46 protein-coding genes, 1 other RNA gene and 1 pseudogene are annotated in these 42,697 nt (G+C 70.6%); 25 read left to right on the top strand and 23 right to left on the bottom strand.

What is annotated here, in order from left to right; genetic code table 11:
• Window positions 1-1,142: 1,142 nt before the first annotated feature.
• A complete protein-coding gene (locus tag AB0J66_RS27675) occupies window positions 1,143-1,673 on the top strand; it encodes a TetR/AcrR family transcriptional regulator (protein WP_364666346.1) in 531 nt (176 codons plus the stop codon).
• Between the two features lie 70 nt (window positions 1,674-1,743).
• Here the strand turns inward: AB0J66_RS27675 and AB0J66_RS27670 are convergent, their stop codons facing one another.
• Window positions 1,744-2,670 (bottom strand): zinc-binding alcohol dehydrogenase family protein, encoded by a 927-nt coding sequence (locus tag AB0J66_RS27670; protein ID WP_364666343.1) that lies wholly within the window; start codon window positions 2,668-2,670, stop codon window positions 1,744-1,746.
• Between the two features lie 84 nt (window positions 2,671-2,754).
• Here AB0J66_RS27670 and AB0J66_RS27665 point away from each other — a divergent pair, with 84 nt between their 5' ends.
• Window positions 2,755-3,156, top strand: a complete 402-nt coding sequence (locus AB0J66_RS27665) for a MarR family transcriptional regulator (protein WP_364666340.1) — start codon at window positions 2,755-2,757, stop codon at window positions 3,154-3,156.
• On the opposite strand, the gene AB0J66_RS27660 is transcribed toward AB0J66_RS27665, so the two are convergent.
• Both AB0J66_RS27660 and AB0J66_RS27655 read right to left on the bottom strand, forming a co-directional pair.
• Window positions 3,148-4,536, bottom strand: coding sequence for an RNB domain-containing ribonuclease (locus AB0J66_RS27660; protein ID WP_364666337.1), 1,389 nt, complete (start codon window positions 4,534-4,536; stop codon window positions 3,148-3,150). The genes AB0J66_RS27665 and AB0J66_RS27660 overlap by 9 nt on opposite strands.
• A 308-nt stretch (window positions 4,537-4,844) precedes the next feature.
• The gene (locus tag AB0J66_RS27655; protein ID WP_364666334.1) at window positions 4,845-7,166 is read right to left on the bottom strand and encodes a hypothetical protein; all 2,322 of its coding nucleotides are present in this window, start codon (window positions 7,164-7,166) and stop codon (window positions 4,845-4,847) included.
• An 88-nt stretch (window positions 7,167-7,254) separates the two neighbouring features.
• Between AB0J66_RS27655 and AB0J66_RS27650 the strand changes: the two genes are divergently transcribed.
• The gene (locus tag AB0J66_RS27650) at window positions 7,255-8,187 is read left to right on the top strand and encodes a hypothetical protein (RefSeq protein ID WP_364666331.1); all 933 of its coding nucleotides are present in this window, start codon (window positions 7,255-7,257) and stop codon (window positions 8,185-8,187) included.
• Here the strand turns inward: AB0J66_RS27650 and AB0J66_RS27645 are convergent.
• The gene (locus tag AB0J66_RS27645) at window positions 8,180-8,386 is read right to left on the bottom strand and encodes a hypothetical protein (RefSeq protein ID WP_097320342.1); all 207 of its coding nucleotides are present in this window, start codon (window positions 8,384-8,386) and stop codon (window positions 8,180-8,182) included. The two genes, AB0J66_RS27650 and AB0J66_RS27645, sit on opposite strands and share 8 nt — an antisense overlap.
• A 139-nt stretch (window positions 8,387-8,525) precedes the next feature.
• Window positions 8,526-9,548, bottom strand: a complete 1,023-nt coding sequence (locus AB0J66_RS27640) for an aspartate-semialdehyde dehydrogenase (RefSeq protein WP_364666327.1) — start codon at window positions 9,546-9,548, stop codon at window positions 8,526-8,528.
• Window positions 9,549-9,660: 112 nt separating this feature from the next.
• Here AB0J66_RS27640 and AB0J66_RS27635 point away from each other — a divergent pair, with 112 nt between their 5' ends.
• Entirely contained in the window at window positions 9,661-10,458 is a 798-nt protein-coding gene (locus AB0J66_RS27635) for a methyltransferase domain-containing protein (RefSeq protein WP_364666324.1), read from the top strand.
• 2 nt (window positions 10,459-10,460) lie between these two features.
• On the opposite strand, the gene AB0J66_RS27630 is transcribed toward AB0J66_RS27635, so the two are convergent.
• The 4 genes from AB0J66_RS27630 to AB0J66_RS27615 are packed head-to-tail and all read right to left on the bottom strand — an operon-like array spanning window position 10,461 to window position 13,793.
• A complete protein-coding gene (locus AB0J66_RS27630; protein ID WP_364666321.1) occupies window positions 10,461-11,069 on the bottom strand; it encodes a M15 family metallopeptidase in 609 nt (202 codons plus the stop codon).
• Between the two features lie 57 nt (window positions 11,070-11,126).
• The gene (gene ribA, locus AB0J66_RS27625; protein WP_364666319.1) at window positions 11,127-11,717 is read right to left on the bottom strand and encodes a GTP cyclohydrolase II; all 591 of its coding nucleotides are present in this window, start codon (window positions 11,715-11,717) and stop codon (window positions 11,127-11,129) included.
• A 32-nt stretch (window positions 11,718-11,749) separates the two neighbouring features.
• Window positions 11,750-12,880 (bottom strand): ABC transporter permease, encoded by a 1,131-nt coding sequence (locus AB0J66_RS27620; protein ID WP_364666316.1) that lies wholly within the window; start codon window positions 12,878-12,880, stop codon window positions 11,750-11,752.
• Window positions 12,881-12,890: 10 nt separating this feature from the next.
• Complete coding sequence (locus AB0J66_RS27615; protein WP_364666313.1) at window positions 12,891-13,793, bottom strand: LysR family transcriptional regulator; 903 nt, start codon at window positions 13,791-13,793, stop codon at window positions 12,891-12,893.
• A 70-nt stretch (window positions 13,794-13,863) separates the two neighbouring features.
• Between AB0J66_RS27615 and AB0J66_RS27610 the strand changes: the two genes are divergently transcribed.
• The 5 genes from AB0J66_RS27610 (at window position 13,864) to AB0J66_RS27590 (ending at window position 18,412) form a co-directional block, all read left to right on the top strand.
• A complete protein-coding gene (locus AB0J66_RS27610; RefSeq protein WP_364666310.1) occupies window positions 13,864-15,069 on the top strand; it encodes an MFS transporter in 1,206 nt (401 codons plus the stop codon).
• Window positions 15,070-15,134: 65 nt separating this feature from the next.
• Complete coding sequence (locus tag AB0J66_RS27605; RefSeq protein ID WP_364666308.1) at window positions 15,135-15,563, top strand: MarR family transcriptional regulator; 429 nt, start codon at window positions 15,135-15,137, stop codon at window positions 15,561-15,563.
• Between the two features lie 329 nt (window positions 15,564-15,892).
• Window positions 15,893-16,951: a type I glyceraldehyde-3-phosphate dehydrogenase gene (locus tag AB0J66_RS27600; RefSeq protein ID WP_364666305.1), complete on the top strand. Its 1,059-nt coding sequence runs from the start codon at window positions 15,893-15,895 to the stop codon at window positions 16,949-16,951.
• A gap of 9 nt (window positions 16,952-16,960) precedes the next feature.
• Window positions 16,961-17,872 (top strand): threonine/serine dehydratase, encoded by a 912-nt coding sequence (locus AB0J66_RS27595; protein WP_364666302.1) that lies wholly within the window; start codon window positions 16,961-16,963, stop codon window positions 17,870-17,872.
• Between the two features lie 102 nt (window positions 17,873-17,974).
• The gene (locus tag AB0J66_RS27590) at window positions 17,975-18,412 is read left to right on the top strand and encodes a hypothetical protein (protein WP_364666300.1); all 438 of its coding nucleotides are present in this window, start codon (window positions 17,975-17,977) and stop codon (window positions 18,410-18,412) included.
• Here AB0J66_RS27590 and AB0J66_RS27585 read toward each other — a convergent pair.
• Window positions 18,396-18,971: an AAA family ATPase gene (locus tag AB0J66_RS27585; protein WP_364666297.1), complete on the bottom strand. Its 576-nt coding sequence runs from the start codon at window positions 18,969-18,971 to the stop codon at window positions 18,396-18,398. The genes AB0J66_RS27590 and AB0J66_RS27585 overlap by 17 nt on opposite strands.
• A 26-nt stretch (window positions 18,972-18,997) precedes the next feature.
• Between AB0J66_RS27585 and AB0J66_RS27580 the strand changes: the two genes are divergently transcribed.
• The 4 genes from AB0J66_RS27580 to AB0J66_RS27565 all read left to right on the top strand — a co-directional run bounded on the left by AB0J66_RS27580 (window position 18,998) and on the right by AB0J66_RS27565 (window position 22,131).
• Window positions 18,998-19,762: a sulfite exporter TauE/SafE family protein gene (locus AB0J66_RS27580; protein WP_364666294.1), complete on the top strand. Its 765-nt coding sequence runs from the start codon at window positions 18,998-19,000 to the stop codon at window positions 19,760-19,762.
• A gap of 91 nt (window positions 19,763-19,853) precedes the next feature.
• An RNA gene (gene rnpB / locus AB0J66_RS27575) (RNase P RNA component class A) lies at window positions 19,854-20,248 on the top strand.
• A gap of 51 nt (window positions 20,249-20,299) precedes the next feature.
• On the top strand, window positions 20,300-21,454 hold the full coding sequence (locus tag AB0J66_RS27570) for an AI-2E family transporter (RefSeq protein ID WP_364666292.1): 1,155 nt from the start codon (window positions 20,300-20,302) through the stop codon (window positions 21,452-21,454).
• 101 nt (window positions 21,455-21,555) lie between these two features.
• The gene (locus AB0J66_RS27565; protein WP_364666289.1) at window positions 21,556-22,131 is read left to right on the top strand and encodes an NAD(P)H-binding protein; all 576 of its coding nucleotides are present in this window, start codon (window positions 21,556-21,558) and stop codon (window positions 22,129-22,131) included.
• On the opposite strand, the gene AB0J66_RS27560 is transcribed toward AB0J66_RS27565, so the two are convergent.
• A complete protein-coding gene (locus AB0J66_RS27560) occupies window positions 22,118-22,378 on the bottom strand; it encodes a hypothetical protein (RefSeq protein WP_364666286.1) in 261 nt (86 codons plus the stop codon). The genes AB0J66_RS27565 and AB0J66_RS27560 overlap by 14 nt on opposite strands.
• A 4-nt stretch (window positions 22,379-22,382) precedes the next feature.
• Window positions 22,383-22,514, bottom strand: a pseudogene (locus tag AB0J66_RS27555) (epoxide hydrolase); the annotation flags it as partial.
• Between the two features lie 311 nt (window positions 22,515-22,825).
• On the opposite strand from AB0J66_RS27555, the gene AB0J66_RS27550 reads away from it, so the two are divergent.
• The 4 genes from AB0J66_RS27550 to AB0J66_RS27535 all read left to right on the top strand — a co-directional run bounded on the left by AB0J66_RS27550 (window position 22,826) and on the right by AB0J66_RS27535 (window position 26,703).
• The gene (locus AB0J66_RS27550) at window positions 22,826-24,055 is read left to right on the top strand and encodes a glycoside hydrolase family 18 protein (protein ID WP_364666283.1); all 1,230 of its coding nucleotides are present in this window, start codon (window positions 22,826-22,828) and stop codon (window positions 24,053-24,055) included.
• Window positions 24,056-24,177: 122 nt separating this feature from the next.
• Window positions 24,178-24,396 carry a DUF3311 domain-containing protein gene (locus AB0J66_RS27545; protein WP_364666280.1) on the top strand — a complete coding sequence of 73 codons (219 nt, stop codon included), beginning with the start codon at window positions 24,178-24,180 and terminating at the stop codon, window positions 24,394-24,396.
• A complete protein-coding gene (gene mctP / locus AB0J66_RS27540; RefSeq protein ID WP_364666278.1) occupies window positions 24,393-26,036 on the top strand; it encodes a monocarboxylate uptake permease MctP in 1,644 nt (547 codons plus the stop codon). Before AB0J66_RS27545 ends, mctP begins: the two co-directional genes overlap by 4 nt.
• 73 nt (window positions 26,037-26,109) lie before the next feature.
• Window positions 26,110-26,703: a class I SAM-dependent methyltransferase gene (locus AB0J66_RS27535; protein WP_364666275.1), complete on the top strand. Its 594-nt coding sequence runs from the start codon at window positions 26,110-26,112 to the stop codon at window positions 26,701-26,703.
• Here the strand turns inward: AB0J66_RS27535 and AB0J66_RS27530 are convergent.
• Window positions 26,700-27,086: a VOC family protein gene (locus AB0J66_RS27530; RefSeq protein ID WP_364666272.1), complete on the bottom strand. Its 387-nt coding sequence runs from the start codon at window positions 27,084-27,086 to the stop codon at window positions 26,700-26,702. The two genes, AB0J66_RS27535 and AB0J66_RS27530, sit on opposite strands and share 4 nt — an antisense overlap.
• Before the next feature lie 505 nt (window positions 27,087-27,591).
• Between AB0J66_RS27530 and AB0J66_RS27525 the strand changes: the two genes are divergently transcribed.
• Window positions 27,592-27,789 (top strand): hypothetical protein, encoded by a 198-nt coding sequence (locus AB0J66_RS27525; RefSeq protein WP_364666269.1) that lies wholly within the window; start codon window positions 27,592-27,594, stop codon window positions 27,787-27,789.
• A 22-nt stretch (window positions 27,790-27,811) separates the two neighbouring features.
• Window positions 27,812-28,957: an MFS transporter gene (locus tag AB0J66_RS27520; protein ID WP_364666266.1), complete on the top strand. Its 1,146-nt coding sequence runs from the start codon at window positions 27,812-27,814 to the stop codon at window positions 28,955-28,957.
• On the opposite strand, the gene AB0J66_RS27515 is transcribed toward AB0J66_RS27520, so the two are convergent.
• Together AB0J66_RS27515 and AB0J66_RS27510 are read right to left on the bottom strand one after the other, a co-directional pair.
• Entirely contained in the window at window positions 28,934-29,629 is a 696-nt protein-coding gene (locus AB0J66_RS27515) for an aminoglycoside phosphotransferase family protein (RefSeq protein ID WP_364666263.1), read from the bottom strand. The genes AB0J66_RS27520 and AB0J66_RS27515 overlap by 24 nt on opposite strands.
• A 161-nt stretch (window positions 29,630-29,790) precedes the next feature.
• Window positions 29,791-30,237 carry a DUF4231 domain-containing protein gene (locus AB0J66_RS27510; RefSeq protein ID WP_364666260.1) on the bottom strand — a complete coding sequence of 149 codons (447 nt, stop codon included), beginning with the start codon at window positions 30,235-30,237 and terminating at the stop codon, window positions 29,791-29,793.
• Between the two features lie 94 nt (window positions 30,238-30,331).
• Here AB0J66_RS27510 and AB0J66_RS27505 point away from each other — a divergent pair, with 94 nt between their 5' ends.
• The 3 genes from AB0J66_RS27505 (at window position 30,332) to AB0J66_RS27495 (ending at window position 33,604) form a co-directional block, all read left to right on the top strand.
• Complete coding sequence (locus AB0J66_RS27505; protein WP_364666257.1) at window positions 30,332-31,105, top strand: DinB family protein; 774 nt, start codon at window positions 30,332-30,334, stop codon at window positions 31,103-31,105.
• Window positions 31,102-31,851 (top strand): SDR family oxidoreductase, encoded by a 750-nt coding sequence (locus AB0J66_RS27500; protein ID WP_364666255.1) that lies wholly within the window; start codon window positions 31,102-31,104, stop codon window positions 31,849-31,851. Before AB0J66_RS27505 ends, AB0J66_RS27500 begins: the two co-directional genes overlap by 4 nt.
• A 163-nt stretch (window positions 31,852-32,014) precedes the next feature.
• Complete coding sequence (locus tag AB0J66_RS27495; protein WP_364666252.1) at window positions 32,015-33,604, top strand: hypothetical protein; 1,590 nt, start codon at window positions 32,015-32,017, stop codon at window positions 33,602-33,604.
• 112 nt (window positions 33,605-33,716) lie between these two features.
• On the opposite strand, the gene AB0J66_RS27490 is transcribed toward AB0J66_RS27495, so the two are convergent.
• From AB0J66_RS27490 to AB0J66_RS27470, 5 genes are read right to left on the bottom strand one after another with little or no spacing between them, the layout of a single operon-like run.
• Window positions 33,717-34,886, bottom strand: a complete 1,170-nt coding sequence (locus AB0J66_RS27490; protein WP_364666250.1) for a bifunctional RNase H/acid phosphatase — start codon at window positions 34,884-34,886, stop codon at window positions 33,717-33,719.
• Window positions 34,883-35,617, bottom strand: a complete 735-nt coding sequence (locus AB0J66_RS27485; protein WP_364666247.1) for a C4-type zinc ribbon domain-containing protein — start codon at window positions 35,615-35,617, stop codon at window positions 34,883-34,885. The genes AB0J66_RS27490 and AB0J66_RS27485 overlap by 4 nt, the downstream gene beginning before the upstream one ends.
• Window positions 35,614-36,441, bottom strand: a complete 828-nt coding sequence (locus AB0J66_RS27480) for a Nif3-like dinuclear metal center hexameric protein (RefSeq protein WP_364666244.1) — start codon at window positions 36,439-36,441, stop codon at window positions 35,614-35,616. Before AB0J66_RS27480 ends, AB0J66_RS27485 begins: the two co-directional genes overlap by 4 nt.
• A 28-nt stretch (window positions 36,442-36,469) precedes the next feature.
• A complete protein-coding gene (locus AB0J66_RS27475) occupies window positions 36,470-37,060 on the bottom strand; it encodes a flavoprotein (protein WP_364666240.1) in 591 nt (196 codons plus the stop codon).
• Window positions 37,061-37,073: 13 nt separating this feature from the next.
• Window positions 37,074-38,306, bottom strand: coding sequence for a helix-turn-helix domain-containing protein (locus AB0J66_RS27470; protein ID WP_364666238.1), 1,233 nt, complete (start codon window positions 38,304-38,306; stop codon window positions 37,074-37,076).
• A 240-nt stretch (window positions 38,307-38,546) separates the two neighbouring features.
• On the opposite strand from AB0J66_RS27470, the gene AB0J66_RS27465 reads away from it, so the two are divergent.
• Complete coding sequence (locus tag AB0J66_RS27465) at window positions 38,547-39,107, top strand: DNA primase (RefSeq protein WP_364666236.1); 561 nt, start codon at window positions 38,547-38,549, stop codon at window positions 39,105-39,107.
• A 45-nt stretch (window positions 39,108-39,152) separates the two neighbouring features.
• Here the strand turns inward: AB0J66_RS27465 and AB0J66_RS27460 are convergent, their stop codons facing one another.
• Window positions 39,153-39,743, bottom strand: a complete 591-nt coding sequence (locus tag AB0J66_RS27460; RefSeq protein WP_364666233.1) for an XRE family transcriptional regulator — start codon at window positions 39,741-39,743, stop codon at window positions 39,153-39,155.
• A 47-nt stretch (window positions 39,744-39,790) separates the two neighbouring features.
• Here AB0J66_RS27460 and AB0J66_RS27455 point away from each other — a divergent pair, with 47 nt between their 5' ends.
• On the top strand, window positions 39,791-40,627 hold the full coding sequence (locus tag AB0J66_RS27455; protein ID WP_364666230.1) for an NAD(P)/FAD-dependent oxidoreductase: 837 nt from the start codon (window positions 39,791-39,793) through the stop codon (window positions 40,625-40,627).
• On the opposite strand, the gene AB0J66_RS27450 is transcribed toward AB0J66_RS27455, so the two are convergent.
• Both AB0J66_RS27450 and AB0J66_RS27445 read right to left on the bottom strand, forming a co-directional pair.
• On the bottom strand, window positions 40,606-41,445 hold the full coding sequence (locus AB0J66_RS27450) for a hypothetical protein (protein WP_364666228.1): 840 nt from the start codon (window positions 41,443-41,445) through the stop codon (window positions 40,606-40,608). The two genes, AB0J66_RS27455 and AB0J66_RS27450, sit on opposite strands and share 22 nt — an antisense overlap.
• Window positions 41,446-41,626: 181 nt before the next feature.
• Window positions 41,627-41,920 carry a barstar family protein gene (locus AB0J66_RS27445; protein WP_364666225.1) on the bottom strand — a complete coding sequence of 98 codons (294 nt, stop codon included), beginning with the start codon at window positions 41,918-41,920 and terminating at the stop codon, window positions 41,627-41,629.
• A gap of 98 nt (window positions 41,921-42,018) precedes the next feature.
• On the opposite strand from AB0J66_RS27445, the gene AB0J66_RS27440 reads away from it, so the two are divergent.
• Window positions 42,019-42,567 carry a DUF402 domain-containing protein gene (locus AB0J66_RS27440; protein WP_364666222.1) on the top strand — a complete coding sequence of 183 codons (549 nt, stop codon included), beginning with the start codon at window positions 42,019-42,021 and terminating at the stop codon, window positions 42,565-42,567.
• The last annotated feature ends 130 nt before the right edge of the window (window positions 42,568-42,697 follow it).

The raw sequence follows: 42,697 nt of genomic DNA, 5'->3' as shown, positions 1-42,697 counted from the left end.
GTGAGTGGGCAGGCGAAGTAAGCGGGGCAGGCGCCGTGTGCGGGTGGTGCGGTGAGTGGGCAGGCGAAGTAAGCGGGGCAGGCGCCGTGTGCGGGTGGTGCGGTGAGTGGGCAGGCGAAGTAAGCGGGGCAGGCGCCGTGTGCGGGCGGCGCGGTGAGCGGGCCGGCGCAGTGAGCGGGCGGCGCGGTGAGCGGGCGGCGCGGTGAGCGGGCGGCGCGGTGAGCGGGCGGCGCGGTGGGCGCAGCGGGCGCCATGGGCGGGGTGAGTGAGCGGCTGGACCGCCGGGCTCGGCGGGCAGATGGGCATGGCTGACCTGCCGGGGGCGGTAGGCGCGGCTCGGCGGCCGGGTGACTAGGGACGTCGGGCGACCGGGCCGCGGCTCAGCGACCGGCCGACTGGGCAGGAGGGGCGGGTGACTGGGCAGGAAGGACCGGGGACTGGGCATGGCCTATAGACGCGGCTGGGCGCGGTCGGGCGCGGCCCGGTGGCCGGCCGGCTCAGGCGTGTCAGCACGACCAGGCCGGTCAGCGCGACCCGGGCGGCTGGTGGCGGCTGGGCGGCTGGGCATGGCCGGGCGGGTCAGCGCGGCCGATCGGTTGGGCGCGGCCGATCGGTTGGGCGCGGCCGATCGGTTGGGCGTGGCTGGGCGGCTGGGCCCGGCTGGAGGACCTGGGCACGGTCGGGCGGGTCAGCACAGCCGGGCACCTGGGGGCGCTGGGCGACTGGGGCGGTTGGACGTAGTTGAAGGCGGCTGGGCGCGGATGGGCGGTTGGGTGCGGGTGAGTGGCTGGGTGGCTGCTGGAGGCGGCTGGGCCGCTGGAGGCGGGTGGGCGGCTGGGCGGCTGAGGGTGGCGCCCGGGGCGATTGAGGGCGGCTCGGCGGTTGGGCGCGGCCGGGCGGCTAAGCGGCTGGGCGGCTGGGCGGCTGGGCGGCTGGGCGACTGGAGGCGGCTGGGCGGCTGGAGGCGGCTGGGCGGCTGGAGGCGGCTGGGCGGCTGGGCGACTGGGCGACTGGAGGCGGCTGGCCGGCTGGGTGTGGTTGAGGGGGGCCGGGCGGTTGGGCGCGGCTGGGTGGGGTCGCGCATAGTTGGGCGCGGTGGGGGCACGTCGTTGGCGCGGCTGGGTGCGAGTCGAAGGAGAGTTATGGCGAAGCGTGCGGACGCGCAGCGGAACGAGAAGGCGCTGCTCGACGCGGCTGCCGCCGCCTTTGTGGAGTCGGGGGTCGACGCGCCTGTGCGCGACATCGCGGCCAAGGCCGGGGTGGGTGTGGGGACGATCTACCGGCATTTCCCCACGCGCTCGGATCTGATCGTCGCTGTCTTCCGGCACCAGGTGGAGGCGTGCGCCGCGGCCGGGCCCGAGCTGCTGAAGACCAGTGAGTCACCGCGCGCGGCGCTGGCCGCCTGGGTCGATCTCTTCGTCGACTTCCTGGTCACCAAGCACGGGCTGCCCGAAGCCCTCAACGCGGGCGACCTGCACACCTACTTCCTCGATCGGCTCGTCCCGGTCTGCGCCGGCCTGCTGGCCGCCGCCGAGGTGACCGACGTGGAGCCGATCGGCCTGCTCCGCGGGGTCGGCAACCTCTGCATCGGCGCCGACCGCAACGACGGCTACGACGCCCGCCAGATGGTCGGCTTCCTGATCGAAGGCCTCACGGCGCCGACCCCGCGCTGATCGAAGCGCCGACGGCAGCCGCAACCAGCGACCGAGGGCTGGCGGCAGCAACGGACCACGGCGGGCGGGCTCATGGCACCAGCACGGTCCGGACGCCGGGCTGCTCGGGGGCGGTCCATGCGGTCTCGACGTCGGCCAATGGCACGGTGCGGGTGGTGACCTCGAGGGTGCCCTGGTCGATCTCGTCGATGAGGGACGGGAGCTCGGCCAGATAGCCGCGGGCGGAGACGGCGCCCTGGCCGTTGCCCTGCAGGCGGAAGTTGGCCGAACGGAGGGCCACCGAGGGCAGCTCGATCGTCGGGCCGGCCACCGAGCCGATCTGGATCCAGTTCAGCTCGCGGCTACGATCCGCCCGCGCCTGCAGCAGCTCCATGATGGCGGCCGAGGCGGGAGCGCCCCACAGGTAGTCGAGGACCAGGTCGACCTCGGCCGCCTCGGCCACCTCCTCCAGGGTGAGCGCCCGGTCGGCTTTCAGCGTGGCCAGCTTGGCCCGGTCACGGCCGGCGGCGATGACGTGGCCGGCCCCGAGGCGGCGGGCGACCTGCAGGGCCATCTGGCCGGCGTTGCCGGTGGCGCCCAGGACCAGCACGGACTGCCCGGGCTGGAGGGGCACGCGGCGGCGCAGGGCGACCCAGGACGACATGGCCGGGTTCATGGCGGCGGCGACCTTCGCCGGGTCGGCACCCTCGGGCAGGGCGACGCTGCGGCGGGTGTCGATGACCGTGCGGGTGGCCATCGGGCCGGGCAGCTCGTCGTCGGCCACGAAGTAGACGACCCGGCCGTCGGGCAGGCGGCCCACCCCGTCGACGCCGGGGATCATCGGCAGCCTGCCGGTGCTCGAATAATGCGTACCGGAAGCGCCGCTGCGGACCCGCGGGTGAAGACCCACCGCAAGAACGTCGACGACGGCTTGGCCGTCGGCCGGCGACGGCAGGTCGAAGCTCTCGTAGCGGGGTGGGCGGTCGAACGAGCTGACAACGGCGGCCTGGATCTCCATGGCACTCTCCTTGACGACAGGACTTAGTACGTGGCACGTACTAATTTAGTTGGTGGCGCGTACTTTTCCAACTAGGATCTTGGTGTGGATCTGGTGGACGCGCTCGGTCAGCTGTCGTTCGAGGTGCAGGGCGCCTTGGCGGAGATCGCCGGGAAACACGACCTGTCGCTGGTGCAGACCCGTCTGCTGGGGGTGTTGCGCGACCGCGAGCCCACGATGCAGGAGCTCGGGCGCCACCTCGGCCTCGACAAGTCGTCGGTGACCGGCCTGGTCCTGCGCGCGCAGCGGCGTGGCCTGGTGATCCGCACGGCCAGCGAGCTCGATCGCCGGTCCGCCCACGTGATCATCACCGAGGACGGGCTCCGGCTGGCCTCGGCCGTGGCCGACGAGTTCGCGCGCTGGATCGCCGCCAACGTCGCCGCCGTCCTGGCCCCCGCCGAGCAGCGTGAGCTGACCCGGCTGGTGAAAAAGGTCTTATCAAGCTGATTCGAAGACCACTTTGCGGGTCGCCGGGTCGGCCGACACCAGCCGTACCTGCACGCGCGTCCCCACCGGCAGCCCGCCCTGGCAGCGGGCCCGCACCGCCGGCTCGTCGATCGCGATGGTCCCGTCCGCGTCGAGCACGCCGGCCGTGAACTCCTCACCCACCCGGTCGCGCAGCAGCACGGCCTCGGCCAGGTCGACCGCCGCCCGGTCGGCCGAGCCGGCCACCCGGTCCGAGCCGGCCATCATCTTGGGCAGCTTCGGCAGCGCCTCCCGCGCCCACTCCGGCACTCCCCGCCCGGCCGCCAGGGCCAGGCACACCTCCGTCGCGTACCGGTCGGCCAGCCGCCGCAGCGGCGCCGTCACATGCGCGTACGGCGCACCGACGCCGCCGTGCCCGGTCAGCGCCGGCACCTCACCGTCGAAGGCTGTGTAGGCCGCCCCGCGCAGCAGGTCGGCCGCCTGCTCGAGGAAGGCCGCACCCCGCGGCGTCGCCGGATCGGCCGTGGCCACGACCTCGCCCACCGGCGCACCCGCCGGCCACAGCACCCCGAGTGACTTCGCCGCCGCCTGCAGCTTGGCCACCGCCTCCGGCTTGGGCGGCGGCATCGTCCGCAGCAGCCCGACCCCTCCGCGCAGCATCAGCTCGGCCGCCGCCATGCCCGTGAGCAGCGAGATCTGCGCGTTGTGCTCCTCCACCGGCAGCGGCGCCCGCAGCACCAGCCGCCAGCCGTCGCCGTCGCGCTCGACCTCCTGCTCGGGCAGGGGCAGGTTCACCGCCCCACGCTCGCCCGCCCGCTTGGCCAGCAGCTCCCCCAGCTCGGGCAGCAGCTCGTACGCCTCGCCGGCCGTCCCCGCGTCCACTTCGCGCTGCACACTCGCGTAGTCCAGCTTGGCCCGGCTCCGCACCCGCGCCCGCCGCACGTCGACGGCAGTGATGACCCCTTGCGCGTCCAGGTCGATCGTCCACACCACGGCCAGCCGGTCCACATCGGCGAAGAGACTGACCGCCCCCTCGCTCAGCACCGCCGGATGCAGCGGAATCCGCCCGTCCGGCAGGTAGATCGTCTGTCCCCGCACCCAGGTCTCCGCCTCGAGCGCCCCACCCGGCGCCACGAACGACGCCACATCGGCGATCGCGTAGAGCACCCGATAGCCACCATCACGCCGGCTCAGATGCATTGCCTGATCAAGGTCCCGCGAAGAAGCCGGATCAATAGTCACAAATGCCACATCGGTGAGGTCGTCCGCCTCCCCCACCGACCGCTCCGCCGCCGCCTCGGCCTCAGCCAGCGCCTCAGCCGGAAACTCTCCCGGCAGCTTCAACTCCCGCCGCAGCCCAGCGAAGTCGATGTCCGGAGCCCACACGCGTCTGATCGGCACGGCTCATTCCTACCAGCCCACCCCCACCAGCAGGACCGCGCCATCCGGCACATCCGTCAGTGGTCACTCCGGGCGGCCCTCTCGCGCTCCTTGGGGGTACGCATCACAGCAGCCGCCCTTCGCTCTCATGGCACCCAAATCACGCACCGCGACATCCGCTACCCGCTTGGTTGCGCGCCTGACGGTCGCAGCGCAGGCGTAGCCGAGCGGGCGCGGCCGCGACCGAGCCTTGTTCGGCGGGCGGCCGCCAAGCATGCGGAAGGCGACCGCCCGGTCACGGGCGGTCGCCTTCTCTTCGTGGGCGTGGGTCAGCGGGTGCGCTTGGCGGTTGCCTTGCGGCCCGTGGCCGGGACGGCGTCGAGCATGTCCGCGGCTGGGGTGTTGCCGGCCGCGGCTCGGCGGGCGGCGGCGCCGGTGGTGGCCTTGGCGACCCTGGAGGCGTTGGTCGACGAGTTCTTGGCGGTCGGGCCGGCCTGGCGGGTGTTGGTCGCCTTCGCGGCCCGGGTGCGCCCGGCGGTCGTCTCGTTGGCGGCCGAACGCTTGGCCGACGGGGCCGCCGTGGCACGGTTGCCACCCTTGGCCACTACCGGGCTGAGACCGGCCACCTTCGCCACGGCCGACCGCGGAACGCCGGCCGCGGCCGCCTTCTTGTTGGCGGTCGCGACTGCGGTCTCCGGCGTGGCCTTCCGCGCCGTCGCCTTGGCCGCCGTCTTCTTGGCCGCACCTGCGGTTCGGGTCGACGTGGCCTGGGCCGTCCTGGCGGCCCGGCCCGCGGCCGCCGTGCCGGCCGCCGCGGCCTTGGCCGCCGTGGCGACCTTGGCCGCCCGCGCGTTGGCTCCGCCCGCGGTCCTGGCCCCGGCCGCCTTGGCCGCGGTCGCCTTGGTTCCCGCGCTCTTCGTCGCGGTGGCCTTTGCAGCGGTGGCCTTGGTCGCCGTGGTCTTCGCGGCCTTGCCTGCCGTCGCCTTGCTTGCCGTCGCCTTGCTTGCCGTCGCCTTAGTCGCGGCGCCCCGGCCAGCCGTCGCCTTGCTCGCCGTCGCCTTTGTCGCGGCGGCACCGCCGGTCGCCTTGCTCGCCGTCGCCTTTGTCGCGGCGGCACCGCCGGTCGCCTTGGTCGCCGTGGCCTTGCTCGCCTTCGGCGCCGCCTTGGCTGCCGGCACCTTGGCCACGCCGACGGCCTTGCGGGCCGCCCCGGCGGTGGCCTTGCGGGCCGTCGCGGTTCCGGACCGCGCGCTCTTGGCGGCTGCGGTGTTGGCCGCCGCGGTCTCCTCCATCGACGAGGATCGCCCGGCCACCTTGCTCGCCGACGCGGCCCGGCGCGACGCCGCGCTCTTGGCGGCGGCGGTGTTCGCGATCGCCGTCTCGCCGATCGCACCGGCCCGGCCCGCGACCTTGCGCGCCGAGCGGGCGGCGGCGCTCTTGGCGGCCGCGGCGTTGGCCGTGGCCGTCCTCGCCGTCTCGGCCGCCCGTCCCGCCGTCTTCTTGGCCGCGGTGGACGTCCGCGCCGCCGCGCTCTTGGCCGCGCCCGCGTTGGCGCTGGCCGTCTTGGCCACCTCGGACGAACGCCCGGCCATCTTGCGCGCCGACTCGGCCGCCTTCTTGGCCGCGCTCTTGGCCGCGGCGGTGTTGGCCGCGGCGGTACGAGCGGTCTCCGAACCCCGGCCCACAGCCTTGACGGCCGCCGTCTTCTTCGCCGCGCCCGCAGTCGCCATGCCCGCCGTCGCCTTCGCCGCCCCGCCCTTGCCCGCCGTCGCCTTCGCCGCGGTCGCCTTGGCCCCGGTCGCCTTAGCCGTGGTCGCCTTGGCCGTAGTCGCCTTCGCCCCGGTCGCCTTAGCCGTGGTCGCCTTGGCCGTAGTCGCCTTGGTCCCAGTCGCCTTGGCCCCAGTCGCCTTGGCCCCAGTCGCCTTAGCCGTGGTCGCCTTAGCCGTGGTCGCCTTAGCCGTGGTCGCCTTGGCCCCGGTTGCCTTGGCCGCAGTCGCCTTGGTTGCCGTCGCCCTGGCCGGGGCGGTCTTGGTCGCCGCCGCCTTCTTGGCCGCCGCGACCGTGGTGGTCTGGGCCGTGGTGGTCTGGGCCGCAGTGGTCTGGGCCGCAGCCGCCGTCGTCGACTTGGTGGCCGTCTTCTTGGCCGGGGCCGTGCCGCCGGCCGCCTTGCGGGCGCTCGGCCGCGCCGTACCGGCCGGAGCCGCGCCCTTGCCCGTGGTCCGCGCCCGCTTCGGCGTGCCCCGCTTGGCCGTCCGCGCGCCCGACTCGGTGGCCTCCTCGAGATCGGGGGCCGCCACCAGGTCGTGGTCCATGTCGGCGGCCGGCGCCGAGCCGAGGTCGTCGATCGACTCTGTCGTCATGTTGGGCCCCGATCCCATCGCCGCCGCCGTCCGCCGCGGCGTGACCGGCCGCCGTCCGCCTCGCGCCCCGGCCGACCGGCTCGGCCGTACGGCCTCTCCCGCCGCCGCACCGCGCACCGCCCCGGTGAGCCCGGTCTTCGCCGACGACCGCACCGGCGCCTTGCTGCCGACCGGCTTGGCGGCCCCACTCTTGGCCGCCGCCGACTTGGCCCCGGCCGCCGCGGCCGCCTTTCCCGCCGCCCGAGCGCCCATGCCCTTCGCCGCCTTCGCCCCACCCTGCTTCGGCGCCACCGCCTTGGCACCCTTCGAAGCCGCATCCTTCAGAGCCGCCGGCGTGGAACCCGCCTTGGCCCCGGCCGTCTTCGCAACCGTCCCCGCCTTGGCAGTCGTCCCGGCTTTGGCGGTCGCTCCCGTGGCCCGCGCTCCGGCCGCCTTGGCGCCGGCCGCCCGCACGGCCGCCGGCTTCGGCGCGCTCTGCTTCGGGGCGCTCGGCTTCGAGGCCTCCGACTTCGGCGTGACCAGCTTGGCCGCGGTCGCCTTCGACGTGCTCTTCTTCGCGGGAGCGGGTGTCACCTTCGCCGTCGTCACCTTCGGACCGGCACTCTTGGCCGCGACCGACCGAGCAGCAACCGGCTTGGCCGCGCTCTTCGGCGCGGACCGCGGCTTGGGCGCCACAGCCTTCCCGGCGGCAGCAGCGGTCTTCCGCGCCACCGGCTCGCCCCCAGCCACCTTGGCCACCGTCGACTTGGTGCCGACCGTCTTCGCCCCGGCCGTCTTGGCTGCCGCGGTCCGCGCGGCGGCGGACTTCACGCCGGCGGACTTCACGGCAGCGGGCTTCCCAGCGACGACCCCAGCCGCGGCCGTCCTGGCGCCGGCGGACTTGGCCGCGGCCGCCTTCGCACCGACCGCCTTCGCACCGGCGGGCTTTGCGGCCACCGACTTCACCGCGGGCACCTTGGCCGCAGTCTTCACCACGGGCGACTTGGCCGCAGCCTTCACCGCGGGCGACTTGGCCGCAGCCTTCACCGCGGAGGACTTCGCCGCAGCCTTCACCGCGGGCGACTTCGCCGCGGCGGGCCGGGCCGGCTTAGTGGCCGTCGTCTTGGGCGCGGCGGTGGAACGCGTGCCGCCGGAAGCCTTGGACGTGCCGGTTGGGGTGCTTTTGCCCGCTCTTGTGGCGAGATTGGTCGGGGCCTTTTTGGCAGCGGCCATCAGGGTGTTCCTCCTTGCGAATGACTGCGGGCTCGTCTCCGCCTGGAGACTGCGAAGATCCGGCTTGGACTCAGGGACGTCGGAGCCGGCGGTTAGCTGACCTCCCCGGTCCAGCGGGCATCCTCGGCGTCCCAATCGGCATTGCGCTTCTCGACCGTCTCGAGAGCCCGCGTCGCTTCGTCAGCCGTGGCGTAGGGGCCGAGCCGAAACTGGGCGGGACACAGGTCCTCGCCGGTCTCGACCCGACTGTCGCGAAGGCACCAGAAGTAGCCGCCTCCGCCGGGCCCACTGTCGTTCATGCAATCACTCTGCACCTCAAACCGACCATCCGCCACCGATTCGGGCAAAAAGTCCTAGATTTCCACATTGGAGGATGAGGGATACCCAACAAAAACCGCCCCGGCCGTAACCCGGCCGGGGCGGTGCGAAAAGCGCCGATCAGAGTGAGGCGGCGACCAGCTCGGCGACCTGAACGGCGTTGAGGGCCGCCCCCTTGCGCAGGTTGTCGTTCGAGACGAACAGCGCCAGGCCGTTCTCCACCGTCTCGTCGGCGCGGATGCGGCCCACGTACGACGGGTCACGGCCGGCCGCCTCGAGCGGGGTCGGCACCTCGGAGAGCTCGACGCCGGGGGCCGACGCGAGGATCTCCCGAGCGCGGGCCGGGTCCAGCGGGCGCTCGAAGCGGGCGTTGAGCTGCAGCGAGTGGCCGGTGAAGACCGGGACCCGCACGCACGTGCCGGAGACCAGCAGGTTCGGCAGATCGAGGATCTTGCGGCTCTCGTTGCGGAGCTTCTGCTCCTCGTCGGTCTCGTTGCGGCCGTCGTCGACGATCGAGCCGGCCAGCGGCAGCACGTTGAACGCGATCGGCTTGGCGAACGAGCGCGGCGCCGGGAACTCCACCGCCGACCCGTCGAAGGTGAGCTCGGTGGCCCGGTCGGCCACCTTCTTGACCTGCTCGTCGAGCTCGGCCACGCCGGCCAGCCCGGCCCCGCCGACCGCCTGGTACGTGGTGGCGACCAGCGCGACCAGCCCGGCCTCGTCGTGCAGCGGGCGCAGCACCGGCATGGCGGCCATGGTGGTGCAGTTCGGGTTGGCGATGATGCCCTTGGGCCGGTTGCGGGCCGCCTCCGGGTTGACCTCGGAGACCACGAGCGGCACGTCGGGGTCCATCCGCCAGGCCGAGGAGTTGTCGACGACCACGGCGCCGGCCTCGGCCACCCGCGGCGCGTACTCCTTGGAGCTGCCCTTGCCCGCGGAGAACAGGACGATGTCGAGACCGCGGTAGTCGGCGGTCGCCGCGTCCTCGACGGTCACCTCGCCGTCGCCCCACGGAAGCGTGCGGCCCGCGCTGCGCGCGGAGGCGAAAAGACGGAGCTCACTGACGGGGAAAGCGCGCTCGGCCAGGATGCGCCGCATGACGCCGCCCACCTGTCCCGTCGCGCCCACAATGCCGATCCTCATGACGACAAAAGTACGGCCTGACGTGCGTACCGAGAAATCCTTTAGCCGCCCCTGGTCCACATGGCGAGATTTTTGTCCCACCTGAAGGGACAGTGGGCTTACCGTCGGGGGCATGGCGACGTACACCCACGGTCATCACGAATCGGTCTTGCGCTCACACCGCTGGCGCACCGCAGAGAATTCGGCGGCCTACCTCCTGCCGCATCTTTCCTCCGGCGTCAGCGTCCTGGACATCGGTTGCGGCCCCGGCACCATCACGGCCGACTTCGCGTCGCTCGTCACACCGGCCCGGGTGACCGCCCTGGAGGTGAAGCCGGAGGCGCTCGACCTGGCCCGGGCCGAGATCGCCCGGCGCGGCCTGGCCACCGTCGACTTCGCGGTGGGCGACGTGCACGCCCTCGACTTCGCCGACGGCAGCTTCGACGTGGTGCACGCCCATCAGGTGCTGCAGCACGTGACCGACCCGGTGGCGGCGCTGCGCGAGATGCGCCGCGTCACCCGCCCGGGCGGCGTCATCGCGGTCCGCGACAGCGACTACAAGGCCTTCGCCTGGTATCCGGAGCTACCCGAGCTGGACGAGTGGATGGCCCTTTATCAGAAGATCGCCCGCGGCAACGGCGGCGAACCCGACGCCGGCCGCCGCCTGCTGGCCTGGGCTCACGCCGCCGGCCTGACCGACGTCACCGCCACGTCGAGCACGTGGTGCTTCGCCGACCAGGCCGACCGCGACTGGTGGGGCGGCATGTGGGCCGACCGCATCCTGAAATCGGAGATGGCCGCGACGGCCCTGAGGACAGGAGCCGCGACCGAGGAGGATCTGCGGCGCATCTCGGCCGCCTGGCACGCCTGGGCCGCCGCCGATGATGGCTGGATGTCCCTGCTCCACGGCGAGCTGATCATCAAGGTCTGACGTCAGGCCGACTTCGGTTTGTAGGCCCAGTGCCAGGGCTCGCGCGGGACGTTCTCCACGAAGCCGTACTTGTCGGCGTTCTTGCGCATCCAGGCCTGGGCCTTCGAGTCGAGGTCGAGGTCGGTGGCCATGCCCCAGCCGTGTTCGCTGGTGCCCGGCTTGGCGGCCAGGCCGCCCTGTGAGTAGAGGCCCTTGCGGCGGGCCAGGTCGACCTGCTCCTCGAACGGGCGGTAGGAGTCGGTGATGCCGATCTTGACGCCGTCGCGTTTGGCGTCGGCGATCATGTCGTTGAGGCCCTGAGCGGCCGGCGCCCACAGTTTGTGGCGAGTGGTGCCGACCTGCTCGAGGGCGTTGGCCGGGATCTTGCCGTTGCCATAGGCGGCCAGCTCGGTCGGGATGCCCTTGCTGTTGAGGCTGTACGACTTGTTGGCCGCCGCCGCTGTGGACGGCGCATTGTTGCCGGCCAGCGCCTGCCGGAGCTGGGCCGCGAATTCGTCGCCGCTGCCGCCGGTCGACTGCGTTGTCGTCGGCTGGGCCGGCGCGGTCTTGGCGGCCTGCTGGGTCTGGAGCGCGATCATCCGGCTCTGGATGTCGGCGATGCGCGAGTTCACTCTCTCGATCCCCACGCACTCCTGTTCGGCACCGGGCTCGAAACCTGAGGCGCGAACCTAAAGTCGGATGGTGTGGCCCGTGTGCTCGATCTTGGCCGTCAGGTAACGCCGGTTGGCCGGGGTCGCGTGCACCCGGGTCGGCAGCACCCGGCGTACGGCGATCTCGTGCAGGCGTAGCTGGCGGGCCTTGTCGGGGTTGTTGGTCAGCAGATCGACGTCCGAGACATCCAGATCGGCCAGCATCTGCGCCGCCGCGGCGTAGTCCCGTTCGTCGTCACCACGCCCGAGAGCCCGGTTCGCGGCATAGGTGTCCAGCCCCTGATCCTGCAGCGCGTACGCGTCGAGCTTGGCGTACAGCCCGATCCCCCGGCCCTCCTGCCGCAGGTACAGCAGGTAGCCGCCCACCTCGGCGATCCGGCCCACCGCCTCGCGCAGCTGCGGTCCGCAGTCGCACCGCTCGGAGCCGAAGACGTCCCCGGTCAGGCACTCGGAGTGCAGTCGCACCAGCGGCACCTCGGCCGGACCCGGGAAGTGCAGGGCCAGGTGCTCCTTCCCGTCCACCAGCCCGGTGAAGGTGATCACGTCGGCGGTGGCGGTGAACCCGTCGGCGAAACGAAGCGGGACACGGACCCGGGTGCGTACAGGCATGCCGCCTTTGATCGGAAGCGGCGTCAGCCGCATTAGATGTTGACCGACTCCCGGCGTTCGGAGCCCTCGAGCCGCTCGACCAGTTCAAGTTCAACTTCGGAGGTACGGTTTTTCCGGTTCGGCAGCATGTTGGTGATCAGGACGATGAGGGCGCCGATCCCCGCGTAGAGCCCGAGCACGATCAGATGCTCCCGGATCTCCGCGTTCGGGAAGTACAGGTTGTCGCGGACCGCCTGCACGCCCGCCCCGGTCGGCAGATTCTCGCCGAGCACCCGCCCGAAGGCCGGCAGGAACTCGGGCAGGATGCTGGCCCCCGAGATCACCGTGCCCAGCGTGAAGTACATGGCGCCGATCAGCGCCCCGGGCGCCCCGAGCAGGGCGACCGCCCCCGCGGTGGAGGCGGTGATGGCCAGCGAGATCAGCGAGAAGATGGCGAGCATCTCGCCGCGGTCGGCCGTCGTGCCCACCCCGAACCAGCCCATCGACCACAGGACCACCGCGGCCGACGCCACGGCGTAGATCGCCAGGGTGCTGACGTGGGCGATGCCCCGGCGCCAGGACCGTTTCGTCCGGGGGATCAGCCGGCCCAGGCCCATCGACGCCACGGTGCCGCCGAGGGCCAGCGCCTGGGTCAGGTAGCCCAGCGAGACGCCGTTGACGTCGTCGTCGGGCAGCGGGACCACGTCGGTGACCGGCGGGGGCGAGTTGAGCTCCTGCGCCCGCTCGACCGGCATCGTCCGGCCCTGATCGGCCAGCTCGGCCAGGGCCGCGGCCGTCTGCTGCTGCACGACGGTGGTGAAAGTGGTCCGCAGCAGCGTGGAGGCGGAGACGCCGGCCGCGCTGGCGACGTACAGGTGCGGCTCGTTGCCGGTGATGTCGACTCCGCCGTACACGTCCCGGCGCTTGATCGCGATCTCCAGGTCGTCCGCGGTGGCGTAGTCGGTGACCCGGAAGTACTCGTTCTCGGTCAGCAGGCTGACCACCGCCGCGCGTTCGCTCGCGGGCGAGACCAGCCCGACCGGCACGTGGTGGGGCTGGGCCTTGTGGCCCATGCCGAGGTAGTACGCGGTCAGGCCGAGCTGGACGAGAACGCCGATCAGGCAGACGGCCAGCGCGAACCGCCGGAACGCCAGCACCGACTCGGCTTGTGGTTCTTCCGCCATTTCCTCAGCTTTACGGACGAACCGCCGTCGTGGGCCCGTTTCGGTCGATCAGGGCCAGCAGGGCCCGGGCGGCCGCGCTGGGCCGCCGCAGCGCCGAGACCGCGATGCCGAGCGGCCAGGCCAGATCGACGCCGGGCACCCGTTTGATGACCAGGCCGCTCTTGTCGAGCACGGCGAACTGGGGCACGATGGCCAGCCCCAGTCCTTCCCGGACGAATCCGGCCGCGCTGCTGATGTCGGTCACCTCGATGGTGACCTGGCGCTGCACGCCGGCCGTGGCGAACGCCCGGTCGACCACGACCCGGTTGCCGTAACCGGCGGGGAAGTCGACGAACGACTCCCCGGCCAGGTCGGTGATGCGGACCTCGCCCGCCGTGGCCAGCCGGTGGTCGAGCGGCACGACCAGGTCCAGCGGCCGCTCGTCGAGGAGATGCAGCCGTACGCCCGCGGGCGGCCGGCCGGGCCACGAGACGAACGCGAGATCGAGGCCGCCGTCGACGAGCTGCTCGACCAGCCCGACCGAGCCGCGCGGGGAGACGCTGAGCCGCAGGGTGACGCCCGGGTGCCGGCGGTGGAACTCGCCGAGGAGCCCGGCCATGTCGATCAGCGGGATGGACGTGAGGGTGCCCACCCGGACGGTCCCGCGCAGCCCGCCGCGCACCTCGTCGACCGCGTCCCGGGCTGCCTGCGCCGCCTCCAGCGCGGCCCGCGCCCGGGGCAGCAGCGCGTGCCCGGCGTCGGTCAGGTCGACCCGCTTGGAGGAGCGTTCCAGCAGCTGTACGCCGAGTTCGCGCTCCAGCGCCTTGATCACCGCGGACACGCCGGACTGGACGACGTGCAGCCGGGCCGCGGCCCGGGTGAAGTTGCGCTCCTCGGCGACGGCCACGAAGTACTCGAAGTGCCGCAGTTCCATCACGGATGATGATGCTACTAAGCATGGATCATCGTTGGACTTGATGCTTGGCTCGGCGCACTCTCACCTCATGACCGTGATGACCAAGCCTGCCCCCACCGGTGCCCGCACCGGGTCGGCCCGTCACGGCGCCGCCTTCTGGCTGGTCGCCGTCGTTTACCTCGTGGCGCTCGCCTTCTCGACCATCCCGGCGCCGCTCTACCCGCTCTACCAGGCCGCCGACGGCTTCTCGTCGTTCACCGTGACGATCGTCTTCGCCGTGTACGCGGTCGGGGTGATCATCGCCCTGCTGCTGGCCGGGCACATCTCGGACTGGGTCGGGCGTCGCCGCGTCCTGCTCCCGGCCCTGGCCCTGGAGATCGCGGCCGGAGCGCTCTTCCTGGCCTGGCCGTCGCTGACCGGGCTGATCGTGGCCCGGCTGCTGACCGGGCTCGGCGTCGGCATGCTGACCGCGACCGCCACCGCGTACCTGCTCGAGCTGCACACCGCGCACCGGCCGCAGGCCGGCGGCACCCGCTTCGAGGTCGTCTCGGCCGCGGCCAACCTCGGTGGGCTGGGCGCGGGGACGCTCGTCGCCGGCTTCCTCGCGCAGTTCGTGACCGCTCCGCTGCGTACGCCGTACGTCGTCTTTCTGATCTTGCTGGCCCTCAGCGTCGTCGCCGTCGTCGCCGTGCCCGAGACGGTGGCCGCGCCCGCGGTGAAGCCGAAGTACCGGCCGCAACGGGTCCGGATGAGCGGGAAGTCGCTGGTCGCGGCGGCCGGAGCGTTCACCGCGTTCGCCGTCTTCGGGCTGTTCACCTCGCTCGCCCCCAGCTTCGTGGCGGCCGGGCTGCACCACCCGAGCCGGCTGCTGGCCGGGTTCACCGCCTTCCTGGTCTTCGCGGCCGGGGCGACCGCCCAGTCGCTCGCAGGCCTGCTGCCGGCGGACCGGCGCTTCACGATCGGACTGGTCGCCCAGGCCGCCGGGCTGGTCGTGCTGGCGGCCGGAATGCTCGCCACCTCGCTCGCGCTCTTCCTGATCGGCGGGGCGATCGCCGGGGCCGGGGCCGGGATCCTGTTCAAGTCGGCCGTCGGCCGGATCGCCGCGGCCGCCCCCGCCGCCGAGCGCGGTGAGGCCCTGGCCGGACTGTTCCTCGTCGGCTACGCCGGGCTGACCGTGCCGGTGCTCGGCCTGGGAGTGGCGACCCTCTACGTCGCCCCGACCACGGCGATGCTCTGGTTCAGCGGAATCCTCCTGGCCGGCCTCGCGGCGATCGGAGTCGGCGCCCGCCGATGATCCGCCGGTGATTCCACGACGCTTGGGGTGGCAATCATTTGCGCCCCAAGCGTTACGCTTCGAAGGTGTCCGACGACCCTCTCGAACTCGAACGTCAGGTCTGCTTCGCGCTGGCGGTGGCGTCGCGCAGCGTGATCGGCCTCTACCGGCCGCTGCTCGAGCCGATGAACCTGACCCACCCGCAGTACCTGGTGATGCTCGCTCTCTGGCAGCACGCTCCGTTGTCCGTCCGGGACATCAGCCGGCTCCTGCAGCTCGACCCGGGCACGCTCTCGCCGTTGCTCAAGCGGCTCGAGGCGATCGGCTATCTCACCCGCAAGCGGGACCCGGCCGACGAGCGCAGCCTGGCGGTCGACCTGACCGAGCGCGGCCGCGATCTCCGGGCCGAGGCGGAGAAGATCCCGCCCGCGATCGTGGCCCGTCTCGGCATGCCGATCGAGGAGCTGGAGTCGTTGCATGCGGCACTCACGCGGGTGATTGCGGCCACTCACTGATCGCTTTCGGAATACCGTGAGGGTCCAGCCCGGGTTGAAATTCTCGGATACCGAATTAGTCGCGCCCACCGAGGGCCGATGGCCGGAATGCGCACCGTTCATCCGGATGGCGCACCGGGCCTCGACGGGCACCAATTGGAGGTTTGCAGCACTATGGCCCTGCCTCACCAGGTCTTATGTGGATCAAGCCGACCGTGTGACGCGCCCTCCGTTGACGTGCAAGTTGCACGACTCTTAGTGTCGAGGGCGTGACGGCGGGTGGAAACCGGGTACTCACGGGCCCCTGCCGGCACGGCACAGCGAGATTCAGAGCGGCCGAGGAGCCTTCGATGACTGTCACGATCGGCATCAATGGATTCGGGCGTATCGGCCGCAGTATCACCCGGATAGTCGCGGCGTCACCCGATCCGGGAATATCAATTGCGGCGGTAAATGACCTTGCCAGTACCGAGAAAATGGCCTACGGGCTGCGCCGGGACAGCATTCGGGGCGCATTTCCGGGCACCGCGATCGCCCGCGCCGATCACCTCGTCGTCAATGACCATGCAATCCGCGCGTTCCATCACGAACGACCCGAGCGCATTCCGTGGGCGGACGCCGGGGTCGACGTCGTCATCGAGGCCACCGGCCGGTTCCGGGCCGGCACCACGGCCCGCACCCACATCACCCACGGCGGCGCCCGCAAGGTCGTGATCAGCGCCTCGGCCGACGAGCCGGACGCGTTCCTGGTCTACGGGGTCAACCACGACACGTACGACGCGGAGCAGCACGATGTCGTCTCCCCCGGCTCGTGCGGGGTGAACGCGCTGACCGTGATGGCCAAGGTGCTGCTGGACCGGTTCGGGTTACGCGCGGTGAACTCGACCGTGGTGCTCGCGACCCAGGGCTGGCAGAAGCCGCAGGACTCGGTGATGAGCACGTCGCGTGACGATCCTCGACTGGGCCGGGCCACCGGCGACAGCATCATCCCGCACAACTTCGTGGTCGGTGATCTCGTCCGGGTCGTCCTGCCGCAGATCGGCGAGATGCGCTACAGCTACTACGTCGTGCCGACCCCGATCGGCTCGCTGGCCGAGCTGTCCGGGCAGACCGGCCGGGCGGTCAGCGTCGAGGAGGTCAACCGCGCGATGGCCGAGGCGGCGGCGGGCCCGCTGCGCGGCATCCTGGCCTACGACCCGGACCCGACCGTGTCGGTCGACGTGAAGAACAACCCGGCGTCGTGCCTGTTCGACCCCTCGGGCACGCAGACCACGGCCGACGGCGGGGTCAAGGTACGCGGCTGGTTCGACAACGAGTGGGGCTTCTCCAACCGATTACTCGACCTGGCACGCCTGGTGGGTGAACGATCACCCGTCGAGGCCCGGCGCGTGAGCTGGAGCATCGCTTAGGGTCGTCGGGTGATCGAGATTCAGGACGTACGGGCGGCGGCCGAGCGGGTCGGCGCCCGGGTGCGGCGGACCCCCGTACTGCAGGTGTCGCCCTCCTTGTGGTTCAAGCTGGAGCAGACGCAGTACGCGGGGTCGTTCAAGACCCGCGGCATGGTCAACCAGATCCTGGCCGCCTCGTCCGTGCCCGCGGCCGGCATCGTGGCCGCCTCGGGCGGGAACGCGGGCCTGGCCGCGGCCTATGGGGCCCGGGAGCTCGGCCTCGCGGCCACGGTCTTCGTGCCGGTGACGGCGCCCGCGGTCAAGGTGGCCAAGCTGGGCCAGCTCGGAGCCCACGTCACCCAGGTCGGCAGCGAATACGCGGAGGCTTTTGTCGCCGCGACCGAACATGCGACGGCCACCGGGGCGCTGTTCTGCCACGCGTACGACGATCCGAACATGGTCGCGGGCAACGGGACGATCGGCCTTGAGCTCCTGGAACAGATTCCGTCCGGCTTCGACACCGTGCTGGTCGCGGTCGGTGGCGGCGGCCTGATCGGTGGCGTGATCGCCGCGCTGGCCCCGGCTGTGAAGGTGGTCGCGGTCGAGCCGGTGACGTCGTCGGCCCTGCACGCGGCCCTGGCCGCCGGCACGCCGGTCGACGTCCCGGTGTCCGGCGTGGCCGCCGACTCGCTCGGCGCCCGGCAGGCCGGGAAGATCGCGTTCGAGCTGGCCCGGGCCTTCGACATCGAGTCGGTGCTGGTCGACGATCAGGCGATCATCGACGCCCGCCGCACACTGTGGGACGACTACCGCCTGGCCGTCGAGCACGGCACGGCTGCGGCCTATGCGGCGCTCACGTCCGGTGCCTACAAGCCGGCCCCCGGCGAGCGCGTCGTCGTCCTGATCTGCGGCGCCAACACCAACCCCGCCGACCTGGCCTGACCGCGCCCCGCCCGTGGGCCCGCACCCCGCGCCCCGCGCCTGCGCCCTTGCGCCTCCGCGCCCAAGTCCGATATTTCCGCCTTTGTGCGGCATACTGTCGCGATGACTGTGGCGGCGCTACTTGACCGGACGACGTGGACCGAGGCCGACTATCCCCGGATGGGCTGGTCCGACTGCCGGGTCCACGCGGTCAGCCTGGCCGGGGAGCCGCAGGTCAGGCTGCTGCTCGACCTCGATTACGTGCTCGGCGGGGAGCCGTCCGGGGGCTTCTGGGTTGCCCCGGCCACGCTGGTCTTCGACGCGCCGTGGGGCATCGCGGGCGGCTTCGGCCCGCTGGCCGAGCCCCTCGACCTCGCCGACATCCACCGGCTGCCCTCCCCCGACGCCCGCCCCGACCCCGTGTGGCACCTCGATGGGCACAACTTCGCCTTCGAGGTACGGGCCCCGGGCTACCGACAGGTCCTGCGCCAACCCCCGCAGCTCGCGCCGTCCCCCGCCCTGACCTGGGAGGAGCGCGGCGGCGTCAGCTTTCGCCTGTGAGCCCGAACCGGTCGATGGCCAACGCGGCGACCTCCGCCGGGGTCAGGTGGGTGCTGTCGACGCGTACATGGGCCGGGTTGTCCGTGAACTCGCCGTCGGAATTGAGCCGATGATCCCGGTCGGCCCGCAGCAGCAGCTCCCGCGACCGGTCGAGATCGCGCTTGGACGGCTTCTCGGCCAGCCGCGACTCACCCACGTTGCGGCGCAGGCGCTCCTCCTGCGCGGCCTCGAGCTCCAGGTAGAGGACCCGGGCCCCGCGCCGGGCGAACGGCTCGGCGTACCGGCGCACGCTCTCCGCGTCCCCCGGCAGGTCGAAGGCCCAGACGTAGGTGAATATCAGCCCCGGAAGCTCGGAGGCGGCGACCTCTTCGAACACAGCGTCGCGGAAACCTTGCACGAGGCGCGAGAAGGCCGGCGTGCCGAACTCGAAGAAGCGCAGCACCGGCTCGATCGCCAGATGGTTGTGAAAGACCCGGAACCCGGTCCGCGCGGCGATCGCCTCGGCCACCGTCATCTTCCCCACGGCCGGCGGCCCGATCACGAACAGGAGATCCCCCACGCCCTGGAGCGTAGATTCACCGCATCATGGATGTCGCCCACATTTTCCTGCTGATCGCCGCGGGTCTGGCGGCCGGCGCGGTGAACGCCATCGCCGGCGGCGGCTCCCTCATCACGTTCCCCAGCCTGATCGCCACCGGTCTCCCGTCGGTGGCGGCCAACGTCACCAACTCGATCTCGGTCTTCCCGGGCTACGTCTCCAGCGTGGTCGGCAGCCGAGCGGATCTGGCCGGCCAGTCGCCTCGCCTGCGCGCGATCATCCCGGCCACCGTCCTCGGCTCGGTCGGCGGCTGCGCGCTGCTTCTGCTCACCCCCGCGCGGGCGTTCGAGCTGATCGTCCCGTTCCTGGTGCTCGGCGCGGCCGCCACCCTCGCCTTCCAGCAGCGCCTGCGCGGCCTGGTCGGCCACCCGCGCCACCTCTCCCCCCGCCGCGCTGCCGTCACCCTTCAGCTGGTCGTGTTCGTCGGCGCGATCTACGGCGGCTACTTCGGCGCCGCACTGGGGGTGATGTACGTGGCCGCGCTCGCCCTGATCCTCGACGAGCCCCTGAACCGCATCAACGCCCTGAAGAACGTGCTCTCCGCCGTCGTCGGGCTGGTCACGCTGCTGGTCTTCGCGTTCTTCGCCCCGGTCAACTGGGCCGCCGTCCTCACCCTGGCCCCCGCCACCGTCGTCGGTGGCTACCTCGGGGCCAAGCTCGCCCAACGGCTGCCCGCCGCCGTGCTCCGCGCGCTGATCGTCACTTTCGGCACAGCGATCGGCCTGCTCCTGCTGTACCGGGCCCTGACCTGACCCGGGAGCGCCGCTGGATGCGTACCGCCAAAAGCCGGACCCGGCCGCGAGGGTGACCGAGCCCGGACCCGTAGGATGGAGGCGCGACGGACGAGTTGGCTGGGCGGCCGCGTCGGCGCCCTCGGGGTGCCGCCGAGGAACGTCCGGACTCCGCAGAGCAGGGTGGTTGTTAACGGCAACCCGGGGCGACCCGCGGGACAGTGCCACAGAGAACAGACCGCCGGCCCCACGGGGCCGGTAAGGGTGAAACGGTGAGGTAAGAGCTCACCAGCACCCCGGGTGACCGGGGTGGCTAGGTAAACCCCACCCGGAGCAAGGCCAAGCAAGGCCGGGATCGGAAGATCCGGGCCGGCGCAGGCGTTCGAGGGCTGCTCGCCCGAGCCTGCGGGTAGGCCGCAAGAGCCCTGCCGGCAACGGCAGGCCGAGATGGATGGCCGCCACCAGCTTCGGTTGGTACAGAATCCGGCGTACAGGCCGACTCGTCCGTCGCCCTGGACATTCGCGTTTGTCGAGGTGGGCTGCGGGTAGCCCGACACGGTGAGTAATCGTGACACGGCCCTTGTGGCTCGGCGCACCCTGGTCGTGATCGGCCTGGTTCTGGCCACCCTGCTGGTGCTGCTGCTGATCCGGGCGACCAGCCAGGTGCTGACCTGGATCCTCATCGCCGTCTTCTTCGCCGTCGCGCTGCACCCGGCGGTCAACTGGGTCGAGCGCCGCGCCGCCTTCGGCAAACGGTGGCTGGCCACCCTCCTGGTCTTCCTCCTGGCCCTGATCCTGATCGGCGGCCTGGTCACGCTGTTCCTCGTGCCCCTGATCAAGGAGGGGTTACAGGTAGCCCAGGACTTCCCGAAGATCATCGAGGACGCGCGGTCGGGACGCGGTCCCGTCGGCGGCCTGATCGAGCGTTACAACCTGTTCCAGTACGCGCAGGACCACGCCGACCAGTTCCGCCAGTACGCCTCCGGGCTGGGAGCGCCCACGCTGGGCCTGCTACGCGGCGCGGCGACCAGCGTGGCCGGCATCGTCACGATCTTCGTGCTGGCCTACCTGATGGTCCTGGAGGCCCACAAGGTCGTGAACGGGTTCCTCGCCCTCTTCGACGAGAAGGTGGCCGAGCGCATCCGCCGGGTCGGGCACGACTGCGCGAAGACCGTCACCGGCTACATCACCGGCAACCTGCTGATCAGCATCATCTGCGGGGCCCTGACGTACGCCGTGCTGGCCGTCATGGGGGTGCCGTACGCCGGGCTGATCGCCCTCTTCGTCGGACTGGTCGACCTGATCCCGCTGGTCGGCGCGACACTCGGGGCGGTCGTGGCCACGCTCGCGGCGTTCGTCGAGTCCACCACCGCGGGCATCGTGGTCATCGTCTTCTTCGTGCTCTACCAGCAGCTGGAGAACCACCTGCTGCAGCCGTTGATCTTCGCCCGCACGGTCAAGGTGAACCCGCTCACCGTGCTGATCGCGATCCTGATCGCGGTCGAGCTGGCCGGCATCCTGGGCGCCCTGCTGGCCATCCCGGTCGCCGGCATCGTGCAGATCATCGCCCGCGACATCTGGGACACCCGCCGCGGCCGGCTCAAGCCCGAGCCCACGGTCGGCGAGAACAAGACCCCCGTCGATGATGGAACGCCGCCCTCGGCTCTCCACAACGGAGTGCCTCCGGCCGGCCTCCCGCGCACCGCGGACTAAGGCCTGTTCACGCAGGCCCCACTCGACCGCGCCGGTCATCTTCTTCGTCACAGTCTCCTTGACTCGGACAATCTTTTGCGGTCATCGACGTCACCAACCGGGTGGTCTTCGAACCTGACGTGATCATGAACTTCTTCAGCACCTCCACCCGGACCCTGCTGGACGCCGGGCGGGCGGCGGGCGTGCGGCACCACGTGGTGCTGTCGATCGTCGGCGTCGACCGGCTCCCGTACCCCGGCTACCTGGACGCCAAGGCGACCCAGGAGCGGCTCGTGGCCGAGTCGGGCCTGCCCTACACGATCGTGCGGTCCACCCAGTTCTTCGAGAACCTCACGGCCATGAGCGCCGGCATGGCCCAGGACGACGCGATCGTGGTGCCCACCGCCGACCTTCAGCCGATCGCCGCCGACGATGTCGCCGCCACCCTCGCCGAGGTCGTCACCGCCGCTCCGCTCGACGGGGCGGTCGAGATCGCCGGGCCGGAGCGCGGGACGTTCGCCCGCTTCATCGGCCCGACCGTCACCGCAGAGGGTGACGAACGCCCCGTCCAGCCGGACGCCGGGGCCGGCTACTTCGGCGTACCGATCAAGCCGGACTCCCTGGTCCCGCTCGGGCCCGCCCGCCTCGGCCGCATCACCTTCGAGGACTGGGCGAGCATGGCCGCTACTCGTCGGTGAGTTCGGTGAGGATGTCGGCGGCGTCCTCGTTGCCGGCTTCGGCCAGGCGCCGGAGCTCGTCGAGGTTGCCCTGCTCCTCGGCCAGCTGGACCAGCTCGTCGGTGGCGGTGCTGCTGCCGGCGGCGGAGAGGCGGCGGAGCTCGTCGAGATCGCCTCGTTCGCCGGCCAGCTCGACGAGCTGGTCCACCGCGTCCTGGTCGCCGGTGGCGGCTCGGGCTCGGAGGGCGGACAGTTCCGGATCCGTCATGGTGTCAGCGTAGAGGGCGGAAGGCGGCCCGCAGCTCGGCGGCGAACAGGTCCGGTTCCTCCCAGGCGGCGAAGTGGCCGCCGCGGGGCGCCTCGTTGAAATAGCTGAGGGTGGGATAGATGGCCTCGACCCAGCTGTCCTGGATGATCTGGCGGCCGTGGTTCGGGTCGTGGACCTGGCGGCATGGCGGTTCAGCTACGGAGATGGCGGGCTGGACGCGAACCGGCTCGCGGGGCAGAAGGCGGTGGCCCGGCGGCGGTCGGCTTGACCCCAGATGCCAGGCAATCGATGGATTTGGCGGCGAGGCGGCGGCAAGAGGTCCGGCGGAAGACATTGCTTCCATGCAGTGAGAGCTTTAACTTCCTCGATTAGGAAACTTTCTTTCCTGGTGGAGGATTTATGCGTGCATGGACACGCCGTCTCGTTGCGGTGGCTACTCTGGCCGCCGTGGGCGCGACGGTTGCAGCTACACCGGCGCAAGCGACCGGCAAGTCATACGTCAAGGTCGGGTACTTCACGCAGTGGGGGATCTACGGCCGGGACTTCCAGCTCAGCAAGGTTCAGAACTCCGGGGCGGCCCAGCGGCTGACCCACCTCAACTACGCCTTCGGGCCGGTGACGGCCGACGGGCTCTGCGTGAGCGCGGACCCGTGGGCGGACTGGGGGACCTCGTTCGACGACGCGCACAGTGTGGACGGCGTCGGGGATGTGGCCGGGCAGCCGATCGCCGGCAACCTCAACCAGTTGGCCGAGCTCAAGAAGAAGAACCCGAAGCTGCGGGTGCTGATCTCGCTGGGCGGGTGGAGCGGGTCCGCGTACTTCTCGGACGCGGCCCTGACCGACGCCTCGCGCAAGAAGCTCGTCAGCTCCTGCCTTGATCTGTGGATCAAGGGCAACCTGCCGGGTCTGCCGGCGGGGGCGGGGGCCGGGATCTTCGACGGTGTCGACCTCGACTGGGAATGGCCGGGGTCGGAGGGCAACGCCGGCAACGTGATCCGGCCCGAGGACAAGCGGAACTTCACGCTGCTCACGGCCGAGTTCCGGGCTCAGCTCGACCGGCTGAGCAGGACTACCAGGCACCGGTACGACCTGACGGCCTTCCTGCCCGCGGCCCCGGCCAAGATCGCGGCCGGGTTCGAGGGCGACAAGATCTTCAAGTACCTCGACTTCGGCACGGTGCAGGGCTACGACTTCCACGGCTCGTGGGAGACCCGTACGAACCAGCAGTCGGCCCTCTTCGTGCCGAAGAACGCGCCGGACAACCCCGATTTCTCCGTCGACGTCGCCATCAACGCGTGGATCAAAGCCGGAGCGCCGAGGAAGGATCTGGTTCTGGGCCTGCCCTACTACAGCCAGGGCTGGACCGGGGTCACGCAGAAGGGCAACGGCCTGTTCGCACCGGCGACCGGCCCGGCGCCCGGAGTCTTCGCCGCCGGCACCGAGGACTACAAGACGGTCAAGACGAAAGAAGGCTTCAAGCTCTACCGTGATCTGCGAGCCGGCCACGCCTGGCTGTTCGACGGCACGACGTTCTGGACCTACGACGACCCGGCCCAGATGATCCAGAAGGCGCTCTACATCCGGGCCAAGGGCCTGGGCGGCGCGATGATGTGGTCACTCGACGGCGATGACGACAACGCGTCACTCACCAAGGCGGTGCACGCCGGCCTGAAATAAAGCCGCCCACGGTAAGCCGTTCGGCGCACGCCCGAAACCGCTCGGCGCACGGTGATCGCCCGGTTTGATCCCTCCTCGTTAGCGTGACGTACAGCACAAGCGCTGACGAGGAGGTTCGGGCGATGGCGGAGCCTGAAACAAAGCGGAGCGACCGCAGTCCCTGGAACTGGCTGCTGCTCATCCCGATCGTGGTCCCGGTCCTGACCTTCGTCTACAACCGGGACGAGCCGCGGCTGTTCGGCTTCCCGGCGTTCTACTGGATCCAGTTCCTGTTCATCCTGGTCGGTGTGGGCACCACGACGCTCGTCTACCAGATGTCCAAGCGGGGGCGGCGGCCATGAGCGACCACATCACCGAGATCGTCGTCTTCACGATCCTGTTCTTGCTGGTCAGCGGCATGGGCTTCGTGGCCGCGCGCTGGCGGGCGCCCAAGGACATGGGCCACCTCGACGAGTGGGGCCTGGGCGGGCGCAACTTCGGCGGGTGGATCACCTGGTTCCTCGTCGGCGGTGACCTTTACACGGCGTACACGTTCGTGGCCGTACCCGCCCTGATCTTCGGGGCCGGCGCGGCCGGGTTCTTCGCGGTTCCGTACACCATCATCATCTATCCGATGTTCTTCCTGATCCTGATCAGGCTCTGGTCGGTGTCGCACCGGCACGGCTTCGTGACCCCGGCCGACTTCGTGCGCACCCGGTTCGACTCGCCGACGCTGGCGCTGCTCGTCGCGATCACCGGGATCGTGGCCACCATGCCGTACATCGCCCTACAGCTCGTCGGCATCGAAGCGGTGCTCAAGACGATGGGCGTGACCGGCGACAGTCTGCTCGCACGGCATGCGCCCATCATCATCGCGTTCGCGATCCTGGCCGCGTACACCTATCAGTCGGGTCTGAGGGCGCCCGCCCTCATCGCCTTCGTCAAAGACACCCTGATCTACATCGTGATTCTGGTGGCGGTCATCTACCTGCCGACGAAGCTGGGCGGGTGGGGCAGCATCTTCGACGCGGCCGAGGCGAAATTCGAGGCGAGCCCGTCGGCCACCGACGGGATCACGCTCAACATGAACAATCAGGTCCAGTACGTGACGCTGGCCCTCGGCTCGGCGCTGGCCCTGTTCCTCTACCCGCACAGCATCACCGGCGTGCTGGCCAGCAAGAACCGCAACGTCATCAAGCGGAACATGTCGGCCCTGCCCGCCTACAGCTTCCTGCTCGGCCTGCTCGCGCTGCTCGGCTACGCGGCCATCGCGTCCGGCGTCAAGCCGCTGCCGGGCGCCACCCAGGGCACGGTGGACAGCAACACCGTCGTACCGCTGCTGTTCGACATGCAGTTCCCGGCCTGGTTCGCCGGTGTCGCGTTCGCCGCGATCGGGATCGGCGCCCTCGTCCCGGCCGCGATCATGTCGATCGCCGCGGCCAACCTGTTCACCCGCAACATCTACAAGGAGTACCTGCGCAAGGACGCGTCGCACGCCGACGAGGCCCGCGTCTCGAAGATCACCTCACTGGTGGTGAAGGTCGGCGCGGTCGCCTGCATCGTCTTCCTCGACCCCCAGTTCTCCATCGACCTGCAGCTCATCGGCGGTGTGATCATCCTGCAGACCGCCCCCGCGGTGGCCCTGGGCCTGTTCACCCGCTGGCTGCACCGCGGCGCCCTGATCGCCGGCTGGGTCGTGGGCATGGGCCTGTCGATGTGGATGCTGTGGCAGATCCCGAACCCGGCCACGAAACGCGCCCACTTCGGCGGCTCCGCGTTCCCGCTCTCCGAATTCGGCTTCGACACCAAGCGCACCATCTACGTCGGATTCGTCACGGTCATCGTCAATCTGCTGATCGCGGTCATCGTCACGCTGATCCTGCGGGCCACCAAGACGCCGGCCGGTGTCGACGGCACCACACAGGACGACTACTTCGCCGACGAGGGCGACCCGCGCATCGACCGCGACCTGACCGCCGTCGAAACGCCGTCGTCCACCTGAACCGGCCCGCTCCCGGGTCAAGAAAGCGCCGCGCCTTCCCCCGAGGGCGCGGCGCTTTCGCCATGATGTCCGGGTGACGGATTGGGTGCAGTGGCATGCCGAGTACGAGATTCCGGGCTCCTCGCTGGCCCGCCGGCTAAGTGTCGTGCAGGAACACATCCGGGCGGTTCTGCCGTCGCAGCCGCGCGTCATCAGCATGTGCGCCGGTGACGGTCGTGACGTGTTGCCCCTGCTACCGCCGGACGCGTCGGGCATTCTGGTGGAACTCGATCCGTCGCTGTCGCGACAGGCGGAGGCGCAGGCCGCGCGGTTGGGCTTGCGGCATTTGGCGGTACGCAATGAGGACGCCGGCCGCATTGACGCGTACCTCTCGGCCGCTCCCGCTTCCCTGGTGCTGGCCTGCGGTGTCTTCGGGAATGTGAGCGACGACGACGTCCGCCGGACAATCGAGGCCTTGCCGACCCTGCTGGACGAAGGCGGTCACGTCATCTGGACCCGGGCCGGCGCGTCGGCGGCTTTCGTGCGCGAGTGCTTCGCAGCTTCCGGCTTCGAGGAGGTCGCCTTCACCGAGCCCGCCGACGCCAAATTCCGGGTCGGCACGCACCGGTTGTCGGCGGACCCCCGGCCCCCGATTCCCGGCACGCGCCTCTTCGACTTCGTGAACTAGTCGTCCGTGTAGAGGCAGAACGGATGCCCGGCCGGATCGAGCATCACCCGCACCGTCTCCTGAGGCTGATAGCCGGCCTCCTCGGCCCCCACCGAAATGGCGTGGGCCACCGCCTCCTCGAGATCGTCCACCTCGATCTCCAGGTGCATCGACATCTGCGGCTTACCGGCCTCGGCCGGCCACACGGGCCGTACGTATTGCTTCTCGGTCTGAAACCCGAGGTTGTACCCGGCATCCTCGGACGGTGCGACCGCCCCGCCCAGCCCATTGTCCGCCGGAAAGAACTTCCAGCCGAGCAGCCGAGCATAGAAGCGCCCCAGCTCCACCCCGTCCGGCGCATCCAGGGTCACGCCCCACCACTGCTTACGGCTCCTGAGCGCCACCCTGCGGCTCCCTTCTGCTTTCCGCTGCCACCCTCCATTCAATCCGGAGAACCGCCCCAGCGCGACCGGATCAGCTGTGTGCTGATTCCCCTTGCAAACGAAGATCATCAATGGTAGAGCAGGCTCGCCGCTAAAGATCAATTCCCGGCAAGAATATAAACGTCCTATGTAGTACGCAGACGGGATAGGCCATATGGCCATTCCTAACATCTGCCGTCGAACAGGAACGACGAGCAACTCGGCGCTTCTGGCGGTGATGAGCTCGGCCGGGCGCTCATCCAACCCCTCGGCGCGCCGACCGGGTCGGTACAAACCTACATTGAAGTTTCTTTCAAGCTCGGGGACACCAAATTTCCAGCCGGGCTTATTCGAGTGACCCGCGGGCAGCGTGAGTGGAAGTGAAGACCGGCGACAACGACCTGCACCTGGACATCGCGCGGGAGCCGTCACGCAGAAGGAGTATCGCGGCGTCGCCGACCCCGATCAGGCTGATCCGCTCGAGTCGATGCTCTCCGCCATCGACGACTTCTACGAGCAGGTCATTCAGAACTTGAAGCCGTGGATGCCGGCGCCGCCCAAGCTTCGCTCCCCGGAGGAGGTCATCGAGACCGAGCCGGTTGCCGCCGCGCTGATGTCGACGGCGATCTCTTCGCAGGACGGGCCGCAGGCGCAGGAGGGTGCGGGCCAGGTCAGCGCCTCGTAGCGGGTTCCCCTACGGTCGAAGCATGATCGATAGGCGGGCTCGGGTCGCGACGTCGGCGGTCTTTGCGGCGCACGGGGCGGTGACCGGGACGTTCGCGGCCCGGGTGCCGTGGGTGGCCGACCACGTGGGGGTGGGGCCCGGCGGGCTCGGGCTGGCCCTGCTCATGCCGGGGGTGGGGGCGCTGCTCGCCATGCCGCTGTCGGGGCGGCTCGTGCACCGGTTCGATCTGCGGTCCCTCGTACGCGTCCTGATGCTCTGCTGGTGTGCGGCCCTTCTGCTGCCGGCGCTGCCGTCGTCGCTGTGGCTTCTGTGTCTGTGCCTGGTGGTGTACGGGGCGGCGGCGGGGGTGGCCGACGTGGCCATGAACGCGCATGCGGTCCTGGTCGAGGAGCGGTACGGGCGTTCGGTCATGTCCGGTTTTCACGGCTGGTGGAGCATCGGCGGGCTGGCCGGGTCGGCGCTGGCCGTGTTCGCCGCCCGCGAAGGGCTGTCGGCGCCTGCCCACTTCCTGATCACCGTGGCCGCTCTGTTCGTGGTCGTGCTGGTCGCGTCGAGGTGGCTCATCCCGCATCGGCCGGCCCCGGGGACGGAGGAGCCGCCCGCGTTCGCGCTGCCCACCGGCCGGGTGCTGACGATCGGCCTGATCGGGCTGTGCGCGGTCTTCGCCGAGGGGGCGAGCCTCGACTGGGCCGCCGTCTACGTCCGGGACCTGCTGCACCATCCGGCGGCCACCGCGGCCGCGACCGTCTCGGTCTTCTCGGTCTGCATGGCCGCGGCGCGTTTCGGCGGGGACTGGGTGGTGCGCCGGCTCGGCCCGGTGGCCACGGTACGGATCTCCGGCGTGTGCGCGACCGTGGGCGCTCTGACCGTTGTGCTGGCCGAGCCGGTCGCGTTGGTCATTGCCGGTTTCGGGTTGCTCGGCATCGGTATCGCCGTCGTGGTGCCGCTCGTTTTCGCGGCCGCCGCCCGCACCGAGAGCAGCCCGGGCAAGGGCATCGCCGGGGTGGCCGGCATCGCGTACGGCAGTGGCCTGATCGCCCCCGGCATCATCGGCGGCATCGCCCATTTGTCGTCGCTGACGGTATCGTTCGCCGTCATTGTCGGCCTGATGGTGCTCATGACGCTGGGCGCGCGCGTACTCCGGTCATCGCAGCCGCAGCTCCAGTAACTTCGCCACATCCAGGGCCCGGCTGCGCGCCTTTCCCGAGGCCTCGACCGTCCACAGTTCGGACAGCACGCCCATCACATATCCCCACGCGACCACCCGATCCACCGGCGCGAACTCCGACAATTGCTCGATCCGGGCCGGCACCAGATCGAGCAGGGCCGGGTCGCGCCGCTCCGGGTCGAGGTTGTAAAGCATCGCCCCGCAGTCGAAAACCGGGTCCCCGATCCGGGGCGACGGGTCGATCGCGAGCCACGGCTCCCGCTCGGCCTTCAACACATTGCCGTGGTGCAGATCGCCGTGCAGCACCACTTCCCGCGGCGCGTCCGCGCACAAATCGTCGAACAACTCGGCCGCCCGCTCCACCATTCGCCGTGGGATCGGCCCGGCCGCCGGATAACGCTCGAACGCCCCACGGAGACTGCGCAAATGCGGCAAAGAACAACTGCTTGGCGGTACGCGGTGAAGCGCTCGCGCCGCCGACATGAGTGCCGCGGTGGCCTCCGCGTCGTCGGCCAGCCGCGCGACGGGCGTACCGGGCCTGGCCTGCTCGATCAGCAACGCACCGCGAGCCGCATCCTCGGCCAGGAGCCGCACGGCGCCGCGGCCGTCGAAGATTCGCAGCGCCTCGGCCTCCTCGCCGAGATGCCCGTCCGGGACCCCGAGTTTCAGCACGGAGCCCTGTTTCGTCGAGGCGACCCAATGAAACGTCATCGGGTGAAGCTCATCGATGACCAGGCCCCACTCGGCGCAGATCTCCTCGATCAGCTTCGGCAGGCCGTCAAGCCACTGCTCCCCGTCCGCGCCCCAGTTCTCGACGATGTTCCGCCGGAAACTCACTGCGCGTCGGCCGTGATCTCGCGCGCTTCCTGCGCCGTTCGCCGCAGCCCGACCCAGCCCTGCGTCTCGGACAGCTCGAGCTGCTTCACCGCCTGCACGAAAAGGGCCTCCCGCTCCGGCGTCGCGTAGTCACCGACCCGGTGCTGATAGCGCGCCCATTCCGCTTCCAGCTGCACCATCGTCTCGATGTAGCGGATCCAGTTGTCGTGCCACCGGAAAAGCGTCCGCAGCCCGGTCAGCACCACCACCAGTCCACCCAGGACGGCCGGCACCCGCGCGTCATCCGTGAACGCCACACTCGCCGAAATGGCCGCCGCGAACACGATCAGCAGTGTCTCGGAAATCTGATACGCCCGCCGAGCGGTCCGCGAATACTTCAGGTACCTCTCCCGCGCAACCCGGTACACCTCGGCCGCGCTGACGTCCCCGTCCCCTTGCGTCATGCGCAACAGTATCCATCGCCGATCCGCCCCCAAATCGCCCGGCCGCCACCGTTTCAGGAAGTCTTTCGTCCGGAACCGGGGTTAGCGTGCGGGCATGGCTGACTTCAAAGGTGACCTGCGCGGCTCGCGGTTTCGGCATGTCGATCTGAGTGGCTCGGAGATGCGGCACGTCGATCTGGCCGGCAGCCGGTTGTGGGGGGTCAATTTCTACGACGTGGTCATGCGCGGCGTCTACCTAGGCAAAGTCGACATCAACGGCGAGATCGAAAGCCTGGTGATCAACGGGGTCGACGTGGCCCCGTACGTCCAGGCCGAAATGGACCGCCGCGAACCCGAACGGGTCAAGATGCGCCCCTCCGATCCCGCCGGATTCCGCGAAGCGTGGGATCTGGTCGAGCTCCGCTGGGCCGAGACGGTCGAGCGCGCCCGCCGCCTGCCCGAGGCGCGGCTGCACGAGTCGGTCGACGGCGAGTGGTCGTTCATCGAGACGCTGCGGCATCTGGCCTTCGCCTCCGAGTCGTGGGTGACGCGGGCCATGCTGGGCGAGCCGTCCCCGTGGCATCCGCTCTCGCTGCCCTGGGACGGCATGGAGGACACCCCGGGCGTGCCCCGTGACCGCACCGCCCGCCCCACCCTCGACGAGGCGCTAACGCTGCGCCTCGACCGCATGGCCACCGTCCGCCGCGTCCTCGGCAACCTCACCGACGACCAGCTGGCCGCCGACACCAAACCCGTCGAGGGCCTCGGGTGGCCGCCGCCCAACGAGACCTTCCCCGTACGGGAGTGCCTGCTCACGGTCCTCAACGAGGAGTGGGAGCACCGCCGTTACGCGGAACGCGACCTGGCTGTCCTGGAATCGCGAGCATGAACGATTCCCGCCCGGTAGCTCTGGTGACAGGCGTCGGCCGTACGGTCGGGATCGGCGCCGGTATCGCCCGGCAGCTGGCCGCCTCCGGCTGGGACGTCGCCTTCACCTACTGGCACGCCTACGACGAACGCATGCCCTGGGGCCCCGAGGCCGGCGCGGCCGAAGCCATCGCCGACAGCCTGCCCGGCCGCAGCGCCGCCATCGAGGCCGACCTCACCGGCGTCGCCGCCCCGGCCGCGATCTACGACGAGGCCGAACGCCGCCTCGGCCCGGTCACCGCCCTGGTCATGTGCCACTGCGAGTCGGTCGACTCGGGCCTGCTCGACACCACCGTCGAAAGCTTCGACCGTCACTTCGCGGTCAACGCCCGCGCCACCTGGCTGCTCATCCGCGAGCACGCCCTGCGCTACCGCGGCGCGTCCGGCGACGGCCGGATCATCGCCCTGACCAGCGACCACACGGTCGGCAACCTGCCGTACGGAGCCAGCAAGGGCGCCCTGGACCGCATCACCCTGACCGCCGCCCGCGAGCTTGCCGGCCGGGGCATCACCGCCAACGTCATCAACCCGGGCCCGATCGACACCGGCTGGATGACCGACGAGATCCGGTCGATGGGCATCGCGCAGACCCCGCTGGGCCGCCTCGGCACCCCGCAGGACACCGCCCACCTGGTCGATTTCCTCTGCTCACCCCAGGGCGGCTGGATCAACGGCCAGCTCCTGCTGAGCAACGGCGGCTTCGCGTAGCCAAACCCCACCCGAACGAATGATCCAAGCCTGGGGAAGGTTGATGTGGATCACGCCGAGACCGTAGGTTCTTCGATCGATGACGCTCGGTCCGGTCCAACAAAATAGGGGGAAAGCGGCCTGACGGCGACTTCCCCCCACTACGCTCGAAGGATATCCCGCCTTGGCCTTGGTCGACAAGCCGTACGACCACGGCGTGCACAAGAGGTTGCTCGACTACTACTCCCGGTCTACACCGTGGAATCGCCAGCTCTGGCGCCTCAGTTCGGTGCTGGAGATCAGGGAGCTACTCGAGGCCAACAGGGCGCGCCACGAGGGTGTTCTATCGGAATCCTCGGTCAAGTACCTCAGTGACGGGCTGATTCGCCGAATTCGAAGGGATGTGGGCTTCGGGTCGGAGAAACAGCGCGGGATCATAGTCGGTGCTATCAGCCGGAAACTTGAGCCGGAAAGCCATGACGCCTACGTCTTGGGCCTGCTCGCCGATCAAGCCGACGAGTCCTACCTCCAAAACTGGGCCGACGCGGTGCGTGCCGGCCAACCCAGCCCAGAGGTCGTTTCGCGGGCAGTCGGAGGTTCCCTTCTGGACGCCGGATTCAGTGCCGAGTTCCTTCACAAATGGTGGACCTTCCACGGGCGTCACGCGCCCGGCTCGACCGGGATAGGTGACGTGATCGAGGAAGCGGTCCGGCTCGCTCGCCGTCCAGCGGTGCGCTACACCGTTCTGGTTCCACTCGTTTCCAGTCCTCCGCTGCCGAGCCCGGCCGTTAAGGGTGTCGAGGCATCGGACAACTGGCTGGACGCCACCAGCGTGTCCGACTGGCTGGCGCAATGGGTGCCCGAGGTCAAGCCGCTTCGTCAGGCAGGCGGCTTGATCGTCGACATCGAAGCCCGCGACGTGCCCGCGGCCGTGAACAAGGCGGCGACCATGGTCGCGAGACTGGAGGCTCGGTTTCGAGTCGGCGCGCGCCGGCAACTGAAGTTTCTCGACGAACTCTTCATCATCGGCGAGGATGTCGCGCTGCCGTACGCCCTTCCACCTCGTCGTGTGGAGGTTCACGCTCTGCAGAAGACCAGCGCCGTCTTCGACCTTGACCTTTCCGCCGAGGTCAGTTCGGCCCTCGAACTGCTCGAACCGCTTGATCTCGGCACCCCGGCCGCCGCCGTCGCCGGAAGTTGGGCCGCCATCGAGGCACTCTTCGTCGGCCCCGGGGATGGCCGGAATCGCGTCACCGCAGCAACCCGCATGGCGCGCATTGTGGCATGTAGTTACGTAAGAGCTGAACTGACGACTCTGGCGAACGCATATTCGGTCGAATGCGACGACGCGCTGGCGGGAGAAATACGGCGGCTTCAGGAAAACATCGACCGTGCTCGCACGTTCGAGGATGCGCTCAAGACAGGAAGGATCTCCACCTTCTCCCGGACCCGTCACCGCCTGGCGCTGCACCGCATGCAATCCCTTATCGCGGAGCCGGCGGACATACTGCCGAAGATCGTGTGTCAGTTGGAAGACTCGTTCCGTCGGCTTTACCGGCAGAAGAATCTGATTCTCCATGCCGGAGATCTGACTTCCATCGCGTTGGCCGGCACGCTGCGCACCACCGCACCGCTCGTAGGTGCGGGAATCGACCGAATCGTGCATGCCAGCGCGGTCGGTGCGGCCTCTCCCCTCCAAGTCGCGGCGACGGCCGAGGTCAATCTAGAACGGGTGGTCGAAGGAGATACGCGCCTTGTCGAGCTTCTCGGCTGACAGGCGGCTCAGCGCCGTCGTCAGGCGCCGGACGAGTCGGCCCGTAAAACCGGAATCAGTTGCCCTCCCCCACTCGCGAAGATGACGGGCGAGTGGGGTCGGGGTGACGGCGTCAGCGCAAGTGGGACGTCTCGTTGACCGAACGGACGGCGAGGTTGCCGTCGGGCCAGATGTCCAGGGTGGAGATGCCGGCGGCGTCCAGGAAGAGGCGGTGCAGGAAGGCGTCGGAGGCGGCCAGGGCGTCCCGCAGGATCAGCTTGATCGGGGTCACGTGGGAGACCAGGACGATCACGCCGCCGGAGTGGGAGTCCAGGATGGTGCGCAGGGCGGTCTGGACGCGCTTGGCCACGGTGTCGAAGGACTCGCCGCCGGGCGGGGCGACCGACGGTGCGGCCAGCCAGGCTTTCATCTCGGCCGGCCAGCGCTCGTTGACCTCGGCGAAGGTCAGGCCCTCCCAGTCGCCGAAATCGCATTCGATCAGGTCGGGGACGACGGTCACGGGGACGCCGCCGACTTCGGCTGAGATCAATTCGGCGGTACGCATGCAGCGGCTCAACGGTGAGCTGACGATGGCCGTGACGTCGCGGGAGATGCCGGCCACCCGGCCGCCGGCGGCCATGGCCTGGGCCTGGCCCTCGTCGGAGAGCGGGACGTCGCCGCGACCGGAGTAGCGTCCCTGCTTGGTCAGGGCGGTCTCGCCGTGCCGGACCAGGATCAGCCGGGTGGCGTCGTCCAGCGAAGGCGGCGCCCAGGAGCGGGGCGCCGATCCGCCAAAAACCGAAGAATCGGAAATGTCCGAAGCGGCGGGGGATGAAGCGACGGACGACGGAGCGGCAACAAGATCCTCGGCCAGCACTTCCCGCACCGGCTTGCCGGCGGCCTCGTCCATCGCACGATTGGCCAGCGCGTCCGCCGCCTTATTACGCTCGCGCGGGATCCACTCGAAGGAAACCCGCTCGAAGCGCGCCACCAACTCCGCGGCCGAAGCGGCCAGCGGCCGGAGCCCGGCGTTCTTGATCTGCCACCGCCCGGACATCTGCTCGACCACGAGTTTCGAGTCCATCCGTACGTCGACCTCGGTCGCGTTCAATTCCAGCGCCGCACGCAGACCCTCGACCAGACCCGTGTACTCGGCGACGTTGTTCGTGGTCACGCCGAGCGCTCCGTACCGCTCCACCAGCACCTCGCCCGAGGGGTGGGCGCGGACCACCGAGCCGTAGCCGGCCGGGCCGGGGTTGCCCCGCGAGCCGCCGTCGGCTTCGACCGAGACGCGCAGGCTCACAGGCCGGACTCCTTGGTGCGGACCATGATGCGGCGGCACTCCTCACAGCGTACGACCTCATCCGGCGCCGCCGCCTTGACCCGCGCCAGGTCGGCGCCGTAGAGCTCGATGCGGCAGCCGCCGCAGCGGCCCGACTGGAAGAGGGCCGCACCCAGACCCGAGTCGGTGCGGATCTTGTCGTAGAGGGTGACCAGGTCGGCCGGCAGGTCGGCGGCGAGCGGGCCGCGCGAGGACTGCTTGAACTCCTGCTCCTTGGTGATGTCGGCCAGGGCCTCGTCGCGGCGGGCCTCGGCCTCGGCGCGGCGGGAGAGAGCAGCCGTCAGACGGCCCTGCACAGCGGTCAGCGCCGAGTCGGCCGCTTCCTTCTGCTCCATCAGCTCGAGCTCGGCGTCCTCGAGCTCGGACTGGCGCCGGTTGAGCGTGGCCAGCTCGTGCTGCAGGCCCTCGATCTCCCGCAGGGCGCCGCCGGCGTCGAGGCGTTTCTGGTCGCGGTCCTTGCGGATGCGTACCTGCTCGATGTCCTTCTCGAAGCGGCTGATGTCCCGCTCGAGGTCGTCCACCGCGACCTGGGCGCGGACGCGCTCGTCCTCCAGCGCGGAGAGCTCGCGGGCCACCGCGTCGATCTCGGCGATCTCCGGCAGCGTCTTGCGCTTGTGCGCGAGCTGGGCCAGGGCGGTGTCGACGGCCTGCAGGTCGAGCAGGCGGCGCTGGGCTTCCGGGGAGGCCTTCACGGCTGGGGCTCCTTCGTTCGAAACAGGGTCCAGGGGTCCGTGTCCAGGTCGGACACGACGACGTCGAAGCCGAACTCGCCGCGCAGCCACGCCGCGACGTCGTCGAGCCAGGGACGTTCCGTCGCCCAGTGGGCGACGTCGATCAGCGCCGGGCCTTCCGCGGCGAGGTGCTCGCTCGCGGGATGATGGCGAAGATCAGCGCAAAGGTACGCGTCGACGCCGGCTCGCGCCGCTTCGGTCAGGAAGGTGTCACCCGCACCACCGCAAACGGCCAGGGTCCGTACGATCCGGGCGGGGTCGCCGGCCGAGCGGACACCGGCCGCCGTGGTGGGCAGGCGCGCAGCGACAAAGCCGGTGAGCTCGGACAAATCCAGCGGCGGGTCGAGGACGCCGATCCGGCCCAGGCCCCGGCCGTCCTCCTGCGGAACCAGCGGCCGCAGATCACGCAGATCGAGACGGGCGGCCAGCGCATCCGACACGCCGGGATTGGCCACGTCGGCGTTGGTGTGCGCGACGTACAGGGACACGTCGGCCCGGATCAACCGGTGGATGATCCGGCCCTTGTACGTGTCCGGCGCGATCGACGACACCGGCTTGAGCAGCAGCGGGTGGTGGGCGACGATCAGGTCGGCGCCCACGGCGATCGCCTGCTCGGCCGTCTCCGGCACGCAGTCGACCACGCACAGGACCCGCCGCACCGGGTGCGCGAAGTCGCCCAGCACCATGCCGACCTTGTCCCAGGACTCCGCCCAATCGCGTGGATAGCGCCGGTCGAGGGCATCTATCACGTCCCGGACGGTGGGTACGGCGGCAGTGTCGGTCACGGCCGACAACTCTATCGGGCGTGGGGTGCTAGCCGACCACGCCGGGCTCAACCCGGCTGCCGCTCATCGTCACCGGGTTGCTGACCGCCTGCAGGGCCCGCCGCCACGGGAACTGCCCGCGGAACCGATCGGTCTGGCCGGGGCCGCCGAGCCGGCACACATCCTCGCCGTACAGCACGTGCACGCCCCAGTCGCGGAGCCGGGCCAGGCTCTGGTGCAGGGCGGGGTGCAGGGCCATGACGTTGTTGGTGTACGGGACCACGGCCGTCGGCACGCCGTAGCCGTAGCCCTCGATGAGCAGGCCGAGGACGAGCGTGTCGGTGATCCCGGCGGCCCACTTGTTGACGGTGTTGACCGTCGCGGGCGCGACGATCATCGCGTCCGCCCCGGGCAGCATGTCGGGGTCGCCGGGGCTCTTGTAATGGGTGCGCACCGGATGACCGGTCTGGGCCTGCAGCGCCTCCACGTCGACGAACTTGCGGCCGTCGGGCGTGGTGATCACGCAGACCTCCCAGCCTTCCTGCTGGGCCAGCGTGACCAGGACGCCGACGTCGCGCGCCATGGGAGACCCACAGACCAGGACATACAGCACGCCGGGGGCGGGGTTGCCGATCGTCACCTGCGGACCACCCTCATACGCCGACTCCCATCTGCTCGGCCAGCTCCGCGATCGGAGCCGGTGGCGTGCCCCGCGTCCGGCGGAGCACGTCGGAAAGGACTTCGTGGGCGAGCGGGCGGCAGCGGATCTCGGACGGGGCGAGCCGGTCGCCCTCGAGGAGCATCTCGCTGGCCTTCTCGATGTTGCCGATCTGGGTGTAGCCGCGGGCGATGTCCAGGAAGTGGTGCGCCCGGCGCTCCGGCAGCATGGCGTTGAAGCCGACCACGTCGATCTTCTCGTGCGTGTCGACCGCCGTACGCCCGTCACCCAGCTCGACGGCCGTCGCGCAGCGGTGCAGCTGCACGTTGGTCGGCCCGAAGCTGGTCCAGTAGTGGTTGAAGTCGCCGCCGAGCTCCAGCGACGCCTGCTCGGCGCCGCAGAGCAGGTCGCGCACGGTCGCGCTGTCGCCGATCCGGGCCGCCGCCATGGCCCCGTTGAGCAGCAACATCCCGTACACCGACAGCCGCTCGCCCTGACCGTTGATCCTCTCGAAGCTGGGCGCCAGCCGGTTGGCGATGTTGACGTTGACCTCGAGCGCCGGGCGGACCCGGCCCAGGGCCAGCAGCGCGCTGCCCACGCGGTAGGACGCCAGCCCGGCCAGGAGCTGGTCGCCGGCCCGCTGGGAGACGGCGATCGACCGGTCGGCCGCGAGCCAGGAGAGCTCGTGCTCCCCCACCTTGCGCAGCGCCGACGAGGCGATCTGATAGACCTGCCCGAGCAGGTGGGCGGCGTCCTTGGCCTCCGAGCCGGTGGCGTAGGCGCTGTCCGCCGCCTGGGCGTCGCGCAGCAGCTTGGGCAGCATCCTCGCCAGGACGCCGTACTTCGCGTGCTGATAGGTCAGCCACGCGTGGCTGACCGCCTTGCGCATCTCGGTCAGCGGCGGCGAGTGCGGCACCGCCTGGAAGAACGCGCTCATCTGGTCATAGCGCTCCAGGGCGGCGCGGATCTCCTCCACTTCGACCTGATCGATGCAGTTCTGAGTCTCGGGCCGCCGCTCCACGTCCTTGCCCAGCAGCAGCTGGACGTCCACCTGCAGGACGTCGGCGATCTCGTAGACGACGGAGAACTTGTCGAGCCGGCGGACGCCTCGTTCCACCTTGTCGACCCAGCTCTTGGACTTGCCCAACCTGTCCGCGAAGACCTGTTGGGACATCTTGCGCCGGCCGCGCCAATAGGCGACGCGGCGGCCGATCGGCAGCTCGTCCACGGTGCCTCCCCCGACTCGCCCGGCGACCCCCGCCGGCGAGCCCTTGTGTCATCTGCAGTGTGGACCCTCCACGTGTGCCAACGTCGCACAGCGTGTGTGATCGCCTGCTCACCGATGCTCGTAGTTTTGATGCAACTTGCAAAGGGTGGATCTGCCGGAAACAACGATGCGTGTCGCGCTTGGATACGGCACGCGAAGCTGATAAGGCACCGGCCCACCCAGATCGGGGGTTATCGAGCCATGCAGTGGACCGTCAGTCGGCCGTTCGTACCACCGGCACTGCTCGATCTCCTCGATCGGGCCCGCCTGCGACGGGCCGCTTTGCGGTACGCCGAACAGGGCTGGGCGGTCCTTCCCGGGCCCACGCCGCAGGTCTTGCGGCTGGCCACCGGGCGGCTCTTCGACGTGCTGGAGGTGCCGGCGGCGCTCGGGCTGCGCGTGCTCGGCACGGCCCGGCTGCACACCGGAGTGTTGGGAGTGGAGCGGGCCGACGCCCGCGGCCCGGTCGCGGTGACGGCGGCCGGGCGGTGGATGTTCCTCGTACGGCCCGGCGTCCCCCTGCGGTCCGAGTTGGATCAACGGCTCGACGTCGTACGCCACGGGGCCGGCTCGTGGGTGCCGGCGGCGCCCAGCCGCATGCCGGAGGGACCCGTCCGGTGGGCCGTGCCCCCGGAGCGGGCGCAGTGGTGGCTGCCCGACGCCGAGGTCGTGCAGAACCTGCTGGTGGACGCGCTCGGCACGCTTCCGGAGCGGCACGTCACGGTCCCCAGGCAAATGTCCACCACCCGTCGCGGTTCTTAGCCATGATGGGTAACCACCCTAGTCCCGTGACGAGGGCAGGAGAAGTCACTCGTTAGGGTGCTTTCGCGATTTGGCACGTACGTGGATCCGCGCGCCCTGCCGGTCGAAGATCGTCAGGAACTCGACGGCCTGGCCCTCGGCGCTGCCGAACCAGTGCGGCACCCGGGTGTCGAACTCGGCCGCCTCGCCCGGTGGGAGCACCAGATCGTGCTCGCCCAGGATCAGCCGCAGCCGGCCGCTGAGCACGTACAGCCACTCGTACCCCTCGTGGGTCTTGGGCTCGGGCTCCTGGCGGGAGCCGGCCGGGATGAGGTGCTTGAACGCCTGCGCGCCGCCGGGGTTCCGGGAGAGCGGGACGATCGTCTGGCCGAACGCGCTGATCGGCCGCGCGTAGACCCGGGGGTCACCGGTCGGCGGGGCCCCGACCAGCTCGTCCAGGGGCACGCGGTGGGCCCGGGCCAGCGGCAGGAGCAGTTCGAGGGTGGCCTTGCGCTGGCCCGACTCCAGCCGGGACAGGGTGCTGACCGAGATGCCGGTGGTGTCGGAGAGCGCGGTCAGCGTGATCCCGGACTTCTTGCGCAGCTGCCGGAGCCGCGGGCCGACCTCCTTGAGGACGTCGTCGTTGTTTGCCGTCATGGCAAAGATGTTTCCGCATTTCGGCACGGTGGGGCCACCATCGGGCCATGACCTACGACGTGATTGTTATCGGGGGCGGCCCGGCCGGCCTCAGCGGCGCGGTGGCCCTGGGACGGGCGTTGCGCTCGGTGCTGGTGATCGATTCCGGGGCGCCGCGGAACGCGCCCGCGGACGGCATCCACAACTTCCTCACCCGGGACGGGATGACCCCGGCGGAGTTCCACGCGGCGGGCCGGGCCGAGGTGGCTCGTTACGGCGGCGAGGTGATCGAGGGCGAGGTGGTCTCGGTCCGGCCCGGCTTCGAGGTACGCCTGGCCGACGGGACGGTGCACGAGGGGCGCCGGCTGCTGATCACCACCGGTCTGGCCGACCGGCTGCCGGACATTCCGGGCCTGGCCGAGCGGTGGGGGTCGACGGTGCTGCACTGCCCCTACTGCCACGGCTACGAAGTTCGAGGTCAGGCGATCGGCGTGTTCGGCGACGCGGAGAAGGTACGCCTCTGGCGCCAGTGGAGCAAGGACGTCATGGCCCTGGCTGTGGACGACGTCGCCGCTGTGGAAAACGGCGGCGTGCGGCTCAAGGACGGTAGCTTCGTGGCACGCGACTACCTCGTCGTGACGACCAGAGTGGAGGCGCGAGGTGGATTCCTCGAGGAGATCGGGCTCAAGCCGGTCGAGCACCCCATGGGCATCGGCACCTACGTCCCGGCGATCGACCCGACGGGCCGCACCGAGGTCCCCGGCGTCTGGGTGGCCGGCAACGTGGCCGACCCGATGGCCCAGGTGATCACCTCGGCCGCGGCCGGCCTGATGGCCGGCGCAATGATCAACGTCGACCTGCTGCCCCCGGTGGCTCAGGAGGATCAGCAGGACAGTTCGCGGTAAGCGGTGATCACAGCGTCGGTCCGGTCGGCCAGCTCCGGGCCGGTGGTGGCCATCGGCACGCCCGGGGCCAGCCCGGCCAGCGTCAGCTCGGCCTGCCGGGCGGTGTCGCCGATGTGCCGCTCCCGCAGCAGCGACTCCTGGGCCAGGGCGGTCCGGTCGAGGCTGCGCAGGATCCGGTTGACCTCCCGGCCGGCCTCGCGCCACAGGTGCTCGGCGTGGTCACGCTGCTCGGTCAGGGCGGCCACGGCGGGGCTCGGCCCCGGCAACCCTTCCGGCCGTACGGAGGCGAGCCCGGCCCGCACGCGGCGGAGCTCCTGCCGGCGGACCAGCAGGGTCGCCAGGTCGTCCAGAGCCCGGGTCAGCGAGTGGTCGGCGGCGTCGTCGACCAGACCGGGCAGCGCCGGCCAGGCCCGGCGCACACGGCGGGCGACGCGGACAGCCCGCTGGAAGACGGCCCGCTCCTCGGCATCGAGCAGCACCCGGCCGCCCGGCCCGCGAGGCGGCTCGAACGACGTGGCCGAAGCGGCCCGGGCGAGGCGCCGCCAGACGGTGGCGACGGTCGCCACCGAGGCCGCGGCCGGCAGCCACCACGGCACGCCGGCCGCCGCGACCAGGGCCGTCAGGAAGATCAGGGGCAGGGCCAGGCGGCAGGCGAAGGAAGTGCGCTCCTCGCGGGTGGCGCCGCTGGCGGCCACCGGCAGCATCTCGACGACCGAGCCGGACCGGTGGCGGGAGGCGAGGCCGGCACTCAGCCGCAACGGCCGGTGACTGACGACGATCTTCTCGGCGTCGATGCCGACGTGCAGTTCGCCACTCATCGGCACTCCTTCGCTCGTGATCTCGTTCGTCCGGGCGGGCCCGACCGCCAGGGGGAAACCGGTCGGGGCCCGCCCGCCGCCGGGGATCCCCCCGCCGGCACCCTCAGCAATCGGTGGCCGCGCCCCCTGCTTGAGAAGCCCTTCGGGTGCCACTCGGTTGTTGTCCGCCCCGCTGTGACCGCTACTCGAAGAGACGGAAGATGAAGCGCTGGTCCCAGGGTTTGCGTTCGTCATCCACCTCGATGGCCTCGAAGACCTTGAGATATGCCCGAAAGGTCGCATTGCCCAGGGCCAGCCGGAGCGCGTCGGCGTGGATCCAGGCCAACTCGAGCGGGCGCGGATCGCCGGCGGCCAGGCAGTCACGCAGCGCGGCCAGGTCGTAGGCGTAGAAGGGTCCGTACCCGAACGCCCCGGCCAGACGTCTCTGCAGGTCGGCCTCGTCGAGCACGAACCGGCCGTCGATGAACACCTTCACGCCGTACCTCCCCCGGCCTTTGAAACGAATCACGGCGGGCGGGCGGAGCGGGGGCGGGCGGGCATGTCCCCCGACGGTGATCGATGTAGCCTCGCCGGGTGGATGCGGTCGATCTGGTGCTGCGCAAGTTCGACGGGCGGCCGCACCGGCAGGTGACCGCGCGCCTGCTCGGCGAGGACGAGTACGGGACGTGGCTGTCCACCCCGCGCGGCACCGTCGTCACCTACCACTACGGCACCCGCCCGACCGGCCGCACCAGGGCCGACGCGGTCCGGCTGATCCCGGCCGGGAGCTGGTGGATGGCGATGTTCCTGGCCGAGCCCGACCCCCGCGAGATGTACTGCGACATCATCACCCCGGCCCGGTGGACCGCCCCGGCCGAGATCACCGTCGTCGACCTCGACATCGACCTGATCCGCTACCGCCGCGGCAAACGGGTCCAGATCGAGGACGAAGACGAGTTCGAACAACACCGCGCCGAGCTCAACTACCCACCCGAAATCGTCGAAGGCGCCCGCGCCGGCGCCGCCTCACTGCACGAGGCCCTGCTCCTCGACCGCGAGCCCTTCGCCACCCACTACCGAAGCTGGCTCACCACCGCCCGCGGCGCCCGCGCCGCCCGCGGCCCCCGCCGCCGCCCGGCCTGATCGAGCGCGCTGCCTTCCCGCCTTCCCGGGCCTTCCCGCCTCCCCGCGCCTCCCCGCCTCCCCGCGCCTCCCCGCCTCCCCGCGCCTCCCCGCCTCCCCGCGCCTCCCCGCCTCCCCGCGCCTCCCCGCC

The organism is Actinoplanes sp. NPDC049598, assembly GCF_040675435.1.
Lineage (GTDB): Bacteria > Actinomycetota > Actinomycetes > Mycobacteriales > Micromonosporaceae > Actinoplanes.
The sequence above is the reverse complement of the archived record's forward strand: the minus strand, read 5'-3'. Positions and strand labels throughout refer to the sequence as shown.

Excerpts from the sequence above, each read along its gene's own strand:
- AB0J66_RS27635 (WP_364666324.1), top strand. The coding sequence starts at position 9,661 with ATGGCGACGTACACCCACGGTCATCACGAATCGGTCTTGCGCTCACAC.
- AB0J66_RS27525 (WP_364666269.1), top strand. The coding sequence starts at position 27,592 with ATGCTCTCCGCCATCGACGACTTCTACGAGCAGGTCATTCAGAACTTG.
- AB0J66_RS27545 (WP_364666280.1), top strand. The coding sequence starts at position 24,178 with ATGGCGGAGCCTGAAACAAAGCGGAGCGACCGCAGTCCCTGGAACTGG.
- AB0J66_RS27465 (WP_364666236.1), top strand. The coding sequence starts at position 38,547 with ATGCAGTGGACCGTCAGTCGGCCGTTCGTACCACCGGCACTGCTCGAT.
- ribA (WP_364666319.1), bottom strand. The coding sequence starts at position 11,717 with ATGCCTGTACGCACCCGGGTCCGTGTCCCGCTTCGTTTCGCCGACGGG.
- AB0J66_RS27505 (WP_364666257.1), top strand. The coding sequence starts at position 30,332 with ATGGCTGACTTCAAAGGTGACCTGCGCGGCTCGCGGTTTCGGCATGTC.
- AB0J66_RS27600 (WP_364666305.1), top strand. The coding sequence starts at position 15,893 with ATGACTGTCACGATCGGCATCAATGGATTCGGGCGTATCGGCCGCAGT.
- AB0J66_RS27580 (WP_364666294.1), top strand. The coding sequence starts at position 18,998 with ATGGATGTCGCCCACATTTTCCTGCTGATCGCCGCGGGTCTGGCGGCC.
- AB0J66_RS27460 (WP_364666233.1), bottom strand. The coding sequence starts at position 39,743 with ATGACGGCAAACAACGACGACGTCCTCAAGGAGGTCGGCCCGCGGCTC.
- AB0J66_RS27645 (WP_097320342.1), bottom strand. The coding sequence starts at position 8,386 with ATGAACGACAGTGGGCCCGGCGGAGGCGGCTACTTCTGGTGCCTTCGC.
- AB0J66_RS27450 (WP_364666228.1), bottom strand. The coding sequence starts at position 41,445 with ATGAGTGGCGAACTGCACGTCGGCATCGACGCCGAGAAGATCGTCGTC.
- AB0J66_RS27590 (WP_364666300.1), top strand. The coding sequence starts at position 17,975 with ATGACTGTGGCGGCGCTACTTGACCGGACGACGTGGACCGAGGCCGAC.
- AB0J66_RS27520 (WP_364666266.1), top strand. The coding sequence starts at position 27,812 with ATGATCGATAGGCGGGCTCGGGTCGCGACGTCGGCGGTCTTTGCGGCG.
- AB0J66_RS27670 (WP_364666343.1), bottom strand. The coding sequence starts at position 2,670 with ATGGAGATCCAGGCCGCCGTTGTCAGCTCGTTCGACCGCCCACCCCGC.
- AB0J66_RS27615 (WP_364666313.1), bottom strand. The coding sequence starts at position 13,793 with ATGGAACTGCGGCACTTCGAGTACTTCGTGGCCGTCGCCGAGGAGCGC.
- AB0J66_RS27610 (WP_364666310.1), top strand. The coding sequence starts at position 13,864 with ATGACCGTGATGACCAAGCCTGCCCCCACCGGTGCCCGCACCGGGTCG.
- AB0J66_RS27675 (WP_364666346.1), top strand. The coding sequence starts at position 1,143 with ATGGCGAAGCGTGCGGACGCGCAGCGGAACGAGAAGGCGCTGCTCGAC.
- AB0J66_RS27620 (WP_364666316.1), bottom strand. The coding sequence starts at position 12,880 with ATGGCGGAAGAACCACAAGCCGAGTCGGTGCTGGCGTTCCGGCGGTTC.
- AB0J66_RS27560 (WP_364666286.1), bottom strand. The coding sequence starts at position 22,378 with ATGACGGATCCGGAACTGTCCGCCCTCCGAGCCCGAGCCGCCACCGGC.
- mctP (WP_364666278.1), top strand. The coding sequence starts at position 24,393 with ATGAGCGACCACATCACCGAGATCGTCGTCTTCACGATCCTGTTCTTG.
- AB0J66_RS27510 (WP_364666260.1), bottom strand. The coding sequence starts at position 30,237 with ATGACGCAAGGGGACGGGGACGTCAGCGCGGCCGAGGTGTACCGGGTT.
- AB0J66_RS27640 (WP_364666327.1), bottom strand. The coding sequence starts at position 9,548 with ATGAGGATCGGCATTGTGGGCGCGACGGGACAGGTGGGCGGCGTCATG.
- AB0J66_RS27500 (WP_364666255.1), top strand. The coding sequence starts at position 31,102 with ATGAACGATTCCCGCCCGGTAGCTCTGGTGACAGGCGTCGGCCGTACG.
- AB0J66_RS27455 (WP_364666230.1), top strand. The coding sequence starts at position 39,791 with ATGACCTACGACGTGATTGTTATCGGGGGCGGCCCGGCCGGCCTCAGC.